Source organism: Streptomyces sp. NPDC050287 (assembly GCF_044459385.1).
Lineage (GTDB): Bacteria > Actinomycetota > Actinomycetes > Streptomycetales > Streptomycetaceae > Streptomyces.
Genome location: NZ_JBITIY010000006.1, coordinates 646,422 through 704,092, shown reverse-complemented (window position 1 = coordinate 704,092; position 57,671 = coordinate 646,422). Strand labels below are relative to the sequence as shown.

Here is a 57,671-nt window from a genome sequence, read left to right as displayed (position 1 = left end):
CGAACTCGTCCAGCGCGGCCACAACTACGCCATCGTCGACGAGGTCGACTCCATCCTCGTCGACGAGGCCCGTACGCCGCTGATCATCTCCGGCCCGGCCGACCAGGCCACCAAGTGGTACGGGGACTTCGCCAAGCTGGTCACGCGCCTCAAGCGCGGCGAGGCGGGCAACCCCCTCAAGGGCATCGAGGAGACCGGCGACTACGAGGTCGACGAGAAGAAGCGCACCGTCGCCATCCACGAGCCCGGTGTCGCGAAGGTCGAGGACTGGCTGGGCATCGACAACCTCTACGAGTCGGTGAACACCCCGCTGGTGGGCTACCTGAACAACGCCATCAAGGCCAAGGAGCTCTTCAAGAAGGACAAGGACTACGTCGTCATCGACGGCGAGGTCATGATCGTCGACGAGCACACCGGCCGTATCCTCGCCGGTCGCCGCTACAACGAGGGCATGCACCAGGCGATCGAGGCGAAGGAAGGGGTGGACATCAAGGACGAGAACCAGACGCTCGCCACGATCACCCTGCAGAACTTCTTCCGCCTCTACGACAAGCTCTCCGGCATGACCGGTACGGCGATGACCGAGGCCGCCGAGTTCCACCAGATCTACAAGCTCGGCGTGGTCCCGATCCCGACGAACAAGCCGATGGTCCGCAAGGACCAGTCGGACCTGATCTACCGCACCGAGGTCGCGAAGTTCGAGGCGGTCGTCGACGACATCGCGGAGAAGCACGAGAAGGGCCAGCCGATCCTCGTCGGTACGACGTCGGTCGAGAAGTCCGAGTACCTGTCGCAGCAGCTGGCCAAGCGCGGCATTCAGCACGAGGTGCTGAACGCGAAGCAGCACGACCGTGAGGCGCCGATCATCGCGCAGGCCGGCCGCAAGGGCGCCGTGACGGTCGCCACCAACATGGCCGGCCGTGGTACGGACATCAAGCTCGGCGGCAACCCCGAGGACCTCGCGGAGGCGGAGCTGCGGCAGCGCGGCCTCGACCCCGAGGAGCACATCGAGGAGTGGGCCGCGGCCCTGCCCGCCGCCCTGGAGAAGGCCGAGCAGGCCGTCAAGGCGGAGTTCGAGGAAGTCAGAGAGCTCGGCGGACTTTACGTCCTCGGCACCGAGCGGCACGAGTCGCGTCGTATCGACAACCAGTTGCGCGGTCGTTCCGGTCGTCAGGGCGACCCGGGCGAGTCCCGCTTCTACCTCTCCCTTGGCGACGACCTGATGCGCCTGTTCAAGGCCCAGATGGTCGAGCGCGTGATGTCGATGGCGAACGTCCCGGACGACGTGCCGATCGAGAACAAGATGGTCACCCGCGCGATCGCGTCCGCCCAGTCGCAGGTCGAGCAGCAGAACTTCGAGACCCGTAAGAACGTCCTGAAGTACGACGAGGTCCTCAACCGGCAGCGCGAGGTCATCTACGGCGAGCGCCGCCGCGTCCTGGAGGGCGAGGACCTGCACGAGCAGGTGCAGCACTTCATGGACGACACCATCGACGCGTACGTCGGCGCGGAGACCGCCGAGGGCTTCCCGGAGGACTGGGACCTCGACCGGCTGTGGGGCGCCTTCAAGCAGCTCTACCCGGTGAAGGTCACCGTCGAGGAGCTGGAGGAGGCGGCCGGCGACCGGGCCGGACTGACCGCCGAGTTCATCTCAGACTCCATCAAGGACGACATCCACGCGCAGTACGCGGCACGCGAGGAGCAGCTCGGCTCCGAGATCATGCGTGAGCTGGAGCGCCGGGTCGTGCTGTCGGTCCTCGACCGCAAGTGGCGCGAGCACCTCTACGAGATGGACTACCTCCAGGAGGGCATCGGCCTGCGCGCGATGGCGCAGAAGGACCCGCTGGTGGAGTACCAGCGCGAGGGCTTCGACATGTTCACCGCCATGATGGAGGGCATCAAGGAGGAGTCCGTCGGCTACCTGTTCAACCTGGAGGTCCAGGTCGAGCAGCAGGTCGAGGAGGTCCCGGTCGAGGACGCGCCGCCGTCGCTCGACAAGCAGGACGCGGTGCCGGCGCAGGCGGGCGCGCGTCCCGAGATCCGCGCCAAGGGGCTCGACGTCCCGCAGCGGCGTGAGCTGCACTTCTCCGCGCCCACCGTGGACGGCGAGGGCGGCGTCATCGAGGGTGAGTTCGCCGACGAGGACGAGCCGGTGCGTTCCCAGGCCGACGGCCTCACGCGCGCGGAGCGGCGCAAGCAGTCCCGTGGGGGGCGGCGCCGCAAGAAGTGACGCTGGGTGCCTGCGGGTGCCCTGCGGGGTGCGCCTGCGGCGCCGTAGCGCTGTGAGCGGTGTGGTAGCGGCTTGAAGGGCCGGGTCACCTTGGGGTGCCCGGCCCTTCGGCATGGCCGGGGTCAGTCCTCGTAGGCGCGGGGTGGGCGTGGGCCGCCCAGTTCCACCGCCGTGCAGCGCCAGCGATGGTCCCGGCCCTGTTCCAGGCGGAAGGCCATGGCGCGCAGCTGGTCGCCGGCTCCGATGCGGGCGAAGGCCTCGATGGCGCCGGGGCGCGGGACGTAGTAGCCGATGTCGCGGACGACCGGTGAGGTGCCCCGGGTGGTGCGCAGGGGGCCGCGTTCGGCGAGCCAGGCCAGTTCGTCGTAGGCGCGGCCCGCGGTGTGCCGGAGCATGCAGTGGACGGGGCGACGGCCGCTCAGGACCGCCAGGAGGCGGTCCGCGAAGACGTCCGTGGGACGGGGCTGGGCAAGAGGCCTGCGGGGGGCTTGGGCGGGGAGTGTGGGGGCGGGGGACGAGTGCGGGGGCGGGGCTGCGTGGGCCGTTGAGGCGGCTGTTGCGGTGGGGGTGGTTGCCGCTGTGCGGGCGGCGCCGGACGGCCTGGCCGCGGTCGTCACCGTTGCCGTTGCCGAGGTCGGCGCTGTGCCGGTGGGTGGGGTCGGCGGGCGGTTGTCGGTGGGCCTGGTGCGGGGAGACGGGCCGCGGCCGGCCGGGGAGCCCTGGGGACGGCCGTCGGGGGTCGTGGTGCGGGCGGTGCCGCCGCCTGAGGTGCGTGGGGGTGTGCCGCCGGGGCGGCGTGGGTCGCGTCGGCTCGGCGGGCGGGTGCCGGGGTGGTGGCTCGCCTGGCCTGCCCTGGTCATGACCTTGTTCATGTGCGTCCCCGTGTTCATGTGTGTCCCCGTTCGGTCCACCCGGCGGTACCGGGCAGTAACTTCGTGGTTGGGGATCTTGTACGGGGCTGTGGAGTGCCGGGGCAAGGCGGCGGGGGATCGGCGTGGGGCGGCCGGAGGGGTCACTTATCCGGGTGGTCTGGACGCGGAAAGGCCTGGTGGGGAGGGTGTGGCGGGTGAATTTCGAGGCTCTGGGCTGACGTCCGTGGAGGCGTGGGCAGGGACTCGAAAGGGGACGCCGCGCACGTATCCTGAAGCCCTCCGGATGTGCGGGCTCGCCCGTCCGGGGACCTGTGCGGAGCCTCCGACCACGGAAAACCGACCACGAAAGCGGCCTGTCATGCGCGTCTACGTCCCCCTGACCCTTCCCGGTCTCGCCGAGGCGTACAAGACGGGAGTGCTGGGGACCGGGCCGTTCGTCGCGTACGCGGTCACGCCGGCGCTGCGTGAGTGGTACCTCTCGGACGACATCGAGGAACTGGAGTACGCGGCGCTGAACCGGGCCGCACTGGCCTCGCTGCGGCTGCTGGCGGCCGACCCGGGTGCGACGCGGCGCCGGGTCGTGGTCGCCGTGGACGTGCCCGACGGGACGGCGACCGCCGATCCCGACCGGGCCCTGGATCCGGCGGCGCTCGGCGAGGTACGGGTCGCCGGGACCGTACGGCTGGCCGAAGCGGCGGCCGTGCACGTCGACGCGGATGACGCGGAGGCGGATGTGGCGGCCGCGGCCGAGGCGCTGGAGGCGGCGGACGGCGGGGACGACGACGCCCAGTTCGTGGTGGACGGGGCGGACGACCACGAGCTGCTGTGGTTCGCGACGCAGGAGATCCCGAACCTGCTGGGGTTGGGGGACTGAGCGGGGCCGCGGGGTTTTGCCGAGCGGAGTCGCGGGTCCTCCGTTGCCGGGCGGTTCGGCGACCACGGACGAGGTGGTGTACGGGCCCGGCATCGACCCGGAGCGGCTGGCCGTCTGGGGCGCGGGTCCGTTGCCGAGCGGAGCCGCGGGTCTCTTGATTGTCAGTGGCGGCGGGTACGTTTCTGTCATGGGGAAGCAGACGGACGCGCACATTGTCTGGGACTGGAACGGCACACTGTTCCACGACAATGAGGCGATCATCGGGGCGACGAACGCGGCGTTCGCCGAGCTGGGGCTGGCGCCGATCACCATGGAGCAGTACCGGGCGCTGTACTGCGTGCCTGTCCCGAAGTTCTACGAGCGGCTGATGGGGCGGCTGCCCACCGACGCCGAGTGGGAGGTCATGGACGAGACCTTCCACCGGTACTACGCCGAGCACCGGGTGGGGTGCGGGCTCACGGCGGGGGTGGTGGAACTGCTGACGGAGTGGCGGTCGGCGGGGCGCAGCCAGTCGATCCTGAGCATGTACGTCCATGACGAACTCGTCCCGCTGGTGCGGGGGTTCGGGATCGAGGCGCACTTCATACGGGTGGACGGGCGGACCGGTCCTTCCGGAGGCAGCAAGGCCGAGCACATGGTCCGGCACCTGGCTTCCCTCGCGGGGGTGGATCCGGCGCGGACGGTCGTGATCGGGGACGCAGCGGACGACGCGGTGGCGGCGTTGCATGTCGGGGCGCGGGCGGTGCTTTACACCGGGGGGTCGCACGGGCGGGCCAGCCTGGAGGAGGTCGGGGTGCCGGTGGTGGACACGTTGGCGGAGGCGGTTGTGGAGGCGGAGCGGTTGGCGGCGTAGGGGGGCGGAGGGCTAGGGGCGTGTGGTCCAGGGGGCGGTGGCCTTAAGGGGGTAGTGGTGTTCGTCCGTGCCGCCCGGGCCGCCCGTGCCGTCCGCGCGGTAGGGGCGGACGAGGTGTGGTGGCGGCACGGCGGCGGTGGTGCGGCGGCGGTGGAGGATCAGGTCACCGGTGCCTTCGCCCGCAGCACCGTCAGGAACTCACGCATCCAGCTGGAGTGGTCCGGCCAGGCGCGGGAGGAGACCAGGGCCCCGTCGACCACCGCCTCGGCGTCCTGGAAGGTGGCGCCGGCGGCCTGCATGTCCAGCTCCAGCGCGGGGTACGCCGTGACGCGGCGACCGCGAAGGCTGTCGATCGCGGCGGTGAGCAGGGGGCCGTGGCAGATCTGGGCGACGGGCTTGTCGGCGTCGAAGAACGACTTGAGGATCTTGCGGAGTTCGGGGTCGTTGCGGAGGTACTCGGGGGCGCGGCCGCCGGGGATGACGAGGGCGGCGTACTGGCCGGGGTCGACGTCGGCGAAGGCCAGGTCGGCGGGCCAGGTGTAGCCGGGTTTCTCGGTGTAGGTGTCGAAGCCGGGTTCGAAGTCGTGCACGACGAACTGGAGCTTTTTGCGGGTGGGGGCGGCGATGTGGACGTCGTAGCCCTCTTCGCGGAGGCGTTGGTAGGGGTACAGGACCTCGAGGGACTCTGCGGCGTCGCCGGTGACGATGAGGATTTTTGCGGTCATGTCGGCAACGTGCATCGGTAGGGGCGGGTTGCCAAGGGGGCGTGCGCCGGTGGAGTGACGTTTGCTGGTGTCGGGGTTGGGTTTTTCTCGCCCCCGCCGCCCCTACCCGTCCCATCCCCAGGGGCTCCGCCCCTTCGACCCCTCCAGGGGGTTCCGCCCCGGCCCGGGGCGGGAGGGCGCCCCTGCGCCTCCGGGGCTCCTGCCCCCGCTCCCCGGGCAGGTACCGCGTCCCCGGAACCCCCCTCTTGGGGTCCCGTCTCGGCCCGGGGCGGGAGGGCGCCCCTGCGCCCCTGGGGCTCCTGCCCCCGCTCCCCGGGCAGGTACCGCGTCCCCGGAACCCCCCTCTTGGGGCCCCGCCCCGGCCCGGGGCGGGAGGGCGCCCCTGCGCCTCCGGGGCTCCTGCCCCCGCTCCCCGGGCAGGTACCGCGTCCCCAGAACCCCCCTCCTGGGGTTCCGCCCCCGGCCCCGGGCGGGACCGCGTCCCCAGAACCCCCCTCCTGGGGCTCCGCCCCCGGCCCCGGGCGGGACCGCGCCCCAGAACCCCCTCCAGGGACTCCGCCCAGACCCCGATCGGCCTGAACGTCCTCGTCCTCGAACGCCGGACGGGCTGGATGGCCCAGCCCGGCGTGGAAGAGGCTTCGAGGGGGTGTCGGGTCCGATTCCGGGGTCGCCCTGTGCAGAACGTCAAACTTCGACCCCCGCTTTTGTACACATACGGCTCATGACGAGGGCCCTGTGAGGAGCGATAGCCTTGGTGGCGTGATCAGCGCGATAGTTCGCGGGGGCCTCGTTGTCCCTGCCCTGCGCCCGGGGAGCACGGATTACCTCCGTGGCCGGGCGGCGGTCGCTGGTCTTCGCGGGCGGGACGGGGTCACAAGGGCCCCCAGGACGCCGTACACACCCCGGACGTGCGCGGCGGCGCAGAGAGCAGCGTCACACCCGCAGGGCGTGTCGAGAATGGCTGATAACCCCCCGCTCATCTCACCTTGCGACATAGCGTCGGAGCAGACCGGACACCCCGCGTCACGGCGTTACGTCGGAAGAGAAGAGACCGTACTTCCTTCTACGTCACGCAACGGCGCGCGACAGGAGCCAGAGGACAATGCAGACCAAGCTGGACGAAGCCAAGGCCGAGTTGCTGGAGAGGGCTGCTCGGGTCGCTGAGAACAGCCCGGTCGGGGGGCACCTACCGACCGGGACGACGGGCGAGGGCACCCCGGACACCCCGGATCACGACTCCGTGCTCGCGTTCCTCCAGCGCTACTACCTGCACACCGCACCGGAGGACCTCGCCGACCGCGACCCGGTCGACATCTTCGGTGCCGCGCTCTCGCACTACCGGCTGGCCGAGAACCGCCCGCAGGGAACGGCCAGCGTGCGGGTCCACACACCCTCCGTGGAGGAGAACGGGTGGACGTGCACGCATTCGGTCGTCGAGGTCGTCACCGACGACATGCCCTTCCTCGTCGACTCCGTCACCAACGAGCTGACCCGGCAGGGACGTGGGATTCATGTCGTCATCCACCCGCAGATCGTCGTGCGGCGTGACGTCACCGGCAAGCTCATCGAGGTGCTCACCGCGCCTGTATCGGGGGATCTTCCGCACGACGCGCACACCGAGTCCTGGATCCATGTCGAGATCGACCGGGAGACCGACCGCGGCGATCTGAAGCAGATCAACGCCGACCTGCTGCGGGTCCTGTCCGACGTCCGGGAGACCGTCGAGGACTGGGAGAAGATGCGGGACTCGGCCCTGCGGATGGCCGACGAGCTGCCCAAGGAGCCGGTCGCCCCCGATCTGCGCGAACAGGACGTCGAGGAGGCCCGGGAGCTGCTGCGCTGGCTGGCAGCCGACCACTTCACCTTCCTCGGATACCGGGAGTACCAGCTCCGGGAGGACGACTCCCTGGCGGCGGTCCCGGGCACCGGGCTCGGCATTCTGCGGTCCGATCCGCATCACGCCGACGAGGAAAGCCACCCCGTGAGCCCGTCGTTCGAGCGGTTGCCCGCGGATGCCCGGAAGAAGGCGCGTGAGCACAAGCTCCTCGTGCTGACCAAGGCCAACAGCCGGGCGACCGTGCACCGGCCGTCGTATCTCGACTACATCGGCGTCAAGAAGTTCGACGCCGAGGGGAACGTCGTGGGGGAGCGGCGGTTCCTGGGGCTGTTCTCGTCCGCCGCCTACACCGAGTCCGTGCGGCGGGTGCCTGTCATCCGGCGCAAGGTCGAGGAGGTGCTGGAGCGGGCCGGGTTCTCGCCGAACAGTCACGACGGGCGCGATCTGCTGCAGATCCTCGAGACCTATCCGCGGGACGAGCTCTTCCAGACGCCTCCCGAGGAGCTCGAGTCCATCGTCACGTCCGTGCTGTACCTCCAGGAGCGGCGGCGGCTGCGGCTGTATCTGCGGCAGGACGAGTACGGGCGCTACTACTCCGCCCTCGTCTACCTGCCCCGCGACCGGTACACGACCGGTGTCCGGCTGCGGATCATCGACATCCTGAAGGAGGAACTCGGCGGTGTCAGCGTCGACTTCACGGCCTGGAACACCGAGTCCATCCTCTCCCGGCTGCACTTCGTGGTCCGCGTCCCGCAGGGCACCGAGTTGCAGCAGCTCAGCGACAGCGACAAGGAGCGCATCGAGGCGCGGCTCGTCGAGGCCGCCCGCTCCTGGGCCGACGGGTTCGCGGAGGCGCTGAACGCCGAGTTCGGCGAGGAGCGCGCCGCCGAACTGCTGCGTCGCTTCGGCAACGCCATCCCGGAGGGCTACAAGGCCGACCACTCCCCGCGCGCCGCGGTCGCCGACATCGCGCACCTCGAACAGCTCACCGAGGAGTCCGAGGAGAAGGGCTTCGCGCTCAGCCTCTACGAGCCCGTGGGCGCCGCGCCCGAGGAGCGCCGGTTCAAGATCTACCGCAAGGGCGGCTCCATCACCCTGTCGGCGGTGCTGCCGGTCCTCAACCGGCTCGGTGTCGAGGTGATGGACGAGCGGCCGTACGAACTGCGCTGCTCGGACCGGAGCGTGGCCTGGATCTACGACTTCGGGCTGCGCATGCCCCGGCCGAAGGGCGGCAGCGGCGACTACCTCGGCGACGACGGGCGCGAGCGGTTCCAGGACGCCTTCGCCGCCAGCTGGCTGGGCAAGGCGGAGAACGACGGCTTCAACGCACTGGTGCTCAGCGCCGGGCTGACCTGGCGTCAGGCGATGGTGCTGCGGGCGTACGCGAAGTACCTGCGGCAGGCGGGCTCGACGTTCAGCCAGGACTACATGGAGGACACCCTCCGCAACAACGTGCACACCACCCGGCTGCTCGTCTCGCTGTTCGAGGCGCGGATGTCGCCGGACCGGCAGCGGGCGGGGCTCGAGATCGTCGACGCGCTGCTGGAAGAGGTGGATGCCGCGCTCGACCAGGTGGCCAGCCTCGACGAGGACCGGATCCTGCGGTCCTTCCTCACCGTCATCAAGGCGACCCTGCGCACGAACTTCTTCCAGGAGGCGGCGGGCGGCCGGCCGCACGAGTACGTCTCCATGAAGTTCGACCCGCAGGCGATTCCCGATCTGCCGGCCCCACGCCCGGCGTTCGAGATCTGGGTGTACTCGCCGCGCGTGGAGGGCGTGCACCTCAGGTTCGGGAAGGTCGCGCGCGGCGGTCTGCGCTGGTCCGACCGGCGTGAGGACTTCCGGACCGAGATCCTCGGTCTGGTCAAGGCGCAGATGGTGAAGAACACCGTCATCGTGCCGGTCGGCGCCAAGGGCGGCTTCGTCGCGAAGCAGCTGCCGGACCCGAGCGTGGACCGGGACGCGTGGCTGGCGGAGGGCATCCGCAGCTACAAGACGTTCATCTCGGCGCTGCTCGACATCACCGACAACATGGTCGCCGGTGAGGTCGTGCCGCCCGCCGACGTCGTCCGGCACGACGAGGACGACACCTACCTGGTCGTCGCCGCCGACAAGGGCACCGCGACCTTCTCGGACATCGCCAACGGGGTGGCCGAGCAGTACAACTTCTGGCTCGGTGACGCCTTCGCATCCGGCGGCAGCGCGGGCTACGACCACAAGGGCATGGGCATCACCGCCCGCGGCGCCTGGGAGTCCGTGAAGCGGCACTTCCGGGAGCTGGGCGTCAACACGCAGGCCGAGGACTTCACCGTCGTCGGCATCGGCGACATGTCCGGTGACGTGTTCGGCAACGGCATGCTGCTGAGCGAGCACATCCGGCTGGTCGCCGCCTTCGACCACCGGCACATCTTCATCGACCCGAAGCCCGACGCGGCCACCTCCTACGCCGAGCGGCGCCGCGTCTTCGAGCTCCCGCGCTCCAGCTGGGCCGACTACGACACCGCGCTCATCTCGACCGGTGGCGGGGTGTTCCCCCGTACCGCCAAGGCGATCCCGGTCAACGCGCACATCCGGGAGGCCCTCGGCATCGAGGAGAAGGTCTCCAAGATGACGCCGGCCGACCTGATGAAGGCGATCCTCAAGGCGCCGGTGGACCTGCTGTGGAACGGCGGCATCGGTACGTACGTCAAGGCCGCCACGGAAACCCACGCGGACGTCGGCGACAAGGCCAACGACGCGATCCGGGTGGACGGCGCCGACCTGCGCGTCAAGGTCGTCGGCGAGGGCGGCAACCTGGGGCTGACCCAGCTCGGCCGGATCGAGTTCGCGTTGCAGGGCGGCAAGATCAACACCGACGCGATCGACAACAGCGCGGGTGTGGACACCTCCGACCACGAGGTGAACATCAAGATCCTGCTCAACGGCCTGGTCGCGGACGGCGACATGACGGTCAAGCAGCGCAACAAGCTGCTCGCCGAGATGACCGATGAGGTCGGCCGCCTGGTCCTGCGCAACAACTACGCGCAGAACACGGCCATCGCCAACGCGCTCGCCCAGTCCAAGGACATGCTGCACGCCCAGCAGCGCTACATGCGCCACCTGGTGCGCGCCGGCCTGCTCGACCGGGCCCTGGAGTTCCTGCCCACCGACCGCCAGATCCGCGAGCGGCTGGGCACCGGGCAGGGCCTGACCAGTCCGGAGACGGCCGTCCTGCTGGCGTACACGAAGATCACCGTCGCCGAGGAGCTGCTGCACACCTCGCTGCCGGACGACCCGTATCTGCGCGGTCTGCTGCACACGTACTTCCCGGCCGCGCTGCGGGAGAAGTTCCCCGAGCGCATCGACGGCCACCCGCTGCACCGCGAGATCACCACGACCGTGCTGGTCAACGACACGGTCAACACGGGCGGTACGACGTATCTGCACCGTCTGCGCGAGGAGACCGGTGCCTCGCTGGAGGAGATCGTCCGGGCGCAGACCGCGGCCCGCGCGATCTTCCGCTCCGCGGTGGTGTGGGACGCGGTGGAGGCGCTGGACAACACGGTCGAGGCCGCCGTCCAGACCCGTATCCGGCTGCACTCGCGCCGGCTGGTCGAGCGCGGCACGCGCTGGCTGCTCAACAACCGGCCGCAGCCGCTCCGGCTGGCCGAGACGGTCGACTTCTTCGCCGACCGGGTCGAGCAGGTGTGGTCGCAGCTGCCGAAGCTGCTGCGGGGCGCGGACGCGGAGTGGTACCAGAAGATCTACGACGAGCTGACCGGCGCCGGTGTCCCGGACGAGGTCGCCGGCCGGGTGGCCGGGTTCTCCTCAGCCTTCCCGACGCTCGACATCGTCTCGGTGGGCGACCGTATGAGCCGGGACCCGCTGGATGTCGCCGAGGTCTACTACGACCTCGCCGACCGCCTCCACATCACCCAGCTGATGGACCGCATCCTCGAACTCCCGCGCGCCGACCGCTGGCAGTCCATGGCCCGCGCCTCCATCCGCGAGGACCTGTACGCGGCCCACGCGGCGCTCACCGCGGACATCCTCGCGGTGGGCAACGGCACCTCGACTCCCGAGCAGCGCTTCAAGGCCTGGGAGGAGAAGAACGCGCCGATCCTGGGCCGGGCGCGGACGACTCTGGACGAGATCCAGAGCTCGGAGACGTTCGACCTCGCCAACCTGTCGGTGGCGATGCGGACGATGAGGACGCTGTTGCGGACGCATTCGTGACCCGCACGCGGTAGCGAACACGGAAGCGCCCCGAGCCGTTGTGGCCCGGGGCGCTCTTTCGTGGCGTGTCGGCGCGGCCTTCCAGGTGGGCGGCGGCAGGTGCGCTCGGTCGCGCGCACCTCTCGGGGTCTCAGGAGGGCACAGCCACCTTGGCCGGCTGCGGCTTCGCCTTGTCGGGGCCGCCGGTGAACGCCTCGTACGCCTCCAGGACCTCCTCCGTCGGCCCGTCCATGCGCAGTTCGCCGCGCTCCAGCCACAGCACGCGGTCGCAGGTGTCGCGGATGGACTTGTTGCTGTGGCTGACCAGGAACACCGTGCCCGCGTGCTTGCGCAGTTCGCGGATCCGGTCCTCGGAGCGCTTCTGGAAGGAGCGGTCTCCGGTGGCCAGCGCCTCGTCGATGAGCAGGACGTCGTGGTCCTTGGCGGCGGCGATGGAGAACCGCAGCCGGGCCGCCATGCCGGAGGAATACGTGCGCATGGGCAGCGTGATGAAGTCGCCCTTCTCGTTGATGCCGGAGAAGTCGACGATCTCCTGGTAGCGCTCCTTGACCTGCTCGCGGGACATGCCCATGGCGAGGCCGCCGAGGTAGACGTTGCGCTCGCCGGTGAGGTCGTTCATCAGGGCCGCGTTCACGCCGAGCAGGGAGGGCTGGCCGTCGGTGTAGATGCGGCCGTTCTCCACCGGGAGCAGACCCGCGACCGCCTTGAGCAGCGTCGACTTGCCGGAGCCGTTGGTCCCGATCAGCCCGATCGCCTCACCCCGGTACGCGACGAACGACACGTTCTTGACGGCGTGCACCGTGCGCACACCGGCCGCCTTCTCGACCTGCTTGCGGCGCAGCATGCGGTTCAGGGCGGCGGTCGCGGAACCGCGGCCGGCTCCGGTGCCGTTGACCCGGTAGACGATGTCGACGCCGTCGACGACGACGGTGGGGACGTTCTCCTGCGCGAGTTGCGTGTTGTCAGCCACGGCCGTACGTCTCCTCAGCCTTCCAGAAGTAGATGAAGCCGCCGACGCCGGCGACAAGAGCCCAGCCCGTCGCGAGCAGCCACACGTGGGGCGGCAGTTGGTGGGCGTGGAAGCTGTCGATCAGGGCGAAGCGCATCAGGTCGATGTAGACGGCGGCCGGGTTGGCCTGGAGGGCGGGGGTCACCCAGGACGGCCAGTCGTGGTGACCCTTGGTCAGCTTGTCGATGCTCCACATCACGCCGGACACGTACATCCACGTGCGCAGGATGAACGGCATCAGCTGGGCGATGTCCGGGGTCTTGGCCCCGAGCCGGGCCATGATCATCGAGACGCCCGCGTTGAACGTGAACTGCAGCACCAGGACCGGGACCGCCAGCAGCCAGGAGGCGGAGACCGGCACGCCGAAGCAGAGCAGGATCACGACCAGGGCGGCCATCGAGAACAGCAGCTGCTGGAGCTGCTGGAGGCAGAAGGAGATCGGCAGCGCGGCCCGCGGGAAGTGCAGGGCCCGGACCAGGCCCAGGTTGCCGGAGATGGCCCGGGTGCCCGCCATGATCGAGCTCTGCGTGAACGTCCAGATGAACACGCCCGTGACCAGGAACGGGATGTAGTCCGGCACGCCCTTCTTGGTGCCGAGCAGCACACCGAAGATGAAGAAGTACACCGCCGCGTTCAGCAGCGGGTTCATCACCTGCCAGACCTGGCCCAGCTTCGCCTGGCTGTACTGGGCGGTGAGCTTGGCGGTCGAGAACGCGCTGATGAAGTGGCGCCGCGCCCACAGCTGGCGGACGTACTCGCGCAGGGAGGGGCGGGCGCCGCTGACCGTGAGGCCGTGGCGGGCGGCGAGGGCCGAGAGGTCGTCGTCGGCGGGTGCGGTCACCGTCGTGGGGGGCGGTGTGTGGAGAACCTGGCTCACATCCGCTGCTTTCGCTCGGGGGGTTCGGATGGTGCGTGTGGCTGTGACTCGTGGTGTGCATGTGACGGACGCGTCCGTTGCCCGGCGTTTTCGTACGCTTCTCTTCACGTTTTCTTGCGTCGGAACGGACCCGTATCGTCGCAACGTGAGCGTAGGCCGACCGACGTCGGAACGCAACCGTTTCGTCGTGACGCGCCGCGTCAGGACGGGACCGTTTCGTCGTAACGCCCTATGCTGGTCCGCATGACGACCAACGCCGAGGAGCCGAAGACGCGTCCGCGCCGCCGGGCCCCCGCGGGAGCCGCCGTGCTCCGCGAGGACGTGACGGAGGCCATCCGGGCGGCCGTCTTCGAGGAACTCGCGGCCGTCGGCTACGCGCGGATGTCCATCGAGGGGATCGCGCGCCGCGCCGGTGTCGGCAAGACCGCGGTCTACCGCCGCTGGCGCTCCAAGCTGCACCTGGTGCTCGACGTGGTCTCGGCGCTCGCCGTGCAGGGCCTGCCGGCGCCCGACACGGGCTCCCTGGAGGGCGACCTGCGCCTGCTGTACGAGGTGACCTCGCGCGCCCTGCGCCACCCTGTCGCCTCGCAGATCATCCCGGACCTCCAGGCTGAGGCGGCCCGCAACCCGGACATCGCCGAGGCCATGCAGAAGGCCCTGCGCGAGGGGCAGGAGGGCGTCGCCAGCAAGATCGTGGTGGCGGCGCGGCGACGCGGCGAGGTCCGTGCGGACGCCGACGACGACGTGGCCCTCGACCTGATCTCGGGCCCCCTGTACTGGCGCTCGGTGGTGATCCGCAGCCCGAAGCTCCCGAAGGGCTATCTGGGATCGCTGGCGCGGGCCACGGCGGCGGCGATCAAGGCGTTGTGAACATCCCGCACACCCTTCCCCGGCCGCGACGGCACATGCCCGACAGCCCCGTAGGACCATAGGTCCCATGAGACTCGTGATCGCCGAGGACAACGCCCTGCTGCGCGAAGGGCTCGTCCTCCTGCTGACCTCGGCCGGACACGACGTGGTGGCCGTCGTCGGCACCGGCCCGGAGGTCCTGCCCGCGCTGCTGGCACACCGTCCGGACGTGGCCGTCCTGGACGTCCGGATGCCGCCCGACTTCCGCGACGAGGGACTGCGCGCCGCCCTCGCCGCACGCAAGCAGATCCCAGGCCTGCCGGTGCTGGTGCTCTCGCAGTACGTCGAGGAGTCGTACGCCGCGGAGCTGCTGGGCGGGGGAGCGGGCGGCCTCGGCTATCTGCTCAAGGACCGGGTCGGCCGCGTCGACGAGTTCCTCGACGCGCTGGAGAGGGTCGCGGCCGGCGGCACGGCCCTCGACCCCGAGGTCGTGACCGAACTGCTGACCCGCCGCCGTGACTCACCCCTCGACTCCCTGACCCCGCGAGAGCGCGAGGTCCTGAAGCTGATGGCGGAGGGCCACGACAACGCGACCATCGCCGGCGCGCTGGTCGTCACCGAGCGCGCGGTGCACAAGCACATCGGCAACGTGTTCCTGAAGCTGGGCCTGCCGCCGAGCGACAGCGGGCATCGACGGGTGCTGGCCGTGCTGACGTACCTGAACAACCAGGGCGGGAGGGTCGAGAGACCCTAGGGCCCGTCGTTTGGATCATCCCGGCGTCGCGGGGCCTGGCACGCACATCTGCCGCGTTGTCGTCACTCGCCGACGCTCCGCGTCGACTCCCTCCTCCGCCTTGCAGCTGCACGCACCAGGCCCCGCTCGGGTAGGCCGAAACGCACCGCACCTCACAGCCGGCCTGATCCAAACGACAGGCCCTAGCGGCGCGCTCGTGCCGCTTCCGGGTGGAGGCGGAGCCAGCCTGCCCAGGCAGAGGTGATCATGTCCTGGACGTCGTGCTTGGACTTCCAGCCGAGTTCGGTGGCGGCGCGCTCGGCGGAGGCGACGACGCGGGCCGGGTCGCCGGGGCGGCGCGGCGCGACGGTCGGCGGACGGTCGTAGCCGGTGAGGGCGTTGACGCGGTCGATCATCTCGCGCACCGACACCCCCTCCCCGCGGCCGATGTTGAGGGTGAGGTCGCGGCCGGGGGAGGAGCGCAGGGTGCGGGCGGCGGCGACGTGCGCCTCGGCCAGGTCGACCACGTGGATGTAGTCACGGACGCAGGTGCCGTCCACGGTGGCGTAGTCGTCGCCGAAGATGCGCGGGGGCGCGTTCTCGGTCAGCCTCTCGAAGACCATCGGGATGAGGTTGAACACGCCCACGTCCGCGAGTTCGGGGCTCGCCGCGCCCGCCACGTTGAAGTAGCGCAGCGACGCCGTGGCCAGTCCCGTGGCCCGGCCTGTCGCCCTGACCAGCCACTCGCCGGCCAGCTTGGTCTCGCCGTACGGGGACATCGGCACGCACGGCGTCTCCTCCGTCACCAGGTCCGTGTCCGGCATGCCGTACACCGCGGCGGAGGACGAGAACACGAAGGACGCCACGCCCGCCGCGGTCACCGCCTCCAGGAGGACACGCAGGCCCTCGACGTTCTCCCGGTAGTACTCCAGCGGCCGCTCCACCGACTCGCCCACCTGCTTCTTCGCCGCCAGATGGACGACCCCGGTGACCTCGTGGTCGGCGAGGGTGCGTGCCAGGCGCTCGGCGTCCAGGGTCGAGCCGGTCACCAGCGGTACGTCCGTGGGGACGCGGTCGGTGATGCCGGTGGACAGGTCGTCGTACACCACGGCCCGTTCGCCCGCGCCGGTCATCGCGCGTACGACATGGGCCCCGATGTAACCGGCGCCGCCGGTGATCAGCCAGGTCATGTGCGGCCGTCTCCTCATCGTTTGGCCTGAGGTGGAGCGGATCGGCTCCCGTATCCGTCCTCAGTGAAGCAGGCGCTGGTGCCTGCTGGGGCGGCCGGGATGACTCCATGTGCCACGGCAGCGACTCGCGGTGGGGGGCGAACGGTGAGCGAGCGGTGGATAAGAACGGAAAATGATCTTGTGCGGAACGGGGAATCCAGCAAGGTCGAGCGGGTGACGGCGGTGATCGTCCCCGCGGTCGTCATGTTCGCGATCGGTCTGTGGGGGATCGACCGGGGCGGCATGTGGCGCGACGAGGCGGTCACCTTCCAGGTCGCGCGGCGTTCGGTGCCGGAGACATGGCGGTTGCTGCACGAGGTGGACGCGGTGCACGGCCTCTACTACCTGCTCATGCACGTCGTGCTGGCGGCCCCGCACCCCGGCGAGGTCGTCCTGCGGCTGCCCTCCGTCTGCGGGGCGGCGGTCACGGCCGGGCTGGTGGGAGCCCTGGGCACCCGGCTGGGCGGACGCGCCCGGGTCGGCCTGTGGGCGGGCCTGCTGTACGCCGTCACCCCGCTCGTCGGCCACTACGCCCAGGAAGGCCGGTCGTACGCCCTGGTCTCGGCCGGAGCGACGGGGACCGCGCTGCTGTTGCTGCGCGCCGTGGAGGGGCGGCCCCGCCGTGTGTGGTCCGGGTGGGGAGCGTACGGAGGACTCCTCGCCGTGACGTGTCTCCTGCACGAGATGGCGGTGCTCGTCGTCGTGGCGCACGCGGTGACCCTGGCCGGTCTGCGCGCGTCGAAGGGGGTGTGGGGACGCTGGGGATGCGCGGCCGGGTTCGCGGTGGTCGTGCTGCTGCCCTTGGCGTGGGTGTCGTCGGCGCAGTCGGCGCAGGTGGGGTGGCTGCAGGTGCCCGGGTGGCGGAGCGCGCTGCGGGTGGCCCGGGAGTTCCTGGTGGTGCCCATGGGGGCGGTGTTCTGGGTGGGTGTACTGCTGACGCTGGTCGGGATGAGTGCCCTACGGGTGTCCGTGGTGGCGGTGCCGCTGATGGTGCTCCCCCCGGGCCTGCTGATGGCCGCTTCCCAGGTGAAGCCGATGTACGACGACCGGTACGTGCTGTACGCCCTGGTGGGGGCGCCGTTGCTGGTCGCGGCGGGGGCGGATCGGGTGGCGGCGCTGGTGGAGGGGCTGGGGGGCAGGGCCGCGGAGAGGAGGCGGGGGCGGCGCGATGTTCCGCAGGCCAGTGGTCATCCGGGGCTACGGCGTGACGGGCGCCCTGCGTCCGGGCTTTCCCGTTCCCGAACGGGGTCGAGCGGGGCGAGCGGGTCGAGCGGGGCGGGTTCGGGCAGTCCTGTCGCTCTGTCGGACGCGCTGGTGGACGGCGGTACCGGCCAGGACACCGAGGCCTGCCCGGACCCAGCGGGAGGCCGCCGTCCGCTGCTCTCGCCCGCTGTCACCCTCGCCGGTGCCCTGGTGATCGGCTTGATCCTTCTTCAGTACCTCCCCCTCTACCGTGAGGACCGCACCCCCGCCAGTCGCCCCGACAATCTCGCCTCTGTTTCCGCCATCGTCCACGGGGAGGTCCGCCCGGGTGACCCGGTGTTGTTCCTGCCGTCGATCGCGCGGCGGCCGGCGCTGGCGTATCCGAAGGGGTTCCGGGGGGCCTGGGACATCGCGTTGGGGGAGTCGGGGCCCCGGTCGGGGACGCTGTACGGGCGGGAGATCGGGGCGGAGGCGCTGCGGCGCAGGCTTGCGACGGTGGACCGGGTGTGGGTCGTGGCCGAGCCGTTCGCCCTGCGTGGGCACTGGACCCCGGAGGATCCGGTGGACCGCGTCAAGCTCGACGTGCTGCGAAAGCGGTTCGTGCCCGAGAAGTCACGGACGTACACCGTGCAGGGCGGGGTGACCGTCCGCCTCTACATCCGCCGGTCTTGAGTCACCGCCCCCTCACCTGGCGCCCCCGGGCGTCTCCGGCTCCGCCAACTCCGATCCCGACGAGTCCAGCTCCGCCGAGTCCAGCGTCGACGTGAGTCGGTCGAGACGCTCGCGCAGGTCGCGGATCTCGTCGAGGTCGAAGCCGGTCGCGGCGGCGATCCGGCGCGGCACCCGCACCGCACGCTCGCGCAGCGCCACGCCTTCCTCGGTCAGCCGGACCTCCACCGAGCGCTCGTCGCGGACGCTGCGCTCACGGCGGACCAGACCGGCCGCCTCCAGCCGCTTGAGCAGCGGGGAGAGGGTGCCGGAGTCGAGCCGCAGGTGTTCGCCGAGCTTCTTGACCGGCAGCTCGCCCTGCTCCCAGAGCACCAGCATCACCAGGTACTGCGGGTAGGTGAGTCCGAGGTCCTTCAGGATCACCCGGTAGACGCCGTTGAAGGCGCGGGAGGCAGCGTGCAGGGAGAAGCAGATCTGGTTGTCCAGGCGCAGCCAGCTCTCCTCGGCGGCGGACGCAGAGGCGGCAATGGCAGCAGCGGCGGCGGCGTCGGCGTCAGGGGAGTCGGTGTCGGTGTCGGTGTCGGATGGGGTCGGAGTCCGGGTCATGCCTGTCATGGCTCCAGGATAGCCCGATGCGAGCCATTTAGTTGTGCACAATTGAATTGTGTGCTCTACTGGTGGTTGTGAGGCGGCCGGAGCAGGCCGCCGCAACGTTGAACTCGAGAGGGATGGTTTTCCATGGACGCGCTCTACACCGCTGTCGCCACCGCCACCCACGGCCGGGACGGCCGTGCCGTCTCCTCCGACGGCACCCTGGACCTCCAGCTGGGCATCCCGGTGGAGATGGGGGGCAACGGTCAGGGCACCAACCCGGAGCAGCTGTTCGCCGCCGGTTACGCCGCCTGCTTCGGCAGCGCCCTCGGCGTCGTCGGCCGTCAGGCCAAGGTCGACGTGAGCGACGCCGCCGTGACCGCCGAGGTCGGCATCGGCAAGCAGGGCGAGGGCTTCGGCCTCAAGGTCGCCCTCCGCGTCGAGCTGCCCGACACCGTGGACGCGGAGACGGGCCGCAAGCTGGTCGAGCAGGCCCACCAGGTCTGCCCCTACTCCAACGCCACCCGCGGCAACATCGAGGTCGAGCTCGTCATCGAGTGACGACCACCCGCGAGGGGCTTCCCGCAGGCAGCGTGAGCCAGGAATCCCCCTGCTTCAGCCGGGGGAGGATTCAACAGGTACGTGGAGCGGGCGAGCGCCGTCCAGTAAGCGGCCGTGTCCGGGGTGACGCGGCGGGTGGCGGTCGGGATCGTGTGGTGGTGCTCGGGGCGGGCGATCCACGCCGTGCGGATGTGCGGGGCGTGGGTGCGGGACGCGGTCCCCAGGGCGCCCGGATTGCAGCTGTGGCCACGGCCACCGTTGGCGGCGAAGACGGCACGGTCGGCGCGCAGCGGGAGCCGCAGCTGTACCTGGTAGTGCAGCCGCAGGGCGAGGGAGCGCACGGCTTTCAGGAGACGGACGGTCGCCTTGACGCCCCGGCGGCGCGCGGTCGACGCCCACTGGAGGGCGCGGAAGGTGCGGTGCAGCCCCAGGCGGACGAGGGCGTGCCGGAGGCGGGAACGGGCGGGGACGGGGTGGCCCGGGACGCGGTGACGTCGGCAGTGGGCGCGGGCCGTGCGCAGGAACTCGGCGGCGGCCCGACGCGTCAACCGGTCCCGGCGGGCGAACACCGTCGCCAGGTGCTCGACCATGCGGCGGAACAACACCGGCCGCCAGCGGGCCAGTTCGGGGCGCTGCTCGACGTAGGCGAAGACCCGGTCGTACTGCTCGAAGAGGTCGAAGTGGCGGCGGCCGGCCGAGCCGGGGACGCTGCCGTGCCGGCGCCGGCGGTGGTGCACGCACACCCGGTCGAGGGTGGCGATCGACTCGGCCGTCATCAGTGCCGGGTACGTCCACGGCGTGTCCTCGTAGTGGCCGGGCGGGAAGGCGAGGCCCTCGCGCTCGACGAACTCCCGGCGGTACGTCTTGGTCCAGGCCGCCATCGGCAGCCGCAGCAGTCCGGGGCGGTCCTCCAGCCGGAACGGGGCCGGGCCCTGCTCGGTGAGCGGGCCGGCGGTCCGGCCGTGGACGGTGCGGCCGTTCCAGTGGGTGCGCGCGTGGTCGTGGACCAGGACGTCCGGCTCGTCCGTCTCCTTCAGCCGGTCGGCGATCGCGCGCAGAGCGTGGGGAGTGAGGGTGTCGTCGCCGTCGAGGAAGAGAAGGTAGTCGCCGCTCGCCTCGCGCAGCCCCGCGTTGCGGGCACCGCCCAGGCCCTGGTGCTGCGGCAGCCGCACCGGCCGCACCCGCGGATCACGGGCCGCGTACTCCTCGATGATCGCGCCACACGCGTCCGGCGAACGGTCGTCGACCGCGATCAGCTCCAGATCCGCATGCGACTGGGACAGCACCGAATCCAGGCACTCATGCAGATACGCCTGAACCTGGTACGCGGGGACGATGACACTGAACCTGGGCACGGCACATCCATGGGTCGACGCGGTCGCGGGCGATCTGACCGGGAACGGCCAATGGAGTGACCCGGTTACGCCATGTGCGGCATACGGGGGAATGCCGGTCGACCGGCAAGGGGCGGGCCGGTCGCGGCCTGCCCCTTGCCCAACCCGTCTGCCCTACCGGCTACTTGACCGCGCCCGCCATCACGCCGGACACGAACTGCCGCTGGAACGCGAAGAACACGGCCAGCGGGATCACCATCGAGATGAACGCGCCGGGTGCCAGCACGTCGATGTTGCTGCCGAACTGCCGTACCTGCTGCTGCAGCGCGACCGTCAGCGGCTGCGACTCCGAGTTGGAGAACACCAGCGCCACCAGCATGTCGTTCCACACCCACAGGAACTGGAAGATCCCCAGCGACGCCAGGGCGGGAGCCGCCAGCGGCATCACCACCGTGGCGAACAGCCGGATCTCGCCCGCGCCGTCCAGTCGCGCCGCCTCCAGGAGCTCCCGGGGGATCTCCGCGAAGAAGTTGCGCAACAGGAAGATGGCGAACGGCAGTCCGAAGCCGACGTGGAAGAGCACCACGCCGATGATGTCGCCGAAGATCCCGATCTTGCCGAAGAGGTCCGACAGCGGGATCAGCGCCACCTGTACGGGCACCACGAGCAACGCGACGACCACCAGGAACCACCAGTCGCGGCCCTTGAAGTCCATCCACGCGAAGGCGTATCCGCCCATCGCGCCGATCAGCACCACCAGCAACGTCGCCGGCACCGTGATCCAGATGGTGTTGAGCAGCGAACTTGTGATCGCGTCGTTCTCCAGCAGCGTCTGGTAGCTCTTGGCGGTCAGCTGGCCGGGCGCGGTGAACACCTTCCACCAGCCAGAGGAGGCGATGTCGGTCGGCTCCCGCAACGACGACACCAGCAGACCGAACGTCGGAACCAGCCAGAACACGGCGACGAGGATCAGGAAGACCCGCATCACCCCGCCCGCCGCGCCGCTCGCCACCCGCGCGGCGAAGGAACGCCGGGGGCGCGCGGCCGTTTCGAGAGTGGTCACCGCTGACGCTCCTTCCGCAGCCGGCGGATGTTGACGTACATCACCGGAAGAACGAGCAGCAGCAGGATCACACCGATCGCACTGCCCACGCCGTAGTTGCCGCCCCCGCCGAACGACGACAGGAACAGCTGCAGCGCCAGCACGTTGGCCTCGTCCTGACTGGGCTGCGGGGCGATGATGTACACCAGGTCGAAGACCTTCATCACGTTGATCATCAGCGTGACGAGAACGACGACCAGCACCGGCGCCAGCATGGGCACGGTGATCCGGCGGAACACCTGCCACTCGTTGGCGCCGTCCACCCGGGCCGCCTCCAGCAGATTGCGGTCGACACCCGCCAGCCCGGCCGCGATCAGCACCATCGCGAAGCCCGCCCACATCCACACATAGCTGGCGATGATCGACGGGGTGACCAGCGTCGGGCCCAGCCAGTCGATGCCGCCGTACGCCGCCGCGAAGTTCGAACCCGGCAACCGCAGTCGGGCACCGTCGGCGTCCTGCGGAAGGCTGAAGGTGCCGTCGGCGCCGGTCTTGGCGGAGGCGACCACCTTGCCGTCCTTCACCGCCTCCACCCTGACGTCCTTCAGCGCCTTCTCACCCGCGTCGACCTTTCCCTTGGTCCCGCCGCCGCCCAGCTTGAAGTCCAGCCAGACGGTGCCGGTGACACCGGAGCCGCTCGCCGCCTTCGCGTTCTCGGGGCTGCCCGGCAGCTTGTTGGGGGCGATGCCCACGAGCGGCAGCAGCGCCGGGGTGCCCGTCTTCACGGTGCCGGTCGTGGTGAACGACCCGCCGCCGGACGGCTTGAGATCGCTGGCGGTGGCGTTCGGGCGGGCCTTCGGATAGACCGACGACGACACGAACGTGTCATGGATCGACTTCGCCACCGCGTTCGCAGCGCCCTGGCTCGGGTCCTGCTCGTACACCAGCCGGAAGATGATGCCGGCGGCGAGCATGGAGATCGCCATCGGCATGAAGACGACCAGCTTGAACGCCGTTCCCCAGCGCACCCGTTCGGTCAGCACCGCGAAGATCAGCCCCAGGGCGGTGACCACGGCCGGGGCGACCGCGACCCAGATCGCGGTGTTGCGGACCGCGGTGAGCGTCGAGTCGGTGGTGAAGATGTCGACGTAGTTGTCCAGGCCGACGAACCCGGAACCGTCGGCGTCGTAGAGGCTGCGCCAGATCGAGTACCCGATCGGGTAGACCACGAGCGCGCCGAGGAGGACCAGCGCGGGCAGCAGGAACAGCAGCGCCACCCACCAGCGGCTCCTCGTCACGCTCTTGCGCGGTTCGACGGAGGGCGTCGGCATGGCGCCGGCGCCCTCCGTCGTCTTCGCCACGGCGGACGACATGGTCCGTCAGCCGTTCTTGTAGGCCTTGGCCGCGTCGGCCTCCAGCTTCTGCTGGGCGCCGGCCACGTCGCTCGGGTTCCTCAGGAAGTCCTGCAGGTCCTTCCATTCGCCGATGCCCTGGGTGCCGCCGAACGCCGCCGGCGCCTGGTCGGACATGTCGAACCGGAAGTTGTCGCCCGCGGCGATCAGCGCCTTGGCGATGTCCCGGGCCACCTGGTCCTTGTACGTGCTCTGGTCCATCTCCTTGTTCGGGGAGATGACGCCGCCCTGCGCCGCCCAGATCTCGGCCGCGTCGGTCGAGCCCAGGAACGTCAGCAGCGCCTGGGCGCCCTTGCCGCCCTTCAGGGCCACGGCCACGTCACCGCCGCTGACCACCGGGGACCGGTCGCCGACCGCCGGGAACGGGAACACCTTGGCGTCCGTGCCCAGCTTGGCCTTGGTGTCGGCGTTGATGTTCGCGGCGACGAAGTCGCCCTCGAAGACCATCCCGGCCGGGGTGTCGCCGGAGAAGGTCTGGACGACCGACTTCGGGAACTCCGTCCCCAGCGCGCCCTTGCGGCCGCCCGCGATCAGGTCGTTCTTGCCCCACAGTTCGGCGAGCGTGGTGAGCGCCTGCTTCACGGACGGATCCGTCCACTTGATCTTGTGCTGGGCCAACTGGTCGTACTTCTCCGGGCCGGCCTGCGAGAGATAGACGTTCTCGAACCAGTCCGTCAGCGTCCAGCCGTCCGCGCCGCCGATGGAGACGGCCGGGGTACCCGCGTCGGACAGTGTCTGCGCGGTGGACATGAAGTCCTTCCACGTCTTGGGCGGGTCCGTGATCCCCGCGGCCTCGAAGGCGGCGGTGTTGTACCAGACCAGGGACTTGTTGGCGGCCTTCGCATAGATGCCGTACTGCGTGCCGTCGACGGCCCCGAGGTCCCTCCAGCCCTTGGAGAAGTTCTTGTCCAGCTGGGCCTTCGCCTCAGCGCCGAGCGGCTTGAGCCAGCCCTTCTGCGCGAACTGGTGCAGCACGCCCACCTGCGGCAGGAACGCCACGTCCGGCGGCTGTCCGCCCTGGATCTTGGTACCGAGGAAGGTGGAGGTGTTGTTGCCGGTCGGTACGAAGTCGACCTTGGCGCCGGTGCGCTTCTTGAACTCGTCCAGGACCTTGGTGAAGTTCTCCTGCTCGGCTCCGGTCCAGACGGCCGCGACCTCCAGGGTCTGGCCGTTCAGCTTGGGGAGTTTCAGCGAACTGCCGCTCTCGGAGGCGTTGCCTCCCGTGCCCTCGTCGCTCTTGTCGTCGCTGCTGCTGCATCCGGTGAGCGCCAGTGCCAGCGCTCCCGAGAGCAGGAAGGCCGCGGTTTTGGCGGCCCGTGGTGTCCGGCTCTTGCTGCTCGTGCTGTCCATCACTGCCCCGTTCTTCGTGCCTCGTCGAACGTTCGAGCGCTGTCCCGTGCGGTCTGGTCTACGCCCCGGGGGTTGGGGGCGGCAAGAGCGCGTCCGCTGTCGAGCGGGGGATCGTGATGCCGTCGTGACCAGGTGCGGGTGCGGTGCGGCTCGCGTCCGCCGGGGGCTGCCGACCCCAGACCCCGGCTATCGGCTCGAACGGGCCGTCCCTCAAGCGGGGGGTGGGAGGGGTTGGGCCGAGTGGGGGACGGGGATGGGGTGTGGGGGTCGGGGACGGCGGTCGCGGCGGCCCGATGGGCGGCGGCCGTGGCAAGTCGGTGATGGCGGCTTCGGCGGATACGGCGGCTACCGGCGCCTCGGTGACGGCGGCTCGGGCAGGCGGGTCAGAGGAGTGACGGGACCTCTTTTGCCGCGACTTCTCTTGCCGCTCGCTCCAGAGCGCTGGCCAGGAGGGCCAGGTCCGTAGGGCCGTTGCCCAGTTCGCGGACGGGGCGGCGGGCCGGAGGGTCTCCCATGCGTTCCCACTCCAGGGGGACGACCGTGGGGCGCAGGGTCGCCGTGCGGGGGATACGGCCCGTGACCCGGCCGGCCTGGAAGGCGGTCACCCGGCCGTCGGACCACGCCAGGCGGCCGCGCCCGGGTGCCGGTTCGTCCGGGCCGGAGACCGGGGCGTCGAGGGTGACCCGCAGGGTGGCCCGTCGCGCCGGCTCCGACTGCGCCGTACGGCCGCCGGCACCGGTCGCGGACACCAGGTGCACGCCGAGCCGCTCGCCCTCCCGGGCCACCGCCTCCAGCGCGCGTATCACCGACCCGGCCGCGGGCCTGCCCGGCGACCCCAACGCGGGGGACACCAGCAGGTCCAGATCGTCGACGACCACCACGAGCCGGGGCAGGGGCGGTGCCGCCTCCGGCCGGCGACGCGAGGCCGCCGGGCGCAGCCGCAGGGTGGAGCTGGGCGGGCTGTCGAGGTCGCCGTTGAGATCGCCGGGAGCGGGAGCGGAGGAGGAGGTGGAGGCGTGGTCGGGGGTGGGGCTTGGGGCGATGCCGTTCTTGAGGCTCGGTCCGGTTCCCGGGGCGGTGCCGGTGCGCGCGTCCGTCCCGGTGCCGTTCCTGGTGCCTGTTCCGGGGGCCGCATTCGTGCCCGTCCCGGCGGCGGAGGCGCCGCGTGCGGGCGGGGTGCGCTGGGTGATCAGACGGCCCGTCAGCTCTCGGCCGGTGTGCCACTCGGCGAAGTCGGACCGCCCGAGCAGCTCCGCGCGCCGCTTCAGCTCGGCGCTCAGGGACTGCGCGAACTCCCGCATACGGACGGGGTCGTTGGCGGTCAGGTGGGTGGTGACATGCGGTACGTCCGTACAGACCCGCAGGCCTTCGCCGTGGCCGCCGGCGTCCGTGCCCACGCTGTCCCGGCCGTCGATCAGGACCATGCTCAGCCGGTCGGGGCGCTCGGCGGCGGCGAGGGAGGCGACCACGGCCCGCAGCAACTCCGTACGTCCGCTGCCCGACGGGCCCTCGATCAGCAGGTGCGGGCCCTCGGTCGCGAGGTCCGCGCAGACCGGGCCGCGCGGTCCGGCACCGAGCACCGCCCAGGCCCGTCCGCCGAGTGACTCCGTGTCGTCGGCCGCGTCCGCCCACCGCGCCATCAGGGACGCCGGGGTGGCCCGGGCGAGCCCCAACTCGTCCAGCAGCCGGGCCGCCTGGGGCAGTGGGGCCGACACCCGCGGGTGCCGCTCACCGGCGCTGCCCTCCGCCCGCAACGGCGCCAACGCCCGCGCGAACCGCTCGGCCCAGGCCGGCGAGACGGCGTCCACGGCGGCGACGGTGCCGGGGGGCACCGGGCCGTGAGCCGGGGGTCGGGCCTCCGAGGTGCCCGGGCTGACGGAGCCCAGGCCGCCCGCGGAGCCGTGTCCCGCGGGGTCGGCGTCGGGGTGGGGGTGGGCGGCGCCGGTGGCGGCCGAGTCCGCCGCTGTTCCGGTCCGGGAGCGGCCCGGCCCCGTTCGGAGGGCGTCCACTCCTGTTCGGAGGGCGTCCGGTTCTGTCCCCGGGGCGCCCGCGCCCGTCGGTGAGGTGTGCCCGACCGTACTGGAATTGCTCGTGCCGCTCCGCGACGTGTCCCCGGCCGTCCGGGAACTGCCCGCCCCGGTCCGTGAAGTCTCCCGCCCGCCCCCAGCGGGTTCCGTCCCCGTCCGTGCCACCCTCATCAGCCGCAGGGCCGTGGCCACATCACCGCTCAGCAGGGCGACGGCACCGCAGTCCCGGAACGCCGGGGCCGCCGCGCAGGCCGCCTCGTACGTCTCCGTCACCGGGGAGGCGGGCGACGCGGGTGCCGTCTCGGCGAGGCACACGACGTGGATCCCGGCCCGGGGGCCCTCCAGCGCCAGCCGCGCCACCGCTTCCCGCACGGCGGCGCCGCCGGGATCGCCGTCCACGACGACCACGGTGTACGGGCCGGGGAAGCCGCCCGCGTCCCCGTTCCCGCTCGCGTCCGCCTCGTCGTCGTCCCTGGCCCAGGACGGGCGCCGGCCCGAACCGGAAACCGGCCCCGAGGCCGGGCGGCCGGTGAGCGCCGCTCGCCTTCCCGCCCCCGCGTCCGCCAGGTGGTCCTCCAGACGGCGGAGGAGTTCGTCGGTGCGGGCGGTGGCCTGTTCGCGGTCGTAGGCGAGGAGGAGGCGGCAGTCCTGGCCGTGTGCCGGACGGAGATGGGGGAGCCAGCCCAGCCAGGACCACTCGGCGGTGCGCTCCTGCACAGGGCGGGAGCGGTCCGTGCTGATCAGGACGATTTCCAGGGTCTCGGGTGAGTGCAGCGCGGCGAGCTGGGCGACGACCGCGCGCGCCAGCCCCGTGAGCCGCGCGCGCGGGCCCGCCAGCCCCAGCGCCCCGACCTCGCGCAGATCGGCGGTCACCGGCACCGCGGGCAGCAGCCCCGAGCCGTCGGGGGCCGCCCGGTCCGCCGTGCCCAACCGCACCGTCAGCGCCTCCGGGTGGCCGGGGCCGCGCTCCCACAGGCGCGGTCCGGGGCCCAGCGCGGTGAGCAGCAGGGCCGCCGGGTCCGGCCAGGTCTCGGGGGCCTGGGGCAGGGGGACCGGGAGCTCCGGCTCCGCCGCGGGGGCGGCGCCGGCCTCGGAGTCGTTGTCGTACGTCCCGCGCGCGGCCGTGTCCTGGTCGCCGCGTCCTCCGGTCAGCCGACGTGCCCACCACGAGAGGCCGCCGCGTCTGCGCACGCCCACGGGTACGTCGGTGCCCCGGAGAGGGGTTCCCTTACGGCGGCCGGCTTCGGCGGCGGCCGCCGGGTCCGGACCGTCGGGTGTCGCGCCGTGTCCGTGGTCGTCACCCGCGTGGGGCTGCTCGTCGTCCCCGGAGGCACCACCCGGCGGGCGCCCGGTCCCGGACGAACCTTCGCGGGTCTGCCTCAGGTCGTCTCCGGGTGCCGAGGCGCCGCCCATCGCGCCCACCCCGAACGGGCCGACGTGGGTCGCCCCGTTGCCGCCGGGGCCCGCGCCGGAGCCGTACCGGGGGGCGGCGCTCGTCCGGTCGTACGGCCGCGCCCCCTCGGTCTCGATGTGCGGGGCTCCGCCCTGGCCGGGGACGGCCGGCGGTGGTCCGGCGGTGCGGTGGCCCTGCGCGCCCGGGGTGCCGGCCGAGGCACCCCAGCCCGCCGGGCCGTACCCGTGACGGGTCCTGCCGGAGGGGGCGGGACCGGCGTCGGACAGGGGTGCCCGCGCCGGGCCGTCCCCCGTGTCGCCGCCGGTCGGTACCCGCACGTGCCCCTCGCCGTCCGGGGCCGTCCGCACCCGGGCCCCCGGGCCGCCGGCCGGAGTCAGCCGCAGGGCCGACTCGCCGAGCCGCAGCAGGGCGCCCGGGGCGAAGCGGACCGGGCGGGTGGACACGCGGGTGCCGTCCAGCGTGGTGCCGTTGGTGGAGTTGAGGTCGGCGACCGAGACCTGGCCGTCGGCGGCGACCGTGACGGCGCAGTGCAGCCGGGAGACGTCCGGATCGTCGAGGGGGACGTCCGCGTCGGCGGAGCGGCCGATGTGGATCTGGCCGCCGTGCAGCAGGTGGACCCCGCCCGCGTCCGGGCCTGCGATCACATGGAGCTGGGTCGGGGCGTCGTCCAGCTCGGGATGGGCCTCCGGCTCGCCGGGGGTGCCCAGGGACAGCACGGCGCCGTCGATCAGCGGGGGCTCGCCCAGGGTGCAGCGCCGGTCGTCGAGGCGCTCCCCGCCGGCGTACAGCACGAGCGGGCTGTCGCCCGCGGAGACCGCCGAGGCGAGCGCCGACGCCACCGCGGCCAGCGCGGTGCCCGCGGGTGCCGTCACCAGCACGTCGCAGCTCGCGGCGCGGCCCCGCGCCCGATCGGGCGGGCCCTGCGGGTCTACGACGGTCAGCCGGATCTGCATCGCCGTCAGCGGTCCCTTCCGCGCGGGCGCCCGCTGAACGGGGACGAAGCCGCCCCGGCGGTCCCCCACCGCGGACTTCCCCCACCCCTACGAGCACGTCGGCCAGTACGGAAAGCATCCTCGCACCTGCCACTGACAACGCGCCCGCCACAAGACATCAAATGATCTTGATTCGTCGGCTCTGCCCGCAAAAGTGCCTGACCGGTGCCGTACCGGTGACCGCTTGAGATCGGTCACTTCCGAGTCCGGCAACCAGCCGACCGAGCCGAGCGTCTTCCCTCCGAACAAGTGCGGCGAGCGGTACGTAAGAGGCGCGGAGGGGGCACGGAAAGACGACAAGCTGCCGTCCAGCCGGGCGGCACTACAGTAGGTCGGGACACAGGCAAGCAGCTCGGGACACAGGCAAGCAGCAGGGAGCGCATGACGTGCGGCCGGTAGGCAGCAAGTACCTCCTCGAAGAGCCGCTGGGACGCGGTGCCACGGGGACCGTCTGGCGAGCCCGCCAGCGTGAGGCCGCCGGTGCCGAGGCGGCCGTGCAGGGCCAGCCGGGGGAGACCGTCGCGATCAAGGTCCTCAAGGAGGAGCTCGCGAGCGACCCCGACATCGTGATGCGGTTCCTGCGGGAGCGCTCCGTCCTGCTCCGTCTGACCCACCCGAACATCGTGCGGGTGCGCGACCTGGTGGTCGAGGGAGATCTGCTCGCCCTGGTCATGGACCTCGTCGACGGCCCCGACCTGCACCGCTATCTGCGCGAGAACGGCCCCTTCAGCCCCGTCGGCGCCGCCCTGCTGACCGCGCAGATCGCCGACGCGCTCGCCGCCAGCCACGCGGACGGCGTGGTCCACCGCGATCTGAAGCCGGCCAACGTCCTGCTTCGGCAGTACGGCGACGAGATGCACCCGATGCTGACCGACTTCGGCATCGCCCGACTGGCGGACTCACCCGGGCTGACCCGCACCCACGAGTTCGTCGGCACGCCCGCGTACGTCGCGCCGGAGTCCGCCGAGGGCCGCCCGCAGACCTCCGCCGTCGACGTCTACGGCGCCGGCATCCTGCTGTACGAGCTGGTCACCGGCCGACCGCCGTTCTCCGGCGGCTCGGCCCTCGAAGTCCTGCACCAGCACCTGAGCGCCGAGCCGCGCCGGCCCTCCACGATCCCCGACCCGCTGTGGACGGTCATCGAGCGCTGTCTGCGCAAGAACCCGGACGAACGGCCCAGCGCCGAGAACCTCGCCCGCGGCCTGCGCACCGTCGCCGAGGGCATCGGCGTGCACGCGAACTCCGCGCAGATCGCCGCGGCCGAGGGCGTCGGCGCGCTGCTGGCGCCCGACCCGGCCCCGGCGGCCGTCCCGGGGGCGCCCGGCGCCGCCGACCCGACCCAGGTGCTGCCGCACGGGGCGGGCGCCTACGACCCGAACGCCGCGACCAGCGTCATGCCGCACACCGGCCACCCGGTGGGCGCCGCCGACCCCACCGCCGTCCTCCCGAACCGGGGCGCGGCGGACCCGACCGCCGTCATGCCGCCGGTGCCGCCCGGCGGGCCGGGACAGCAGGCAGGGCAGTACGGGGCGCCCGGGGGCCCGGGTGGGCCGGAGGAGCCCCATCCCTGGCAGAACCAGCTGCGAGCCGCCCGCGACCGCAACGAGCAGACGCAGGTCCAGTACCTCGACCCGAACGAGGACCCGCTGCGCCGCCGCCCCCATCGGCAGGTCGCCCGGCCGCAGCAACAGCCCCCGCAGCAGCCGAGGCAGCAGCGGCCGCAGCAGGCCGGCTACGGCCAGCCGCAGCAGGGCGGCGGTTATGGGCGGCCGCAGCAGTACGCCCCTCCGCAGCAGCAGCCCCGGCAGCAGCCGCAACCCCAGCGGTACGCGCCGCCGCCGGAGCGGCAGGAGCCGCGGCGGGCCCCGCGCGAGCCCCGGCAGCGCAGCGCCAACCCGATGAAGATCCCGGGCCTCGGCTGCCTCAAGGGCTGCCTGTTCACGATCATCATCCTGTTCGTCGCGGGCTGGCTGATCTGGGAGCTGAGCCCGCTGCAGGACTGGATCGGCACGGGCCGGAGCTACTGGCAGGAGCTCAGCCACTGGTACCACCAGGTCACCGGGTTCATCGGGGACCTCGGCGGTGGTTCTTCCCCGTCCGGGAAGTCATGATCCCGAATGATCTCGCTCGCGGGAGCGGGCTTGGTGATTTGTCGACACCTGGCGGGTGATTTCCGTCTCCGCGGTGAAGGTTGGCTCTTCCGGCGCGTAGTTTTAGCGACAACACGCGTCCGTAGGAGCAGCCTTGGCACGGAAGATCGGCAGCCGGTACACCGCCCACCAGATCCTGGGACGGGGCAGCGCCGGCACGGTGTGGCTGGGTGAGGGACCCGACGGGCCTGTCGCCATCAAGCTGCTGCGCGAGGACCTCGCGTCCGACCAGGAGCTCGTCGGACGTTTCGTGCAGGAGCGCACCGCGCTGCTCGGCCTGGAGCATCCGAACGTGGTCTCCGTACGGGACCTGGTGGTCGACGGCAACGACCTCGCACTGGTGATGGACCTGGTCCGGGGCACGGACCTGCGCACCCGGCTCGACCGGGAGAAGCGGCTCGCGCCCGAGGCGGCGGTCGCCATCGTCGCGGACGTGGCGGACGGACTGGCCGCCGCCCACGCGGCCGGGGTCGTGCACCGGGACGTCAAACCGGAGAACGTGCTGCTGGACATGCAGGGCCCGCTGGGCCCCGGCGGGTCGCACCCGGCGCTGCTCACCGACTTCGGTGTGGCCAAACTCATCGACTCCCCCCGGCGGACCCGCGCGACGAAGATCATCGGTACGCCGGACTACCTGGCGCCGGAGATCGTGGAGGGCCTGCCGCCGCGCGCCTCGGTGGACATCTACGCCCTCGCGACCGTCCTGTACGAGCTGCTGGCGGGCTTCACCCCGTTCGGCGGGGGCCACCCGGGCGCGGTCCTGCGCCGCCACGTCACCGAGACGGTCGTCCCGCTGCCCGGTATCCCGGACGAGCTGTGGCAGCTGATGGTGCAGTGCCTGGCCAAGGCGCCGGCCTCCCGGCTGCGGGCCTCCGAGCTGGGCGCGCGGCTGCGGGAGCTGCTGCCGATGCTGGCCGGTATGCCTCCCCTGGACGTGGACGAGCCCGACACCGAGCCCGAGGAGGAGCCGCGCGAGGCCACGCCCGAGGAGCCGGTGTCGGCCCGGGTACGACGGGGCGCGGTGCCGCTGGTACCGGGCGCGAAGCCGGCCGACTCGAACCGGGACACGCATACGTCGATGAGGGTGCCGGCGCCGGACGAGCTGGCCGGGGGTGCGCGGGGCACGGCCCGGGCACCGCGGGCGGCGGGCGCGCCGCGACCGGGTTCCGCACGGCACCGGGCGGTGACCCGGAGGCGACGGCTGGTGCTGGGAGGGGCGGCTGTCGCCCTGGCGGCCGCGGTCGGCGTGGGTACGTGGCTGGCCACCTCGGGCGACGACGCGGGCACGCCCCAGGACAGTCACCATTCGGCCCCGGCGTCTCCCTGAGGCACCAGGGGGCTCCGCCACCTGGACCCCCGGCCCGTGCGCACCACCCGAATCGGCCGGACGGAGACCGGACGAAGAAGTGCCCCGGCACCCGCCCGCGCCGGGCGACCCGTGCCGCCCGGCCGAGGTCGCTTGCGGCAGACGTTAGGCTGGAGGCGTGGCAGTCGTCGATGTATCCGAAGAGCTCAAGTCCCTCTCCTCGACCATGGAGTCGATCGAGGCCGTTCTGGACCTCGACAAGCTGAGGGCAGACATCGCCGTGCTCGAGGAGCAGGCGGCCGCGCCGTCCCTGTGGGACGACCCGGACGAGGCGCAGAAGATCACCAGCAAGCTCTCGCACCTGCAGGCCGAGGTCCGCAAGGCGGAAGCCCTCCGCGGGCGGATCGACGACCTGAGTGTCCTCTTCGAGATGGCCGAGGAGGAGGACGACCCGGACACCCGTGCCGAGGCCGAGACCGAGCTCGTCGCCGTCAAGAAGGCGCTGGACGAGATGGAGGTACGCACCCTCCTGTCCGGCGAGTACGACTCCCGCGAGGCCGTCGTCACCATCCGGGCCGAGGCCGGCGGCGTCGACGCCTCCGACTTCACGGAGAAGCTCCAGCGCATGTATCTGCGCTGGGCCGAGCGGCACGGCTACAAGACGGAGCTGTACGAGACCTCGTACGCCGAAGAGGCCGGCATCAAGTCGACCACGTTCGCCGTGCACGTGCCGTACGCCTACGGCACGCTCTCCGTCGAGCAGGGCACCCACCGCCTGGTGCGCATCTCGCCGTTCGACAACCAGGGGCGCCGCCAGACGTCGTTCGCCGGAGTCGAGATCCTGCCCGTCGTCGAGCAGACCGACCACATCGAGATCGACGAGTCCGAGCTGCGCGTGGACGTGTACCGGTCCTCCGGGCCCGGCGGCCAGGGCGTGAACACCACCGACTCCGCGGTGCGGCTCACCCACCTGCCCACCGGCATCGTCGTCTCCTGCCAGAACGAGCGGTCGCAGATCCAGAACAAGGCCTCCGCGATGAACGTCCTCCAGGCCAAGCTGCTCGAGCGGCGCCGCCAGGAGGAGCAGGCCAAGATGGACGCGCTCAAGGGCGACGGCGGCAACTCCTGGGGCAACCAGATGCGTTCGTACGTCCTGCACCCGTACCAGATGGTGAAGGACCTGCGCACCGACTTCGAAGTCGGCAACCCGGAGGCCGTGTTCAACGGCGAGATCGACGGGTTCATCGAGGCCGGGATTCGCTGGCGCAAGCAGCAGGAGAAGTAACGGGAGAGCGCGTACAGCGCTTTGTCGACAAGGCAACTGCCGTCCACCGGAGGGCAGTTGCCTTCTGCGTGCCCGCTTGCATGCCTGATGTCTGGCTTTTACATCACACTCACAGGTTTCAATCTCCGGCAATGATCCCGTACTTGGACATCGCGCGCGGAACGGCCTTGACGTTGCTTTGAAAAATGGGAATGGTGAGGCGCGGCATGCGTATCTCTGGGGCGCATGTGAACCGGGGGGCCTGAGTGCAGCTACCTCCCCCGTCGATCACGGCCCCCGAGCGCCGCCTCATTGACGATGAGCTACTGGGGGTAGCAACCACATGACGAAGAAGACGCGGATCCGGATCGCGCGCATTGCCGCCGGTGCCGTGATCGCGGCTGGTGCCTCGCTGACCGCTGCCGGAGCCGCTTCCGCGCTGGAGATCGGCGTGAACGTGGACGACAGCGGTATCGGCGTGAACGTCGACACGGGGCTCGGTGACGAGCCGACCGACCCGGGTATCCCGACCGAGCCCAACGAGCCGACCGACCCGGGCATCCCGACCGACCCGGGCATCCCCACCGACCCGGGCATCCCCACGGACCCGGGCATCCCGACCGACCCGGGCATCCCGACCACGGACCCGACCGACCCGACTGAGCCCACCGAGCCCACCGAGGACCCGACCACCCCGGGTAACGGGAACGGAAACGGCAACGGGAACGGCCACGGAAACGGCCAGGGGAACGGAAACGGTCACGGCAACGGCGCCGGCGGCGGCAACAACGCCGACCCCGACGGCGGTTCCGGCGCCTCCGCGCAGGAGGAGGGCACCTCGGCCCTCACCGAGACCGGCACGGACACCTCGACCCCGAACAACACCTCGGCCCAGGCCCAGGGCAACGGTCAGCAGCTCGCCGAGACCGGTGCCGCGCAGACCACCTTCCTGGTGCTCGGTGCCGCCACGATGATCGCCGGTGGCGTCGGCTTCCGCGTCCTGCCGCGCCTCATGGCCGGCCGGGGCGGCGCGGCCGCCTGACGGTAGCCGTCCGCGTACCCACCGTACGCAGGCCATACGACGAGGGGCCCGGAGCGTCATGCTCCGGGCCCTTCTGCGAGTTTTTGAACCGTGCCTACGCGGTCCGACCTGCGCGGTGCGGGCCTACGCGGTCTGGTGCGCGAGCAGCGCCACCGCCGCGATCAGCACCGCCAGCAGGGCGATCAGTGTCATGGGGTTCAGGCCCGCGAAGGGGTTGTTCTCCTGCTGCAGCCGCTCGCGGTTCGCGCGGCACACGGGGCACCGGCCCTCGCTCACGGGCGCGGCGCAGTTCGCGCACACCAGCCGGTCGTACGTCATGCGCTCGCCCTCCTTGCACCGGTTCCATGTACACAACGCTTGCGGGGCCGCGAACGTTCCCCTCCACTCTGCCAGGTTCCCTGGAGTTCAGCGCGGGGTTCCCGTGGGACCAGGACAGGCACAAAACGCACAACTGTTACGCAACCCGACCGGCGCCTGCGCGTGCCTACCCGGTTCGCGTATGGTCACGCACATCTACGTCCCCGGCGACCCGTGGTGCATCCGTGATCCGATTCGACAACGTATCCAAGGTCTACCCCAAGCAGACCCGCCCCGCACTCAGGGATGTCTCCCTGGAAGTGGAGAAGGGCGAATTCGTGTTCCTCGTGGGATCCTCCGGCTCCGGAAAGTCCACCTTCCTGCGGTTGATCCTCCGCGAGGAGCGGTGCAGCCACGGTCAGGTGCACGTTCTGGGGAAGGATCTCGCGCGCCTGTCCAACTGGAAGGTGCCGCAGATGCGGCGCCAGCTGGGGACGGTGTTCCAGGACTTCCGGCTCCTGCCGAACAAGACGGTCGCGGAGAACGTCGCCTTCGCGCAGGAGGTCATCGGCAAGTCGAAAGGCGAGATCCGCAAGTCCGTGCCGCAGGTGCTCGACCTCGTCGGGCTCGGCGGCAAGGAGGACCGCAGGCCCGGTGAGCTGTCCGGTGGTGAACAGCAGCGCGTGGCGATCGCGCGCGCCTTCGTCAACCGGCCCAAGCTGCTCATCGCGGACGAGCCGACCGGAAACCTCGACCCGCAGACCTCGGTCGGCATCATGAAGCTCCTCGACCGGATCAACCGGACCGGCACCACCGTCGTGATGGCCACGCACGACCAGAACATCGTGGACCAGATGCGCAAGCGCGTCATCGAGCTGGAGAAGGGCCGTCTCGTCCGCGACCAGGCACGCGGCGTCTACGGCTACCAGCACTGACGATCCACGGAAAGGCTTGACCACACGCCATGCGCGCCCAGTTCGTTCTGTCGGAGATCGGTGTGGGTCTCCGCCGCAACCTGACGATGACCTTCGCCGTCATCGTCTCCGTCGCCCTGTCGCTCGCCCTGTTCGGCGGGTCGCTCCTGATGAGCGACCAGGTCAACACGATGAAGGGCTACTGGTACGACAAGGTCAACGTCTCGATCTTCCTCTGCAACAAGAGCGACGCCGAGTCGGACCCGCACTGCGCCAAGGGCGCGGTCACCGACGAGCAGAAGCAGGAGATCAAGTCCGACCTCGGCAAGATGTCGGTCATCGAGAAGGTGACCTACGAGTCGCAGGACCAGGCGTACAAGCACTACAAGGAGCAGTTCGGCGACTCCCCGCTGGCCGCCTCCCTCACGCCGGACCAGATGCAGGAGTCGTACCGGATCAAACTGAAGGACCCGGAGAAGTACCAGGTCATCGCCACTGCCTTCGACGGGCGGGACGGGGTGCAGTCGGTGCAGGACCAGAAGGGGATCCTGGACAACCTCTTCGGGCTGCTCAACGGCATGAACTGGGCGGCGCGGGCGGTGATGGCGCTGATGCTGGTGGTGGCGCTCATGCTGATCGTCAACACGGTGCGCGTCTCCGCGTTCAGCCGGCGGCGTGAGACCGGCATCATGCGCCTGGTCGGTGCCTCGGGCTTCTACATCCAGGCGCCGTTCATCATGGAGGCCGCGGTCGCCGGGCTGATCGGCGGCACGGTCGCGTGCGGGTTCCTGGTGGTCGCCCGGTACTTCCTCATCGACCACGGCCTCGCCCTGTCCCAGAAGCTCAACCTGATCAACTTCATCGGCTGGGACGCCGTCCTGACGAAGCTGCCGCTCATCCTGGCGACGAGTCTGCTGATGCCCGCGTTGGCCGCGTTCTTCGCGCTGCGCAAGTACCTGAAGGTGTGACGCACGCCAAGAGGGCCGTACGGTCAACGGACCGTACGGCCCTTCGCCTTGTCCTAGACTCACCGGCATGTCCGGCCCAGACCTGTTGTGCCAGCCCCGCCGCATCCGTCGCGGGGCCGCCCTGACATTGGTCTTCGCGAGCGTGCTCATCGCCGGAGCCGCGACCGGCACCTTCCCTCAGGCCGGCGACCGCGCCCGGAAACCCGCCTCGGATCCGACCCTGTCGGCCGCCTCCGTGAGCCGTCACGAGGACGTTGCGAAGGCCGCCGAGAAGGCCATGGCGAACGGCACGTCCCCCATGGAGGCCGCCGAACGCGCGGTCAGCCGCAGCGGGGACCGCTGGGGCGCCGTCTACTCCGAGGGTGAGTACCAGGAGTTCCAGGAGGCCCTCGACGGCCAGTACACCGGCGTCGGCCTGTGGGCTCGGCGCGAGCGGGACGGCCGGGTCGAAGTGACCAAGGTGGCCTCCGGGTCGCCCGCCGCCGACGCCGGGATCCGGCGGGGCGACCGGCTGCGCAGCGTCGACGGGAGGAAGGTCGACGGGCGGCCCGTCACCGAGGTGGTCTCCGCACTGCGCGGCGACGCCACCGGCGCGGCCGCCGGTACGACCGTCCGCCTCGGTCTGGAACGCGGCCCGCGCGCGTGGAGCCTCACGCTGCGCCGGGCCCTCCTGTCCACCGACGACGTGACCGTGCGCACCCTCGCCGACGGCGTCACCGTCATCAGGGTCGCCGCCTTCACCAAGGGCGTCGGTGACACCGTGCGCACCGCCGTACGACAGGCCCCGGCCGGCACCGGGATCATCCTCGACCTGCGCGGCAACTCCGGCGGACTGGTCACCGAGGCCGTCACCACCGCCTCCGCCTTCCTCGACGGCGGCCTGGTCGCCACGTACGACGTCGACGGCGACCAGCGCGCCCTGCACGCCGAGGCCGGAGGCGACACCACCAGACCCCTGGTCACGCTCGTCGACGGCGGCACGATGAGCGCGGCCGAGCTGCTCACCGGGGCCCTGCAGGACCGCGGCCGCGCTGTCGTCGTCGGCTCCCGCACCTTCGGCAAGGGCTCCGTCCAGATGCCGAGCCGGCTGCCCGACGGCTCCGTCGCCGAGCTCACCGTCGGTCACTACCGCACCCCCGCCGGCCGCGGCGTCGACGGCCACGGCATCACGCCCGACCTGGAGGCGGACCAGCAGGTGCTGGAGCGGGCCGAGACCGTGCTCAGCGGCCTGGGCCGGTAGCCGTTAATCGGTTTCCCGCAGACCCCCCGCGTAGTGCGAAAATGGGCGGCACTATGAGCAAGGGAATGTACGTACCGAAGGAATCGCAGCCCAAGCAGGGCTCGGGCCCCGCGAAGGCCAAGGACGGCAAGCGCAAGCTCGTCGCCCAGAACAAGAAGGCCCGGCACGACTACGCGATCATCGACACCTTCGAGGCAGGGCTGGTGCTCACCGGCACCGAGGTCAAGTCGCTGCGCCAGGGACGCGCCTCGCTGGCCGACGGTTTCGTCCAGATCGACGGGAACGAGGCGTGGCTGCACAACGCGCACATCCCCGAGTACAGCCAGGGCACCTGGACCAACCACACCGTGCGCCGCAAGCGCAAGCTGCTCCTGCACCGCGAGGAGATCGACAAGCTGGAGTCCAAGGTCCAGGAGACGGGTCACACGATCGTCCCTCTCGCCCTGTACTTCAAGGACGGCCGGGCCAAGGCCGAGATCGCCCTCGCGCGAGGCAAGAAGGAGTACGACAAGCGCCAGACCCTGCGGGAGAAGCAGGACCGGCGGGAGTCGGACCGTGCGATCGCGGCGGCGAAGCGCAAGGAGCGGGGCGCGTAGTCCGGAGGCCGGCCGGCCCCCGGGAATGCGCTGGCATCAACCTGCGTTGGTCACGTACGATGGGATCAACACCGGCCCAGGTCGGTGTGCGCATATTGAAAAATCAACATGGGGATGATCGGTTTCGACAGCGGCTGTCGAAGCAGGGGAAGCGTGTCGAGGAAGCGGCCATGATCTCGTAAACCACAGGCCGAAAAAAATAATCGCCACTATCAAGAGCGATTCTCCCAAGGCGACGCAGTTCGCCCTCGCTGCCTGATCTAGGTAACGAGGCGACTGCCCCTTACTAGGGGAGTGTCAGCCCGGGCTCGTTCCCGACCCGGATCCTGGCATCAGCTAGGGAACTAAACCTCGATCCCGGTCACGGGGTGAAGAGGGAAATCAAACAGTGACTGAGCCCGTCGGCGACTTGTTCGCGTGATCGCCGGGGCTGAGAAAATCACAGCGAACTGCACACGGAGAAGCCCTGATTCCGCACCGTTGGACGCGGGTTCGATTCCCGCCATCTCCACTCGCCCGCACCTGTGCGGGTACCCCATGTGGGCACAGGCCCCGTCGCTTCGAGCGGCGGGGCCTTTGTCATGCGCGGATGTCATGTGTGGATGCGGAAGACCGGGTGGTCCGTGGTTCCCGTGGGCTGCTCGTTCAGACGGGGCGTCACATCCTGGGTGACCGGTGGCCCGCCGGCCTGGCCCGTCGCGGTCGTCTTCAGTACGTTTCCGAAACGTTTGCGAATACTCCCTTCACACGTGCCACACAGGTTAGTTACCGTTCGGTCGCGCCTTGGGCGGAGCTGACCACTCCACCGCCGCGCACGTCAACCAGCGACCGGGGGGACACCGTCGCTACGGGGAGGGGAACTCAGTCCTGCCGCGATCTCCGAGGCAGTCGAGCCGCACCGAGTCCTGACCGCCTCGCGGCGCCTCCACCTCTGCGTACGAGCACCCCCCCCGTTGCCCTCATCACGAAAACGGGATCTTCTTTTGCGTTCCAGACCAGGGCCGTTCATGCCCCCTGCGCGAAAATCGGGATACTTCGCGCGACTTGTACCGTCGGTTCTCGCGCTCGCCGTGCTCGCCACCGTCTCCGGACAGCCGGCCGCGGTCGACGACCGGACCCTCAACGCCAGCCCGGTGGCCGACAGTTACGACGGCTTCGACGCCGAAGCCGCCGAGCAGCTACGGCAGGACCAGTGTCTGATGGCCGATGTGCTGCGGCTGGGCGGCCGGACCATGTTCGGCGTCGCGCAGGACGGGTTGAACCAGACGCCGGAGAAGCTGCGCACGACGGCGAACCGGTTCTACTGGGAGGACACGCCGCTCAGCAAGGCGTTCGAGCAGGACAGGGACCTCCTCAGCAAGGAAGCTGATCTGCGTAATCAGCACCACCTCGCCTGGCAGGAGCCGCTGACGGGACTGTCCACTCCCGGTGGGTTCAAGAGCGTCGCCGACTTCGAGTGGCCGCCGGGGACCAGCGGGGACGACGGTGAGGACTTCTTCAGCCGGACGGGTCTGCCGCAGTGGTCCGGAGCCCAGTGGTGGAGAGCCGAGGGTGACTTCTACGAGGACCCGACACCGAAGGCCGACGACGCCACGGTCAAGGCCGTCAAGGACCTCGGCACTCCGCTCTACGGCAACGACCCGGATCCGACGCTTCCCACTCCGCAGTGGGAGAAGGCGTACGAAGAGAACCGGGCCTGGGAGAACCTGGTCAACTCATACCCGGGGCCCCCGAGCGCGGACGACGCTCGTATGTTCCTCACCTTCGGCGGCTTCCCCCAGACCGCTCCCGTGCCGGGGAGCGTCGAGAACCGCATCACCGTCGAGGACCTGAAAGCCCGGTTCGCCTCCTGCGCTTGGCGCGGGCCCGTCGACCCGAACGAGGTGCTCGGCAAGCAGGTCGCCGACGCGTCCGCCGAATGGCAGCAGGAGATCGCCTCCCAGGCCACCCAGCGCAACCAGATACTCAATGCCAACGCCGGTGCCACCAAGGCCCTCACCACCGGTGCCACGGCGCTGGGCGAGATGCTCGGCCAGTCCTGGATCGCCGACCATCTGACCCGCTGGCAGGACTGGTGGTCGGCCGGCGGCCGCGGCTGGATCGGCGACAGCCCGATGGTCATCCACGCGCACGGCGCCGCCGACAAGTGCCTTGAAGTCGGCGGAGGCAAGAAGGACAACGGGACCCCGGTGCAGATCTACACCTGCAACGGCGGCGCGGGGCAGAAGTGGCAGATCAGCGGCGACGCGCTGGTGAACGTCAACTCCGGCAAGTGCCTGGACATCAAGGGCTCCGGCGCCGCGAACGGTACGGCGCTGCAGATCCTGACCTGCAACAGCAAGAGCGCCGCCCAGAAGTGGCAGTACAACACCCACGCCACCACGCGTCTGTACAACCCGGGCACCGCCAACTGCCTCGACCTCGCGACGTACGAGAACAGCCGTGACGCGCGGATGTGGGACTGCAAGGGCACCGACCCGCAGAAGTTCGACTTCACGCCCTCCGGCCACCAGGGCGCCGACAGACTGGGCTACCCGGACAAGGCCGAGTTCGACAAGGCCAAGAAGGGCATCGCCGACGCCCAGGCCACCGCGAAGAAGCAACTCGACCTGCTCAAGGCCCAGGCCACCGCCGCGAAGACGGTCGCAACGACCACGGACACCGCCACGCAGGCCGCGTACGCGATCGCCGACAAGGCCGGCGCTCCCCGGGGCCGCGGTCTGCTGGTCGGTCAGCAGAAGGCGCAGGTCACCAAGGCCGCGTCGGCCGCGCTGGAGGCGCTGTCCAAGGCCGGTGACACCGCGTACGCCGCGACCCGCGCCGCCGCGGGCGACAGCGCGACCATCGCCGCCCGCGCGGTGACGCAGGCCTCGCAGTCGAAGGCGGCGTTCCGTACCGCTGCCGCGAACGAGGCCCGGGCGCAGGCGAAGGCCGCCGCTGACGCGGCCGCCGTACAGGCGCGGACCGCGAAGGCCGCCCGCGACCTCGCGAAGACCAAGCTCGCCGAGACGCAGAAGGCCGAGGCCGACGCGAAGGCCGCAGCCGCCACCGCGCACGCCAAACGGCTCGCGGCTCAGGCCGAGGAGGCCACGGCGAAGGCCGAGAAGGAGACCGCCGCAGCCAAGCAGGCCGAGGCCGCCCAGCACAAGGACAACGCCCAGGGCTACGCGAAGACCGCCACCGAGGCCAAGGGCCGCGCGGAGACCGCCGAGTCCACCGCCCGGACCAAGCGCCAGGACGCCGAGGCCGCCCGGGACCGGGCCAAGGGCAAGCGGGACGACGCGTGGGACGCCGAGAGCAAGGCGAACGCGGCCCGTGCCAAGGCCGACGCCAAGGACGCCTACGCCGACGCCCACGACTCGGCCGACGACGCGGCTCAGTCGCGCGCGGCCGCGGATGACGCCGACAAGGCCGCCGGCGACGCGGAGGCGGCGGCGAGTTCGGCCCGCTCCGAGGCGGACGCGGCGACGAGGGCCGCGGCCGACGCGGACGCGGCGGCGACGCGCGCGGAGGCAGCCGCCGAGCGGGCCCGTTCCGACGCGGACGCCGCCCAGGCCGCCAAGCTGAAGGCGGACGCGGCCGTGCGCACCGCGACCAGCGCGGCGGCGGACGCCATCAAGGCCTCCCAGGCCTCGGCCGCCGCGGCCCGCACCGCGGTCGAGCTCGCCGCCGACGCCGAGAAGAACGCCGCCGACGCGAAGAAGCAGGCGGACGCGTCCAAGGCCGAGGCCGCCAAGGCGGTCGCGGGAGCGGCGGACGCCGCCGGTCACGCGTACATCACCGCCCAGGCGGGGGAGGACGCCGGCAACGCGGCGCAGCAGGTCGCCGCTCCGGCGAACGACGCGATCCAGCTCGGCTCGCCGTACGTCACCACCGACTCGGCGGCCGGACTGGTCGTCCTGACGGGGCAGTCGTCGAAGACGATCGCCGAACAGCAGAAGGCCGTCGCCGAGGCGCACGCCGCCAACGCTCAGAAGAACGCCGCGCAGGCGCAGAGCCTCGCGGACGCGGCGACCGGTGACGCGAAGGCCGCGTACATGCTGGCCGCGGAAGCCGCGGGTTTCGCGGCCGACGCCCGCAAGTCGGCGAAGGAGGCGCTGGGTTACGCCGCCGAGGCCGCACAGTACGCGGCCGACGCGCAGAAGTCGCTGGCCCGCGCCATCGAGTACGACAGCCAGGCCACCGCGGACGCCGACGCCGCCGACAAGGCCGCAGGCCGTGCCGAGGGCTACGCGGCGGACGCCCGTTCCTCCGCCGAGCAGGCCGCCCTGGACGCCGACGCCGCCCGCACCGCGGCCGCGGAGGCCGAACAGGCGGCGACGGACGCCCGCGCGGCGGCCACCCGCGCCGACGCCGAGGCCACCGCGGCCGAGGAGGCGGCGAAGGACGCCCAGAAGTACGCGGACTCCGCGCAGCAGGCCGCGGACGAAGCCGAGCGGAAGGAAGCGAACCAGCAGGTCGCCTCGGGTGCCGGAACCGGCATCGACCACACCTGGTACGTCATCGACAAGGTCACCGAGTCGGGACCGGCCAAGCAGCTCAACGCGTGCGACTACGTGCCGCAGGGATGCACGGTGACGTACGAACTGCAGGTCGATGTCACGGTCAGTTACTACTACTGCGCCAACCCCGACGTCCCCGCGACCGAGTCCGGCTGCCCGAAGCCGGACACGGTCTTCCTCACCACGGAGACGTTCAAGGACCAGAAGAACAACTGGACCCACCACTTCAGCTTCGGGGACATCACTCGGCTCGGCTGGCAGAACCTCTTCGGGGACAAGGCCGGCGCGATCCTGTACGAGCTCGTGCTGGGTGACGCCGCCCGCTGTTACCACGGCGAGGGGTCCAGTTGCGCCTGGGCCGCCGCGATGGTCGTACCGGGCAGGGTCTTCGAGAAGATCGCCGAGGGCATCAAGCTCGCCACACGGGTCGACGAGGCCGTCAAGACCGGTGAGAACGCCGCGCAGGTACTCGCCGACCTGAAGAAGATCTACGGGGAGAAGGGCGCCCTCGAGGTCGGGGACGCCACCAGCGCGGCGGGCATGGGGCTGCGGATCGCCAAAGCCGTGGCGGAACGGGCCAAGATCGCCCGTGGCTCCCTCGACCCCAAGCTGCTGGCCAAGCTCCAGGACGCCGGCGTGAAGTTCAACAAGGCGGACACGCTCTGGGTCGCCGAATACGCCAAGCCCGGCGTGCCCCTCGCCTGGCTCGAGAAGGGCAACGTCAACGCGGGCCTGATCCACATCGTCTTCCGGCACGCCGGGGAGTTCGCGACCGCGGGCATCCGGGTGGAGGACATCCCCGCCCTCGTGAAGAAGACCCTGACGGAGGGCACCCGGGTCGGCACGCAGGGGGCCGGAAGGCCGGTCTACGAGGTCACTTTCAACGGCAGGACCCAGCGGCTGGCCGTTAGCGTGGGCGACAACGGATACGTGATCGGAGCCAACCCGGTATGACCTTCGAAGAGCCGCGCCACCTGCTCGTGCAGGACCGGGGCGAGCCGTCCCCCCTGTACGAGGCGGAGGATGCCTGGTCCGAGGACCTCGGCGCCTTCACCCGTAACGTGCCGCTGGACGATGACCGGCTGGTCCTCCCGGCCGATCTGGCGCACGCGCTGCGCTCCTGGGCGCTGTCCCGCCCGACGGCGGGTTCCACCTCCCGTCCGGACCTGCGCAGGCACGTCGGGCAGGGTCTGGTTCTCGCCCAGCGCCTGGCCCGGCATCTGGGGCCGTCCTGGGTGGTGCGCTACTGGGACGAGCGGCATCGGACGGCGAAGTGGGTGTGCTGGGGCTGTGACCGCCTCCACTGGGAGCGCGACAGCCACGGCACACCACCCCACCCGGTCGACATCACGGTGGAAGGTGAGTACCGCTTCGGTCCGCTGCGCTCGGAGGGATTCGGGGACTTCTTCCCGGATGACCCGGCCGCCGCGCTGGCCCTGTCCGACGGCCTCGTCGCCGATCTGTACACGTGGGCGAAGACCATCGACACCACGCTGAACCTGGACCTGCGCGACCGCGAGGACGGCAAGTACGACGCCGAGTGGGAGCGGCTGTTCCACGAAGGGGAGGAGTTGGCGAAACGGGTCGCGCACGAGCTGGGCCCGTCCCGCAAGGTGGTCTACAAGGGCCTGGCCCACGGTGGTCTGGCAGCGCTGACGTCCGTCACCTGGCAAGGGGACCGGCAGATCTAGACGCGAGCCGCTTCGGCCACGGCTCGCGGCACTGCTACCAAGGGCGCCCCTCCCGCGCACAGCGCGACGGAGGGGCGCCCGCTCTCCCGCCCTCACCGCCTGGCGACCGCGCACCGTCAAGGCCATGCTCCGCCTGCGCCGTGCCGACCGGGCGACGTCCGCAACGGTCTGACGCGCGCCGGCGTGCGCGACCTTGTACGGTGCGGGTCCCGGCCGGCGACGAGCCCTCCCGCCCAGCAGCCGACTCCCGCCGCCTCTCGGATCGGGCTTCGCCCCGCTCGAAGACGGCTCAGTCGAGGGCGAACGGGTCGTTCACGCCCAGTTGCCCGCGCTGGTCCGTGAACAGCCCGTCCGGTGGGGTGTGGACCGGCAGTGGCTCCATGCTCTGGTGGCCGTCCACGCAGTTGCCGAACGGCCCGGTGACCGGGTCCATCAAGGCACGAAGATGTGGGTCCGCGTGGTAGAGCCACCAGTTCGACATGCCCATGGCAGGGTCGAGGCGCAGGTGTTCCCAGGCCCGCCAGACCGAGTCCAGCCGGGACAGCGCCGCGGCATGCCGGTACCACTCCGAGCACCAGACCCGCCCGGAGCCAGGAGCGGGACAGGGAACGAAGTAGATGAGCCGCTCGGTGACGAATTCATTGACGTTCCCGTAGAAGAGCTCTGCCGGGCGGGCGGCCTCCTCCTCGTCGCGCCGGATGTCGTCGAGCGACTCGCCCTGCTCTTCTTCACGCGGTGCTGTCATGGACGTCGTGCTCCTCTGCTCACTTGTGCCTCGACGGCCTCGTCGTGGCGGCCGATGCTGTCCAGAACCCTGGTGAGCAGGGTGAGGGCCGCTCTCAGGTTGGCCTGGGCCTGGGCCTGGTGCGGGTCCTGATCCACCAGGTCCCGGCAGATGCGGGTGGCCGTCCGGGCCGGTTCCACGGCCCGGACGGCCCGGCGGAAGTCGTGCCGGCCGCACAGGCTCAACGCGCGGGCCAGCCGATGGAGGAGGAAGGCGTTCTCCTCCGGTGACCGGCCGGGACGATCGGTCAGCGCCCGGCAGGACCGCTCGGCATCGAGTACGGTGCGCCAGGCCGCGACGGCGTGCCCCGCCATCGCCTGCGCCTCGGCCAGCTGCAGCAGGGCGTAACAGTGGGGCTCCTGGCCGTCAGGGTCCGCGGCGAGCAGTTCGCGGCGAAGCCGTACCGAGTGTTCCGCGACCGGGAGGCAGTCGCGGAAGCGGCTCGTCTGCAGGAACACTCCTGCCAGTTCCGTGCAGGTGTCGGCCAGGCCCGCCTTGTGCCGCGGATCCCCGGCAGCCAGCTCCACACGCAGCTCATACGCCTCGCGAAGTACGGGAACCGCCCGGTGGGCCGTCACCGAGGTTCTCGCGTAGCTGGTGCCGAGGTCGTGCAGGCAGATGGCCAGCCACTCGCGCCCCTCCTCGCTGTCGCGGGACATGCGACGGTGGTGAGGCAGGGCCTGGCGCAGCAGGATGCGCTCCGCGACCGGACGGCCGTGCTTCCAGTACAGGTAGGAGCCGTCGTGGAGGCTGGTCGTGTACCCCTCCGCGTAGAGGCTCGGGGCGTACTCGCTGAGGCGTCGCCGGATGGCGAGGGCCTGGCGCAGGGGAGCCGCCGCCTCTGCCGGGCGGCCGAGTGCGTCGTAGGCGCGGGCGAGATCCAGAGCGGTTCCGGACTGAGCGTTCAGGTTGCTCGCGTTGAGCGGCAGTGGGGCGCGCGCGTAGATCTCGAGGGCTTCTTCGAAGCCCGCCGCCGCTGCCGCGTCGTCGCCGGTGCGCTCATGGAAGCCGGCGAGCACGCTGACCGAATGGGCCAGGCCGGGCACCGCGATGCCGTGCGGGTCGCGTGCCAGGGCCCTGCGGTGCTCGATGGCCTCCCGGACGGACTCCCGCGCCGCCGCGTCGTCCCCTTCCTGGGAGTGGCCCAGGGCGAGGTTGTGCAGTGTCTGCGCCAGGGTGGAGCGGTGGACCGCGGGAAGTTCCCCGGCCAGCGGGCGCAGCAGTTCGATCGCTTCCCGTTCCAGCGCCATCGCATCGCCGCGGGGCCGCGAGGCGGCGCTGTAGTCGACGGCGAGACCCATCAACGCGCGCGCGAGATCGGCGGTGTACGCGTCGGGGTTCTCCTCCGCCAGCCGGCGAGAGGCCTTGACCGCCTCCTCGCCCAGTGCCAGCGCCTCCGGATGCCGCTTGAGCCGCCAGAGGTTCGTGCCGCGCTCCGTCAGCGCCCTGACCAGCAGCAGCGGGTCCAGTTCGGGGTGCCGTAAGACCAGTGCCCGGGCGCGCCGGACGGCTTCCTCGGTGTGATCGTCGGACCGGGTGATCTGGTCGAAGGCGATCGCGCTCGGGTCGAGCTGCCAGACCGCCTGGGACTGGTTGACGAGTGCCCGCACCAGTCCGCGCTCGCGCTTCTCCCCCTCCTCGCCGTCCTCCTCCGCCAGCGCGCGGAAGAGGCTCAATGCCTGATCGCCGGCGTCGTACGCCTCCATCAGACGCCCGGTCATGCGGCAGGCGTCCGACAGCACCAGCAGCGAGTCGGCCCACTCCGTGCGGAGCGTCAGCGCTCCGTCGCGCGCCAGGTCCTCGCGGAGCGCCGCGGCCGCGGCGGCGGCCTGACGGGCGTCCTCCCAGTCGCCCACCGCCTGGTGCCGCTCGGCCAGGTTGTGCAGCGCCCAGGCCCGGTCGCGCCGTGCCTGCGGGGCGTCTCCCGTGGCATGGCACAGCCGGCTCAGTTCGCGGGCGACATCGAGCGCGTGGTCGCGCAGCACGTGGGACTGCTCCGGCAGTGCGTCCGAGTGCGCGCGCAGCACGGCAGCGGTCAGCGGTGCGTGGCCGGGGACGGAGCGCAGCGCCTCGCGCAGCAGGTCGATGACGGTGTGCGCCATGGCCGCACGGCCCTGGTTGGCGTGCGCCACGGCAGACCGGGCCAGCACGGTGAGGGTCTGCACCCGCTGGTGGTCCGGGGCCCGGCCGAACAGTCTCCCGAGCAGCCCCCGGTCGGCGACGATCTGCTGCGAGGCGTGGTACTCCGCCAGCCGGTCCGGCTCCAGGCCGCCCCAGTAGCGGCCCTCGGGCGGCGGATACAGGTCGCGCAGCCAGGCGGTGATGTCCGTGATGTTTCCCGGCAGTTCACCGGGCAGCAGCCGTTCGATGGTCGCCCGGGCCTCGTGTTCGTCCTGCGCGGGACACAGCACGGCCGCCGCCACCGCCGGTTCGAGGAGCTTGTTTCCCCGCGGCCCCATGCCCCAGCCGTCGGAGGTCTCCTGCCAGTACGTCCGCTCGTGGTCCAGGAGTTCGTCCTCCAGCGTCCTTACGTCCCGCTGGGGTGGCCGGACCCGGCGCAGCAGCGCGGCCAGCGCCTCCATCTGCACCGTCAGTGCCGTCTGCGCCCCAGGTACCGCCGCGGGGCGGGCGGCCGTCAGGGCGTCGGCGAGAGCGGGCCAGTCGACGTCCGTCCCGTCGGTCATGTCCGCCAGGTGGCGGGAGATGTCCCGCACCGCCGTCCGGAACGCGTCCTCCCGGTCGGCCGCGCCGGGGCTGAGCGCGTGCAGCCGGGTCTCGGGCAGGGCACCGGTCGCCCGGGTCTGCCAGGAGCCGAGCGAGCGGGCGAGCAGCAGCAGGCGCACCGGATGCCGGGCCTCGCGGGTCTGCTTCCGCAGTTCTTTGACCAACTCGGGCCGGGTCTCGGCGTAGTCGATGACCAGCAGCAACGGATACTGCACCGCGCGCAGGGCGTGCAGGTCGCGGGGCTCGTGGGACAGCTGCCCGACCACCCAGCCCTGGTCCCGCATCCGCGCCATCAGCTGCCGCGCCAGCCGGGTCTTGCCCTGCCCGCCCGGAGCGGTGAGCACCCGGACGGCGAGGGGACCGTACGGATCCGTCCGGCACCACTCCTCCAGGTCGGCGAGTGTGTCCTGCCTGCCGTGGAACGAGACGACCTCGGCGTCGGCCCGGAGCAGCGCGATGGGGGACAGCAGGTCCCGTCTGGGCGGCGCGGGCTCCAGCAGGCCGGTGAACTCGGCCGCTTCGAGCTGCGGGTCGACGCCGGTCGCCGCGCGGACGACCGCCCGGAAGTCGGCACAGGCCAGCAGGTCGTCGCTGCGGGTGTACGTCAGCCGGGTGCCCTGACGCGGCCGGCGGTCCGCTCGTACCAGGCCCAGCAGCAGCTTCTCGCCGAGCAGGAAGACGGCCGCGCCCGACATCCCGGACCAGGCGGTGGTCCTCGCGGCGGTCTCGGCGTCGAGCCCCGAGACGTCGGCCTCCAACAGCCCGATGTCGTCGAGGATCTCGAAGGTCGCGCCACCGTGCGGCCTGACCCGGCCGGCCAGCGCCGTCTGGTTCCGCCGGCCCGTGGTTCGCTCCTGCCGGGGGAACCCGGTGGCGGTGGCCCGCAGTTCGGTGCCGCCCGTCACGCACCGGCCCCAGCGTTGAGGGTGGCGGTACGGGGCGCCGCGCAGGGTTGGCGGCGTCGGCCAGTCCCGGGCAGCCACGGGAATCTCCAACAGGGCGGCGTCCACGGCCTCGTCGTACCGTCGCCACCGCACCTCGGCCGGGAACCGTGCGGTGGAGTCCGGGAGGGACACCGTGATGTCGCCGTGTTCGTCCGGTGGCAGCAGATGCGCGGCGGTCAGGACGAGCCGGGGCGCGATCAGGTAGCCACTGCCGAAGGTCGTACCCAAGGCAGGGCCGACGGCGGTGCTGCGGACCTGGACGACCTGCTCCTGCTCCATGAGCCTGTCCCCGGACTACTCGACGTCGCCCACGGCCACGTCTCCGCCACCGCGCCGCTCCGGGTTCAGCCGTAGGGTCACGCGCTGGGTCGATCGTCTCGAGCGTTCGCCTCGGGCGTCCGCCTCCACGACGCCGAACCGCAGCGTTCCGCCGCCGTTCTTCGCCCGGACCAGCTCGATCTCGAACTCCGCCGTGATCTCACCCAGCACGAAGCGCAACGAGGAGTCCTGACCGCGGCGCTGGGCCTCCGACAACTGGGACCGCAGTACCTCGATGGCGTCAGCCAGGTCCAGCCAGTCATCGTCACGGTCATCGCGTGCCATGCCCACCCCCGTCACCGCGTTCATCATCCGTGACTCATGCTAGCGATCCTCTGCCGGGATTCCCCTGTCGAAGGCAGGCACGTCCAGGGGAGTTGGGCGGCACAGCATGTGAAGGATCGTTCACGCGATCGTCCGCCGCGCCGTACTCGCCCGTTCCGTCAGCCGCGGCGACAGCAGGGTCGCCTCCGGTACGTCCGTGTCGCCGCCCAGCTTCCGCATCAGGAGCTCCACCGCCCGCGTGCCCACCTCCGCCGACGGCAGGGTGACCGAGGTGACGGGTACGCGGGCGGATTCGGCGAGTTCGTCGGGGCAGATGGCGGTGACGGAGAGGTCGCCGGGGACGCGCAGGCCGAGTTTCTCGAAGGCGTCGATCAGCGGCTCCAGCAAGGGTTCGTTGTGGACCACCACGCCCGTCAACGCGGGCTGCTCGCGCAGGAGTTGCTCGGCGACCCGGCGGGCGGACCCCGGGCCCGCCTCGCAGGGGTGGACCGAGGAGGCGAGTCCGTGGCGGTCGGCGGCGGCGGTGAAGCCCTGGACCACGCGCTGGGCGAACGCGGTCTGGCGGACGTAGACCTCGGGCGGTGAGCCGACGAGTGCGACCACCCGGTGTCCGAGTCCCGCCAGATGTTCCACGCACGCCTCGCCCGCCGCCTTGAAGTCGAGGTCGACGCAGGTCAGGCCCTCGGAGGAGGCCGGGAAGCCGATCATCACCGACGGGCGTTCCAGCGCGCGCAACAACGGCAGCCGGGGATCGTGGAGTTGGACGTCCATCAGGATCAACGCGTCCACCAACGCCGTGTCAGCCACCCTGCGCAGGCCTTCCTCGCCCTCCTCCTGGGTGAGGAGCAGGACGTCATGGTCGTAGCCGCGGGCTGTCGTCACGACCGACACCGCGAACCGCATGACCACCGGGACGTGGATACCGGCCCTCAACGGCACCACCAGCGCCAGTACGTTCGACTTGCTGCTGGCCAGCGCGCGGGCGCCCGCGTGCGGACGGTAACCCAGTTCGCGGATGGCCTCCTCCACCCGGCGCCGGGTCTCCTCGGAGATGGGGCGCTTGCCGCTGAGGGCGTAGGAGACCGTGCTGGGGGAGACTCCGGCATGCCGCGCCACGTCCGTGATCTTCACCATCAGGAGCACTCCACGGTCAGGAACCCGGTCCCGGCCTGTGCCCGCACCTCGCGCTCACCGGTGGCCAGCCCCCAGGGCGCCGAGGGCTCACTGCAGGAAGCCCGCAGCAGATCGCCCTCGCGTACGACGGTGAAGGTCACGTCCCCGATCCGCACGGCCACCTGCTGCCCCCGCTCCAGACCGTACGCCCGCAGGGTGACCCCGTCGGCGTGGTCGTAGTCGGGCCGGTCGTCCACCGCGCCCACCGGGATGACGGCGCCGGGGCGCACGAGGAGCGGCACGCTCGAGAAGCCGTGGTTCTCGCGCACCCAGCGCGGTCCCGTCACCGTCTTCCCGGTCACGAAGTGGGTCCAGGTGCCCTCGGGGACGTAGTACGAGACGTCGCCGTCGTCGCTGAACACCGGCGCGACCAGCAGGTCCGGGCCGAGCATGTACTGCCGTTCCAGGTGCGCGCACCCGGGGTCGTCCGGGAACTCCAGGACCATCGCCCGCATCACCGGCACGCCCTCGGTGTGGGCGGTGCGCGCGGCCTCGTACAGATAGGGCATGAGCCGCAGCTTCAGCCGGGTGAAGTGCCGCAGCACGTCCACCGACTCCTCGTCGAACAGCCACGGCACCCGGTAGGAGGAACTGCCGTGCAGGCGGCTGTGGGAGGAGAGGAGTCCGAAGGCCACCCAGCGTTTGAAGAGCGCCGGTGTCGGGGTGCCTTCGAAGCCGCCGATGTCGTGGCTCCAGAAGCCGAAGCCGGACAGCCCGAGGGAGAGGCCTCCGCGCAGGGACTCGGCCATCGACTCGTACGTCGCCTCGCAGTCGCCGCCCCAGTGGACGGGGAACTTCTGGCTCCCGGTGGTCGCCGACCGGGCGAAGACGACGGCCTCCTCCTCGCCGCGGTGCTTGCGCAGGACGTCGAAGACCGTGCGGTTGTAGAGGTACGTGTAGTAGTTGTGCATCCGCTCCGGATCGGAGCCGTCGGACCAGGCCACGTCGAGGGGTACGCGCTCGCCGAAGTCGGTCTTGAAGCAGTCGACGCCCTGGGCGAGCAGCGCCTCCAGCTTCGAGGCGTACCAGTCGCGGGCCGCCGCGCTGGTGAAGTCGACCAGCGCCATGCCGGGCTGCCACAGGTCCCACTGCCACACGCTGCCGTCCGGCCGCTTCAGCAGGTGCCCCAGTGCCTTGCCCTCCGCGAACAGCGGGGAGCGCTGGGCGATGTACGGGTTGATCCACGCGGACACCCGCAGGCCCCTCGCGTGCAGCCGCGCCAGCATCCCCTCCGGGTCCGGGAACACCCGCGGATCCCACTCGAAGTCGCACCAGTTGAACTCGCGCATCCAGAAACAGTCGAAGTGGAAGACGGACAGCGGCAGTTCGCGCTCGCGCATGCCCTCGATGAAGGAGGTGACGGTCTCCTCGTCGTACGACGTGGTGAACGAGGTCGACAGCCACAGGCCGAAGGACCAGGACGGCGGGAGGGCGGGGCGGCCGGTGAGGGCGGTGTACTTGCGCAGGATGTCCTTCGGGGTCGGGCCGTAGATCACGTAGTACGTCAACTGCTGGGTCTCGGCGCTGAACTGCACCCGCGAGACGACCTCCGAGCCCACCTCGAAGGCCACCTTGCCCGGATGGTCGACGAAGACGCCGTAGCCCGCGTCCGTCAGATAGAAGGGCACGTTCTTGTACGCCTGCTCGGTCGCCGTGCCGCCGTCGGCGTTCCAGATGTCGACGACCTGGCCGTTCTTCACCAGCGGGCCGAAGCGTTCCCCGAGGCCGTAGACCGAGGTCCCCACACCGAGGTTGAGCTGTTCGCGCAGGTAGTGCCCCGAGGCGTCCCGCATGATGCCCATGCCCTTGGTGGAGCTGGAGGTGAGGGTGCGGCCGTGGGCGAGGAAGTCGACGTGCCAGGAGCCGGTGCGGGCCACCCGGACCGACAGCGCGCCGGAGGTCAGGGTCGCGTGCTCGTCGTCGTACGCCACCTGCGGCGGGACCTCTTCCCGCCCCACCTCGAACTCCGGTCCGCGTGCCTGCTCACCGTCGAAGTGGGTGAAGGTGACGCCGATGACGTCCGGCATCGGAGCATGGGCGCTGATCGTCACGACCGGTCCCTTCAGCAGGTCGCCGCGGTGGCGGATGGGCTGGGTGGGCGCGTGGATCTCCAGCGTGCCGTCCTGCGCGGTGACGTCGAGCACCTCGACCGGATAGGCCGCGGTGACGCCCTCACGCAGCAGCCAGTAGCCGTCGGTGAACTTCATGTGGGGGTCCTTACTTCACGGCACCTACGGCGATGCCGCGGGTGAGGGTTCGCTGGAAGGCGAGGAAGAACACGAGGGCGGGCAGGACGCCGAGGAGGGCGGCCGCGTTGGTCATCGTGGCGTCCATCAGACGCTGGCCCTGCAGGACGCCGAGGGCCACCGACACGGTCTGGTTGTCGTTGGAGATCAGCATGACCAGGGGGAGCAGGAACTCGTTCCAGGTCCAGATGAAGAAGAAGACCAGGAGCACGCCGAGGGTGGGGCGGCTGACGGGGACCACGATCCGCCACAGCACCTGCCACTTGTTCGCCCCGTCGATCCGGGCGGCCTCGATGATCTCCCGGGGGAACTGGCCGAGGACCGAGGAGAGCAGATACGTGCCGAAAGCCGCCTGGATCACCGTGAACACGATGATCACGCTGAGCCGGGTGTCGTAGAGGCCGGCCTCCTTGCTCAGGTAGTAGATCGGGTAGACCAGCGCCTCCTGCGGCAGCATGTTCGCGAGGACGAAGAAGGCGAGGACCCAGGTGCGGCCCTTGATGCGGCCGATGCCGATCGCGTAGGCGTTGAGGACGGAGAGGACCACCGCCAGGACCGCCACCGCGCCGCTGATCAGCACCGAGTTGACGAGCTTCTGGCCGAAGTCGACGCGTTCCCAGAAGTCCTTGACGCCGTCGAGATAGAGGCCCTCGGGAAGGCTGAGCGGGCCGTTCTGGGCGTACTCCGTAGGGGACTTGAACGCGTTGACCACGACGATCGCGAACGGGACCACCATGAACAGGGCTGCGATGCAGAGGGCTACCAGGACCGGGTAGCGGCGGAGGGCGGTCGTCATACTCGGGTCCCTTCCTCGGCGTCCTCGGCGCGGGTCTGGAACTTCAGGCCGATCAGGGACAGCAGCAGGATGATCACGGTCAGCACCGTGGAGATCGCGGCGCCGTAGCCGACCTGTGTCTTCTCGAAGAACGTGGTGAAGGAGAAGTAGGAGGGCACGTTCGTCGCGCCGCCCGGGCCGCCCTTCGTCAGGACGTACACCGCGCCGAACACCTTGAGCGCGGCGATCGAGCACCAGGTCAGGACGACGTAGATCTCCGGGCGGATCTGCGGCAGCGTGATGTGCCAGAAGCGGCGCCACCAGCCGGCCCCGTCCAGCTCGGCCGCCTCGTACAGCTGGGGGTCGACGCGTTGCAGGCCCGCCATGAAGACGACCAGCGGGAAGCCGAGCTGGACCCAGACCATCACGCCCATGACGCTGTAGAGGGCGAGGTCCGGGTCGCCGAGCCAGTCCTGCTGCCAGGACGACAGGCCGACGGACTTCAGGAGTTCGTTGAGCGTGCCGTTGTCCGGGGCGAGGATCCAGCTCCAGACGATGCCGGCGACCGCGATCGGCAGTACCTGGGGGAGGTAGAAGCAGGCGCGCAGGACCGCCGCCCACCTGGCTCCGAAGTGCTTGCCGACGTAGTCGAACAGGGCGGCGGCCAGGACCAGGCCGATCACCGTCGGCAGGGCCGCCATCGCCACGACCATGAAGAGGCTGTGCCGGAAGGACTCCCAGAACTCGGAGTCGTCCAGCAGCTCGCGGTAGTTGGCGAGCCCGGTCCAGTCGGGGGTGCCCACGCCCTGCCAGTCGGTGAAGCTCACGCCCGTGTTCATCAGGAACGGGACGACGATCACGGCGAGGAAGGCGAGGATCCCGGGGAGCAGGAACAGGGCGTAGGAGTCGCGGGGGCGGCGGCGCGGGCGGCCGGGGTGGTCCTGCTTGCCGGTGACCCGCCCGCCGCGTTCGACGGTGACCGTCATTGCTTCGGCGCGTCCTTGTCGTACGCCTTCTGCAACGCGTCCAGGTAGTCGTCCGGTTTCTCGCTGCCCGTGATCAGCTTCTGGGTCTCGGAGACGAGGACGTCGTAGAAGCCGGCGATCGGCCAGTCAGGGTAGAAGGCGAGGCCGTCGCGCCGGGAGAGGGTGTTGAAGTCGTCGATGAGCGTCTTGGCCTTGGGGTCGGTGATGGCGCTCGCGTCCGCCGCGACCGGGACGCCGCCCTTGTTGCCGAGCAGGTTCTGGATCTTCTTCGACAGGGTGATGTCGATGAAGTCGTAGGCGAGGTCCTTGTTTCCGGCGCCCTTGGGGACGACCCACAGGTTGCCGCCGGAGCCGAGGGTGAGGTTCGAGCCGGGCCACAGGAAGGTGCCCCAGTCGAACTTCGCCTCGTCCTCGAAGCGGCCGTACCACCAGCTGCCGGAGAACAGGATCGGCGACTTGCCCTGGAGGAAGGAGACGCCGGTCTGCTCGGCGTTCGCGCCGGTGGACGACTTGCCGATGTAGCCCTTCTTCACCCAGTCCGCGAAGGTCTCGGCGGCGTACGTCCAGGCGGCGTCGTGGAAGTCGGCCTTGCCCTTGTACAGCTCGAACGCGTCCACCCAGGCGCGGTCCGCCTTCGACAGCGCCAGCTGGTAGAGGTACTGCTGGGCCGGGTACTCGGCGCCGCCGTTGGCGAGCGGGGTGATCCCCTTCGCGGCGAACTTGTCCATCGCGGCGGTCAGTTCGTCGAACGTCTTCGGCTCGGGGATCTTGTACTTCGCGAACAGGTCCTTGTTGTAGAAGACCATCGTGTACTCGGCGTAGTTGGGCACGCCGTACCACTTGCCCGAGCCCATCACGCCGTTGGTGTCGTAGACGCTGGTGGTACGGACGCCCGCGCTCAGCTTCTTGTCCCAGCCGCGCTTGGTCGCCTCGGCCGTGAGGTCCGTCAGGAGCCCCTGCTTGGAGAGCAGGCCCGCCGTCGCGTTGCCCTTGTTGTACTCCATGAGGTCGGGCGCGTCCGAGGAGTTGAGGACCATCTGCGCGGTCTTCTGCATCTGCGCGAAGCTCTTCTCCTCGTACTGCACCTTCACGCCCGGGTGCTTGGCCTCGAACTCCTTGATCGCCTCGTTCCAGGCCTGCCCCATCGCGCTGTTGGGGGCCTCGTAGTGCCAGAGCTTCAACGTCTTGCTGTCTGAGGAGCCGCCGTCCGAGCCGCCGCAGGCGGTCAGGAGCAGGGCTCCGCTCAGGGCCGCGGCGGCCAGGGCGGTCACACGCCCTCGTGCCGCCCTACGCCCTCGTGCCGTCAACATCCAGTGCCTCCCAGGGAGTCGGCTGGGTATCCGGCGTCACGTTGCGTTCATCGAACAGATTCGATACGTGACGTCGAAGCGCTTCGACGGGCGAAGGTATGTGGCGGGTGTGAAAGCGTCAATGGGTAACACAGAATCGCGCGGAAGCGATTCGACAGCTCGGATTCGGGGAAGCGGTGCCGGCGGCGGAACGAGGCGAGCGGCGCCGGCGGCGGAACGAGGCGAGCGGTCCTGGCGGCCGAACGAGGCGGCCCGGTGCTGTCGGCCGGCCGAAGCGAGCGTGTGTTACCGGCCGGCCGAACCGAGCGGGTGCTACCGGCCGGCCGAGGCGACCGGGTGCTGCCGGCCGAACGAGGCGAGCGCGATCATCAGCGCCACCGCGGCCGCGGTGACCGGCACGCCGTACCCCGCGGTGGCCGAGGCGTGCTCGGCGAGTCGCCCGCCGAGCGCGCTGCCGGCGGCGATCCCGCCGAGCAGGCCGGTCACCGCGAGGGTCATGCCCTCGTTGACCCGGCCCTCAGGTGTACGTTCCTGGACCAGGGTCATGCCGGTGACCATCGTCGGGGCGGTCGCCATCCCGGCGATCAGCAGCGCACCCGCCAGCAGCCACAGGGAGCCGGTCAGGGACGCGGCGAGCAGCGGCAGCGTCAGCAGCGCGGTCATCGCGGCGACGCACCGGACGTACCGCTCCCGCGCCGGACCGGTCGGCTTCAGCGCCCCGTACAGCAGCCCCGCCGCGCACGAACCGGCCGCCTGGAGTCCGAGCACGGCCCCGGCCGCCGAGCGGTGGCCCTTCGCGTCCGCGAAGGCGATCGTGACGACCTCCATCGCCCCGAACACCGCGCCCATGGCCAGGCAGACGGCGAGCAGCGGCGGTATGCCGGGCGTGCGGAGGAGGGACGCGGTCCCGCGCCCGGCCCGCTCGCCGGCCGGCGGCTCGGTGGAGCGCTGGGCGACGAACAGCAGCATGCCCGTGACCAGCAGGACGACTCCGGCGAGCGTGCCCGCCTCCGGGAAGAACGTGCCGCACAGGAAGGCCGCGAGCACCGGGCCCAGCATGAAGCACAGTTCGTCCACGGCCTGCTCGAAGGAGTTCGCCGTGTGCAGGGACTTGGGGTCGTCCCTGAGCAGATGCGCCCAGCGAGCCCGGGACATGCCGCCGAGGTTGGGGGTCGTCGCGGTGGCCGCGTAGGAGGCGAACAGGGTCCAGGCGGGGGCTTCGTCGCGTACGCACAGCAGCAGCGTGAGGGAGCCCAGC

At 71.0% G+C, this 57,671-nt stretch carries 38 protein-coding genes, 1 other RNA gene and 1 pseudogene (2 of these 40 cut by a window edge); 19 read left to right on the top strand and 21 right to left on the bottom strand.

The window, feature by feature from the left end; translation table 11 throughout:
* Positions 1 to 2,230: the 3' portion of a preprotein translocase subunit SecA gene (secA, locus tag ACIBK3_RS25080; RefSeq protein WP_399368866.1), read on the top strand. It extends 581 nt beyond the left edge of the window; only the last 2,230 of its 2,811 coding nucleotides appear in the window; its start codon lies off the left edge, out of view; its stop codon occupies positions 2,228 to 2,230.
* A 122-nt stretch (positions 2,231 to 2,352) separates the two neighbouring features.
* Here the strand turns inward: secA and ACIBK3_RS25075 are convergent, their stop codons facing one another.
* Complete coding sequence (locus tag ACIBK3_RS25075; RefSeq protein WP_399368960.1) at positions 2,353 to 3,102, bottom strand: Rv3235 family protein; 750 nt, start codon at positions 3,100 to 3,102, stop codon at positions 2,353 to 2,355.
* Positions 3,103 to 3,460: 358 nt separating this feature from the next.
* On the opposite strand from ACIBK3_RS25075, the gene ACIBK3_RS25070 reads away from it, so the two are divergent.
* Together ACIBK3_RS25070 and ACIBK3_RS25065 are read left to right on the top strand one after the other, a co-directional pair.
* Positions 3,461 to 3,976 (top strand): DUF6912 family protein, encoded by a 516-nt coding sequence (locus tag ACIBK3_RS25070; RefSeq protein ID WP_399368864.1) that lies wholly within the window; start codon positions 3,461 to 3,463, stop codon positions 3,974 to 3,976.
* 187 nt (positions 3,977 to 4,163) lie between these two features.
* Positions 4,164 to 4,829, top strand: a complete 666-nt coding sequence (locus ACIBK3_RS25065; RefSeq protein ID WP_399368862.1) for an HAD family hydrolase — start codon at positions 4,164 to 4,166, stop codon at positions 4,827 to 4,829.
* A gap of 158 nt (positions 4,830 to 4,987) precedes the next feature.
* On the opposite strand, the gene ACIBK3_RS25060 is transcribed toward ACIBK3_RS25065, so the two are convergent.
* Positions 4,988 to 5,554, bottom strand: coding sequence for a DJ-1/PfpI family protein (locus ACIBK3_RS25060; RefSeq protein ID WP_399368860.1), 567 nt, complete (start codon positions 5,552 to 5,554; stop codon positions 4,988 to 4,990).
* A gap of 1,102 nt (positions 5,555 to 6,656) precedes the next feature.
* On the opposite strand from ACIBK3_RS25060, the gene ACIBK3_RS25055 reads away from it, so the two are divergent.
* Positions 6,657 to 11,606: an NAD-glutamate dehydrogenase gene (locus tag ACIBK3_RS25055; RefSeq protein WP_399368858.1), complete on the top strand. Its 4,950-nt coding sequence runs from the start codon at positions 6,657 to 6,659 to the stop codon at positions 11,604 to 11,606.
* Positions 11,607 to 11,736: 130 nt separating this feature from the next.
* Here ACIBK3_RS25055 and ACIBK3_RS25050 read toward each other — a convergent pair whose 3' ends face one another.
* Positions 11,737 to 12,576, bottom strand: coding sequence for an ABC transporter ATP-binding protein (locus ACIBK3_RS25050; protein WP_399368857.1), 840 nt, complete (start codon positions 12,574 to 12,576; stop codon positions 11,737 to 11,739).
* A complete protein-coding gene (locus tag ACIBK3_RS25045) occupies positions 12,569 to 13,492 on the bottom strand; it encodes an ABC transporter permease (protein ID WP_399368855.1) in 924 nt (307 codons plus the stop codon). Before ACIBK3_RS25045 ends, ACIBK3_RS25050 begins: the two co-directional genes overlap by 8 nt.
* A 243-nt stretch (positions 13,493 to 13,735) precedes the next feature.
* Here ACIBK3_RS25045 and ACIBK3_RS25040 point away from each other — a divergent pair, with 243 nt between their 5' ends.
* Positions 13,736 to 14,362 (top strand): TetR/AcrR family transcriptional regulator, encoded by a 627-nt coding sequence (locus ACIBK3_RS25040; protein WP_399368854.1) that lies wholly within the window; start codon positions 13,736 to 13,738, stop codon positions 14,360 to 14,362.
* A 67-nt stretch (positions 14,363 to 14,429) separates the two neighbouring features.
* Positions 14,430 to 15,095, top strand: coding sequence for a response regulator (locus tag ACIBK3_RS25035; protein ID WP_399368852.1), 666 nt, complete (start codon positions 14,430 to 14,432; stop codon positions 15,093 to 15,095).
* A gap of 182 nt (positions 15,096 to 15,277) precedes the next feature.
* On the opposite strand, the gene galE is transcribed toward ACIBK3_RS25035, so the two are convergent.
* Complete coding sequence (gene galE / locus ACIBK3_RS25030; RefSeq protein ID WP_399368850.1) at positions 15,278 to 16,264, bottom strand: UDP-glucose 4-epimerase GalE; 987 nt, start codon at positions 16,262 to 16,264, stop codon at positions 15,278 to 15,280.
* 243 nt (positions 16,265 to 16,507) lie between these two features.
* Here galE and ACIBK3_RS25025 point away from each other — a divergent pair, with 243 nt between their 5' ends.
* Positions 16,508 to 18,178: a hypothetical protein gene (locus ACIBK3_RS25025; protein ID WP_399368958.1), complete on the top strand. Its 1,671-nt coding sequence runs from the start codon at positions 16,508 to 16,510 to the stop codon at positions 18,176 to 18,178.
* 12 nt (positions 18,179 to 18,190) lie between these two features.
* Here ACIBK3_RS25025 and ACIBK3_RS25020 read toward each other — a convergent pair whose 3' ends face one another.
* Complete coding sequence (locus ACIBK3_RS25020; protein ID WP_399368848.1) at positions 18,191 to 18,790, bottom strand: MarR family winged helix-turn-helix transcriptional regulator; 600 nt, start codon at positions 18,788 to 18,790, stop codon at positions 18,191 to 18,193.
* Between the two features lie 123 nt (positions 18,791 to 18,913).
* On the opposite strand from ACIBK3_RS25020, the gene ACIBK3_RS25015 reads away from it, so the two are divergent.
* Positions 18,914 to 19,327 carry an organic hydroperoxide resistance protein gene (locus tag ACIBK3_RS25015; protein WP_399368846.1) on the top strand — a complete coding sequence of 138 codons (414 nt, stop codon included), beginning with the start codon at positions 18,914 to 18,916 and terminating at the stop codon, positions 19,325 to 19,327.
* A 68-nt stretch (positions 19,328 to 19,395) separates the two neighbouring features.
* Here ACIBK3_RS25015 and ACIBK3_RS25010 read toward each other — a convergent pair.
* From ACIBK3_RS25010 to ACIBK3_RS24990, 5 genes and pseudogenes are all read right to left on the bottom strand, one after another.
* Positions 19,396 to 20,682: pseudogene (locus tag ACIBK3_RS25010) on the bottom strand (glycosyltransferase); the annotation flags it as partial.
* Positions 20,683 to 20,842: 160 nt separating this feature from the next.
* Positions 20,843 to 21,646 (bottom strand): carbohydrate ABC transporter permease, encoded by an 804-nt coding sequence (locus ACIBK3_RS25005; protein ID WP_399368956.1) that lies wholly within the window; start codon positions 21,644 to 21,646, stop codon positions 20,843 to 20,845.
* A 74-nt stretch (positions 21,647 to 21,720) separates the two neighbouring features.
* Complete coding sequence (locus ACIBK3_RS25000; protein ID WP_399368954.1) at positions 21,721 to 23,034, bottom strand: carbohydrate ABC transporter permease; 1,314 nt, start codon at positions 23,032 to 23,034, stop codon at positions 21,721 to 21,723.
* A gap of 48 nt (positions 23,035 to 23,082) precedes the next feature.
* Positions 23,083 to 24,465, bottom strand: coding sequence for an ABC transporter substrate-binding protein (locus ACIBK3_RS24995; protein ID WP_399368844.1), 1,383 nt, complete (start codon positions 24,463 to 24,465; stop codon positions 23,083 to 23,085).
* A 383-nt stretch (positions 24,466 to 24,848) separates the two neighbouring features.
* Positions 24,849 to 28,859, bottom strand: a complete 4,011-nt coding sequence (locus ACIBK3_RS24990; RefSeq protein WP_399368952.1) for an FtsK/SpoIIIE domain-containing protein — start codon at positions 28,857 to 28,859, stop codon at positions 24,849 to 24,851.
* A 425-nt stretch (positions 28,860 to 29,284) separates the two neighbouring features.
* On the opposite strand from ACIBK3_RS24990, the gene ACIBK3_RS24985 reads away from it, so the two are divergent.
* From ACIBK3_RS24985 to ACIBK3_RS24970, 4 genes are all read left to right on the top strand, one after another.
* Positions 29,285 to 31,009, top strand: coding sequence for a serine/threonine-protein kinase (locus ACIBK3_RS24985; protein WP_399368842.1), 1,725 nt, complete (start codon positions 29,285 to 29,287; stop codon positions 31,007 to 31,009).
* 133 nt (positions 31,010 to 31,142) lie between these two features.
* Positions 31,143 to 32,375: a serine/threonine-protein kinase gene (locus ACIBK3_RS24980; protein WP_399368840.1), complete on the top strand. Its 1,233-nt coding sequence runs from the start codon at positions 31,143 to 31,145 to the stop codon at positions 32,373 to 32,375.
* Between the two features lie 157 nt (positions 32,376 to 32,532).
* On the top strand, positions 32,533 to 33,639 hold the full coding sequence (gene prfB, locus ACIBK3_RS24975) for a peptide chain release factor 2 (RefSeq protein ID WP_399368839.1): 1,107 nt from the start codon (positions 32,533 to 32,535) through the stop codon (positions 33,637 to 33,639).
* 322 nt (positions 33,640 to 33,961) lie between these two features.
* Positions 33,962 to 34,660 (top strand): hypothetical protein, encoded by a 699-nt coding sequence (locus ACIBK3_RS24970; protein WP_399368837.1) that lies wholly within the window; start codon positions 33,962 to 33,964, stop codon positions 34,658 to 34,660.
* 123 nt (positions 34,661 to 34,783) lie between these two features.
* On the opposite strand, the gene ACIBK3_RS24965 is transcribed toward ACIBK3_RS24970, so the two are convergent.
* Positions 34,784 to 34,978: a hypothetical protein gene (locus ACIBK3_RS24965; RefSeq protein WP_030947337.1), complete on the bottom strand. Its 195-nt coding sequence runs from the start codon at positions 34,976 to 34,978 to the stop codon at positions 34,784 to 34,786.
* Positions 34,979 to 35,202: 224 nt separating this feature from the next.
* On the opposite strand from ACIBK3_RS24965, the gene ftsE reads away from it, so the two are divergent.
* From ftsE to ACIBK3_RS24930, 7 genes are all read left to right on the top strand, one after another.
* Positions 35,203 to 35,892: a cell division ATP-binding protein FtsE gene (gene ftsE, locus ACIBK3_RS24960; RefSeq protein ID WP_037862576.1), complete on the top strand. Its 690-nt coding sequence runs from the start codon at positions 35,203 to 35,205 to the stop codon at positions 35,890 to 35,892.
* Between the two features lie 29 nt (positions 35,893 to 35,921).
* On the top strand, positions 35,922 to 36,839 hold the full coding sequence (gene ftsX / locus ACIBK3_RS24955; RefSeq protein ID WP_399368835.1) for a permease-like cell division protein FtsX: 918 nt from the start codon (positions 35,922 to 35,924) through the stop codon (positions 36,837 to 36,839).
* A gap of 67 nt (positions 36,840 to 36,906) precedes the next feature.
* On the top strand, positions 36,907 to 38,079 hold the full coding sequence (locus ACIBK3_RS24950) for a S41 family peptidase (RefSeq protein ID WP_399368833.1): 1,173 nt from the start codon (positions 36,907 to 36,909) through the stop codon (positions 38,077 to 38,079).
* Between the two features lie 53 nt (positions 38,080 to 38,132).
* Positions 38,133 to 38,675, top strand: a complete 543-nt coding sequence (gene smpB, locus ACIBK3_RS24945; protein WP_399368831.1) for an SsrA-binding protein SmpB — start codon at positions 38,133 to 38,135, stop codon at positions 38,673 to 38,675.
* A 110-nt stretch (positions 38,676 to 38,785) separates the two neighbouring features.
* Positions 38,786 to 39,189: a transfer-messenger RNA gene (gene ssrA, locus ACIBK3_RS24940) on the top strand.
* Positions 39,190 to 39,682: 493 nt separating this feature from the next.
* Positions 39,683 to 44,131, top strand: a complete 4,449-nt coding sequence (locus ACIBK3_RS24935; protein WP_399368829.1) for an RICIN domain-containing protein — start codon at positions 39,683 to 39,685, stop codon at positions 44,129 to 44,131.
* On the top strand, positions 44,128 to 44,868 hold the full coding sequence (locus ACIBK3_RS24930; RefSeq protein ID WP_399368827.1) for a hypothetical protein: 741 nt from the start codon (positions 44,128 to 44,130) through the stop codon (positions 44,866 to 44,868). Before ACIBK3_RS24935 ends, ACIBK3_RS24930 begins: the two co-directional genes overlap by 4 nt.
* Positions 44,869 to 45,157: 289 nt before the next feature.
* Here the strand turns inward: ACIBK3_RS24930 and ACIBK3_RS24925 are convergent, their stop codons facing one another.
* The 9 genes from ACIBK3_RS24925 to ACIBK3_RS24885 form a co-directional block, all read right to left on the bottom strand.
* The gene (locus ACIBK3_RS24925) at positions 45,158 to 45,613 is read right to left on the bottom strand and encodes a DUF4913 domain-containing protein (protein ID WP_399368825.1); all 456 of its coding nucleotides are present in this window, start codon (positions 45,611 to 45,613) and stop codon (positions 45,158 to 45,160) included.
* Entirely contained in the window at positions 45,610 to 49,599 is a 3,990-nt protein-coding gene (locus ACIBK3_RS24920) for a tetratricopeptide repeat protein (RefSeq protein WP_399368823.1), read from the bottom strand. The genes ACIBK3_RS24925 and ACIBK3_RS24920 overlap by 4 nt, the downstream gene beginning before the upstream one ends.
* A 15-nt stretch (positions 49,600 to 49,614) precedes the next feature.
* Positions 49,615 to 49,923: a trypco2 family protein gene (locus tag ACIBK3_RS24915; RefSeq protein WP_399368821.1), complete on the bottom strand. Its 309-nt coding sequence runs from the start codon at positions 49,921 to 49,923 to the stop codon at positions 49,615 to 49,617.
* 120 nt (positions 49,924 to 50,043) lie between these two features.
* Positions 50,044 to 51,057, bottom strand: a complete 1,014-nt coding sequence (locus ACIBK3_RS24910) for a LacI family DNA-binding transcriptional regulator (protein WP_399368819.1) — start codon at positions 51,055 to 51,057, stop codon at positions 50,044 to 50,046.
* Entirely contained in the window at positions 51,057 to 53,303 is a 2,247-nt protein-coding gene (yicI, locus tag ACIBK3_RS24905) for an alpha-xylosidase (protein ID WP_399368817.1), read from the bottom strand. Before yicI ends, ACIBK3_RS24910 begins: the two co-directional genes overlap by 1 nt.
* A gap of 10 nt (positions 53,304 to 53,313) precedes the next feature.
* Entirely contained in the window at positions 53,314 to 54,138 is an 825-nt protein-coding gene (locus ACIBK3_RS24900) for a carbohydrate ABC transporter permease (protein WP_399368815.1), read from the bottom strand.
* Entirely contained in the window at positions 54,135 to 55,103 is a 969-nt protein-coding gene (locus ACIBK3_RS24895) for a carbohydrate ABC transporter permease (protein WP_399368813.1), read from the bottom strand. The genes ACIBK3_RS24900 and ACIBK3_RS24895 overlap by 4 nt, the downstream gene beginning before the upstream one ends.
* Positions 55,100 to 56,413, bottom strand: a complete 1,314-nt coding sequence (locus tag ACIBK3_RS24890; protein ID WP_399368811.1) for an ABC transporter substrate-binding protein — start codon at positions 56,411 to 56,413, stop codon at positions 55,100 to 55,102. Before ACIBK3_RS24890 ends, ACIBK3_RS24895 begins: the two co-directional genes overlap by 4 nt.
* Positions 56,414 to 56,725: 312 nt before the next feature.
* Positions 56,726 to 57,671 carry the 3' portion of an MFS transporter gene (locus tag ACIBK3_RS24885; RefSeq protein ID WP_399368809.1) on the bottom strand. 356 nt of this gene lie beyond the right edge of the window, so the window shows 946 of its 1,302 coding nt (coding positions 357–1,302); its start codon lies off the right edge, out of view; it ends in the stop codon at positions 56,726 to 56,728.

Excerpts from the sequence above, each read along its gene's own strand:
- ACIBK3_RS25075 (WP_399368960.1), bottom strand. The coding sequence starts at position 3,102 with ATGAACAAGGTCATGACCAGGGCAGGCCAGGCGAGCCACCACCCCGGC.
- ACIBK3_RS25070 (WP_399368864.1), top strand. The coding sequence starts at position 3,461 with ATGCGCGTCTACGTCCCCCTGACCCTTCCCGGTCTCGCCGAGGCGTAC.
- ACIBK3_RS25065 (WP_399368862.1), top strand. The coding sequence starts at position 4,164 with ATGGGGAAGCAGACGGACGCGCACATTGTCTGGGACTGGAACGGCACA.
- ACIBK3_RS25060 (WP_399368860.1), bottom strand. The coding sequence starts at position 5,554 with ATGACCGCAAAAATCCTCATCGTCACCGGCGACGCCGCAGAGTCCCTC.
- ACIBK3_RS25055 (WP_399368858.1), top strand. The coding sequence starts at position 6,657 with ATGCAGACCAAGCTGGACGAAGCCAAGGCCGAGTTGCTGGAGAGGGCT.
- ACIBK3_RS25040 (WP_399368854.1), top strand. The coding sequence starts at position 13,736 with ATGACGACCAACGCCGAGGAGCCGAAGACGCGTCCGCGCCGCCGGGCC.
- ACIBK3_RS25035 (WP_399368852.1), top strand. The coding sequence starts at position 14,430 with ATGAGACTCGTGATCGCCGAGGACAACGCCCTGCTGCGCGAAGGGCTC.
- galE (WP_399368850.1), bottom strand. The coding sequence starts at position 16,264 with ATGACCTGGCTGATCACCGGCGGCGCCGGTTACATCGGGGCCCATGTC.
- ACIBK3_RS25025 (WP_399368958.1), top strand. The coding sequence starts at position 16,508 with ATGTTCGCGATCGGTCTGTGGGGGATCGACCGGGGCGGCATGTGGCGC.
- ACIBK3_RS25020 (WP_399368848.1), bottom strand. The coding sequence starts at position 18,790 with ATGACAGGCATGACCCGGACTCCGACCCCATCCGACACCGACACCGAC.
- ACIBK3_RS25015 (WP_399368846.1), top strand. The coding sequence starts at position 18,914 with ATGGACGCGCTCTACACCGCTGTCGCCACCGCCACCCACGGCCGGGAC.
- ACIBK3_RS25005 (WP_399368956.1), bottom strand. The coding sequence starts at position 21,646 with ATGCGGGTCTTCCTGATCCTCGTCGCCGTGTTCTGGCTGGTTCCGACG.
- ACIBK3_RS25000 (WP_399368954.1), bottom strand. The coding sequence starts at position 23,034 with ATGCCGACGCCCTCCGTCGAACCGCGCAAGAGCGTGACGAGGAGCCGC.
- ACIBK3_RS24995 (WP_399368844.1), bottom strand. The coding sequence starts at position 24,465 with ATGGACAGCACGAGCAGCAAGAGCCGGACACCACGGGCCGCCAAAACC.
- ACIBK3_RS24990 (WP_399368952.1), bottom strand. The coding sequence starts at position 28,859 with ATGCAGATCCGGCTGACCGTCGTAGACCCGCAGGGCCCGCCCGATCGG.
- ACIBK3_RS24970 (WP_399368837.1), top strand. The coding sequence starts at position 33,962 with ATGACGAAGAAGACGCGGATCCGGATCGCGCGCATTGCCGCCGGTGCC.
- ACIBK3_RS24965 (WP_030947337.1), bottom strand. The coding sequence starts at position 34,978 with ATGACGTACGACCGGCTGGTGTGCGCGAACTGCGCCGCGCCCGTGAGC.
- ftsX (WP_399368835.1), top strand. The coding sequence starts at position 35,922 with ATGCGCGCCCAGTTCGTTCTGTCGGAGATCGGTGTGGGTCTCCGCCGC.
- ACIBK3_RS24950 (WP_399368833.1), top strand. The coding sequence starts at position 36,907 with ATGTCCGGCCCAGACCTGTTGTGCCAGCCCCGCCGCATCCGTCGCGGG.
- smpB (WP_399368831.1), top strand. The coding sequence starts at position 38,133 with ATGAGCAAGGGAATGTACGTACCGAAGGAATCGCAGCCCAAGCAGGGC.
- ACIBK3_RS24935 (WP_399368829.1), top strand. The coding sequence starts at position 39,683 with ATGCCCCCTGCGCGAAAATCGGGATACTTCGCGCGACTTGTACCGTCG.
- ACIBK3_RS24930 (WP_399368827.1), top strand. The coding sequence starts at position 44,128 with ATGACCTTCGAAGAGCCGCGCCACCTGCTCGTGCAGGACCGGGGCGAG.
- ACIBK3_RS24925 (WP_399368825.1), bottom strand. The coding sequence starts at position 45,613 with ATGACAGCACCGCGTGAAGAAGAGCAGGGCGAGTCGCTCGACGACATC.
- ACIBK3_RS24920 (WP_399368823.1), bottom strand. The coding sequence starts at position 49,599 with ATGGAGCAGGAGCAGGTCGTCCAGGTCCGCAGCACCGCCGTCGGCCCT.
- ACIBK3_RS24915 (WP_399368821.1), bottom strand. The coding sequence starts at position 49,923 with ATGGCACGCGATGACCGTGACGATGACTGGCTGGACCTGGCTGACGCC.
- ACIBK3_RS24910 (WP_399368819.1), bottom strand. The coding sequence starts at position 51,057 with ATGGTGAAGATCACGGACGTGGCGCGGCATGCCGGAGTCTCCCCCAGC.
- yicI (WP_399368817.1), bottom strand. The coding sequence starts at position 53,303 with ATGAAGTTCACCGACGGCTACTGGCTGCTGCGTGAGGGCGTCACCGCG.
- ACIBK3_RS24900 (WP_399368815.1), bottom strand. The coding sequence starts at position 54,138 with ATGACGACCGCCCTCCGCCGCTACCCGGTCCTGGTAGCCCTCTGCATC.
- ACIBK3_RS24895 (WP_399368813.1), bottom strand. The coding sequence starts at position 55,103 with ATGACGGTCACCGTCGAACGCGGCGGGCGGGTCACCGGCAAGCAGGAC.
- ACIBK3_RS24890 (WP_399368811.1), bottom strand. The coding sequence starts at position 56,413 with ATGTTGACGGCACGAGGGCGTAGGGCGGCACGAGGGCGTGTGACCGCC.